This is a genomic window from Borrelia parkeri, assembly GCF_023035815.1.
Classification (GTDB): domain Bacteria; phylum Spirochaetota; class Spirochaetia; order Borreliales; family Borreliaceae; genus Borrelia; species Borrelia parkeri.
The window spans coordinates 1-42272 of record NZ_CP073173.1; the positions used below are offsets into that span (position 1 = coordinate 1).

Here is a 42272-nt window from a genome sequence, read left to right on the forward strand (position 1 = left end):
ATTATAATTTGTTAATAGTATAGAATGTTTATCCATTTATATAACTCATAAGTTTCCACATATAACTCATAAGTTTGCTACTAAAAATTAATAGTTTACACAAAAAACTCATAAGTTTAATTTACCTTTTTATACAAAATTAATAGTTTGCATAAAAAACTCAATAGTTGCTTTAAAAAAATATATAGTTACCTCCCTCTTTGCTAGATTAATAGTATTATATTTATATATATATGTTCTCTCTAAAAAATTTATTTACTAATAATATACCTTATATCCCTATTCATAAAATTAATCCTGATGAATTTATTCTCATTAGTAATTATCTTATTCTCTCTTCTAGCACTATTCACAATTTACTCGGCATTATTATGGCTTCCGGCATACCTTTAACACATCTAAAAGATCCTTTTATCAAAATATTTTATACTTTTAATAACAATATTATTACTTATACATTAAGTAATGGTCTACAGTTTCAACAATATTCTTTACTCGAACCCAATGTTATTGCTACTTCCATTATTAAAAATTTAAATAAAAATATTTTATCTTCTATTCATGCATACAAAATTAACTACATCGCTAAAAATATATTCAACTTCTCTATCACTACAAAACATATAATTTCTATCTACTCTTTGATTGCTAAGTCTAAAATTACCTTCAATAATATCTATTACAATAATACTCATCTCAATATCCTATTAGATAATCAACCTTGTATACTAGACTTATACGAAAAAATAAACTATATTAAGTCTTTTAACAGACTAAAACTTAATAAAAATAACCTAGATCTATTTAAAAACCATACTAATAAAACTCTCTCTACTATTGCTTCTCTGGTTGAATCTTTCTTCCTTGATCAAACATCAAACAAAAACCTACATACCCTCAAATCTTATATTAATCTACACCTCAAACAACTTGGTATACCTTATAAATCTACTAATAGATTGCAAAAACTACTATTATCTCATATATTTTTGTAATTATACATTGTACATTTTTGTGACATCTCTTTAAAAAAAATACATAAAAGAAAATAAATTTGTTCACTCAGCAGCAACTATGTACAAATTGATAATAATATATTGCTTGTACTATTGTAATGAAAACCTAAAAAAATTTTTTCGACCCCCTAGCTTAATATCAATTAGTAAAAACTAACTTCATACTCAGTATCACTAAAGATACTGAGTATTTAGATAAAAAAGCAGGAATTCCTGCTTGTAAAAACTTATTCCAATGAATAACCACACTATATTAATTTGTAGGTTTTACTACACTACTGGAATCTTCTTTTATGCAATCATCAACATCTTTTAAACATTTATCAACTGTTCTTCTTACAATAGATACTATCTCATTTACAGTTTTACCAACTACTCCTATTAATACTGCATTCACTGCTTGTCCTGGTGCATGAGTAGCAACAGTTGCTAATTTACCATCCTTTGCCATTGCTCTCAATGCTAAACCTGCTGCTATTGCTGATGCATTTGTTTTAATATCATCATGAGCATTTGTATCATCTTTAGTAGCAACTGCAATGTCATAAGCATTTGTTGCTGCACTAATATTACCTGCTTGCTTACTTGTATCCTTAGCTGCTTCAATTGCTGCTAATATATCTGCACCACTAGCTGCAATTACTGCTCTCCTGGCTCCACTTAGTGCCTTGGCATCACCACCAACATCACCAGTGCCTTTAAATAACTTTGCAATCTCTTTAGAATCCTCAATCTGCTTATTAGCATTTCCTTTTGGCTCAGTATCAGCTTCCTTTGCTGCTTCATAAATTAAGTTAATCCCTTCAACAAGACCCTTAACGCTTGCTGTATTTGCTGGTGCTGCATCCTCAGTATCACCAACATTACCACCAACTTTACCATTAGCACTACCAGTAGCATCCTTAATTTTACTTGCTCCTTCAACTATCTTTCTTAAAGTATCAATTGCCTTATTAATTGTACTTTCAGCTTTATCTTTTATTAAATTAAACTGCTCATTTCCCTTTAGCTCTTCTAACTTATCTTTAGCTATTTTCACTGCTTCTCCAACCTTACCCAATCGTTCTCCTACTGCTTTTTTAGTTGTATCTGCAGTAAGACCAAATGCTTCTTTTAGTAAATTTCCAAAAGAAACAAAAGCATCCAAAAATAATTGTCTTGAGCTTGCAATTACTTCACTTAAACTTCCAGTCCCTTTCTCTGAACCAGTCTTCCCAGCATCAGCAGCCTGTTGTCCACTTCCACAGCTAAGAAGTAAAAATAAAGTCATTAATAACGCACTTAAAGTAATTCTTTTCATTATCACGTGCCTCCTTTTTTACTCAAGGGGGTAAGATATAGATAAAAGGAAAACAATTCTCATGAAAAGAAAAGTTTCCCTCAAATGACTTTATTTAGTTATGTATATTGTTATTAATTCTGATTATTAACTTTTGTTTCAGGGATCTGATTATCAGTAGTTACAGGAGTATCAGTAGAATTAAATTTCATAGCATCTTTAACTTCCTTAAGTCCCACGTCAATAGTATCTCTTATTGCAATAGTTAATGTACTTAACGCCTTAGTAACAGCACTTACTGCTGCATTCTCCACTGCTTTCTTTGCATCAACACTAGCAGCATCACTAGGACCAGCAAATTTACCACCTTTAGCCATAGACCTTAAAACTACAGCACCTGCTATAGTTGCATCTTTAGGGATAGCACCAGCATTCCCAGTTGTTTCTTTAGCTAGCTTAGCAGCATCACCACTTTCTTTAACCATAGTTTTTAAGATATCAGCACCAGTTACTGCTCCAACAGCTTTTGCTGCATCAGCAGCTGATTTTTTTGCATTCTCAGCAGTGCCAACATTAGCAGTAGCAAATAATTTACCTGCTTCACCATCCCCAGCAGCAGCGGTTCTTGCAGTAGAACCATCACTAGCCTTTTTATCATCCCCCGCCTCAGGATTTCCTTCTTTAAGTACTACACCTACAATCTTTCCAATTCCTTCACTAAGAGACTTAACTGAAGCTTCTTCACCAGCAGCACCTGCATTTTGGTCAGCAACATTAGCTATTGGATTACTATCAGAACCAATAGCTTCACTAGCAGTCTTAGCCCCTTGGATTATTTTATCAAGAGTATTAGTAATTAAAGCTTTGACAGCGGTATCAGTAGCCTCTGAATTAGGATTATTCTCAGATTTCATGTCAGCAACAATTTTATTAAGCTTATCCTTAATGCCTTGTACAACATCATGGACTTTCTTAAAGTAAGCTGCAACATCAGACTTTTTAGTATTAGTATTAAACCCTAAAACCCCTCCAACCATATCAGAAAGGGAAGTAAAAACATTTAAGAAGTCATTACTTAAACTAATAATAGATTTCAAGAATCTACTCTGAGGATCCTCAGCCTTAGTACTGCCACTCCCACAACCAAGAAGTAAAAATAAAGTCATTAATAATGCACTTAAAGTAATTCTTTTCATTATCACGTGCCTCATTTTTTACTCAACTCAGGAGGGTAAGATAGTTAACAAGCTTTGAACAAAATAACAAAGCTAAAACATAAATATTGTAACCTTACAGATACTGTGTGTGATTCAACAATAAATAAAATTGATTGTTACTAACAAATAATTAAATAATTTTTGTAAAAAAATAATTGACAGAAAGTCATTTAAAGAAGGAAGATAATTAAATAAATTTACTTTACTAATAATGACATTAATGCTAAAAATATTCCTATATTAAGGGTAATAAGGGTACCAAACATCCAATTATGTAATCTTGATGTACTATCAAACTTAATTTTATTAATTTCCATATCTTTTCTAACAAGAAAAACCTCATTGCTCACAGATGCAATATCAGATTTTAACTCACTTTTAACGTTGTCAATCTTATTATCAAGTTCATTAAATTTAGTATCTATTTTGCTATCAAGTTCATTGAATTTAGTATCTATCTTAGTGTTAAGATTATTCTCAACTGTATCTATTTTGTTATCAAGTTCAGTCTTGACAGATTTAATTTCAGCTTGTAAAAGAGCTTCAACCTTTTCAAGTTTTATATCAAAGTTTTCTTTTAAGAATTCAATATCTTTATAAGTCAGTTCATTACGATAGTACCTGTAAGATAAATCAATAGCAATATCTCTCTTAATACCGGCTTTAGTAAGTTCAGCTATAACCATTTGCTGTGTAATTACTGGTTGAGCAAGTCCCATAAAAAACTCCTTATGTAATTATTATATAATATCTTAAGTATTACAGGAACCTTATCTTAGTAAAATGGGCTTTAAGAAAACGGGGATCCAAAGTCAATAACATATATGATGCTTACATGCTATCTAATGAATCATCATCACTCTTACCATCTCCTTTGTACTTATAAATATCAGATATAGCTGACTTACTTGAATAATCCATAATACTGTAATTCTAGTAAATTTATTACTTATAGGTTTAATTGGTACAAGCTTAACTTATGACTCATACCTGCTCTAAGGTTAAGAAAGGTTTTAGTCACATTCCCATGACCAAAAACGTTATCCCTATCTTTAACATATAGTGTTAGGCCAATTTTCTTTAGTTTATAAAAAAGCTCAAATGCAATCTTACCATCAATCCGTTGTTGAATGATTGCTGTCAATACTATTTAAACCTGAATTATTAGATATAGATAAAGGAAAACAATTCTTATGAAAAGAAGAGTTTTCCTAAAATGACTTTATTTAGTTATGTATATTGTTATTAATTCTAATTATTGACCTTTAGTTTCAGAAAATTGCCTATCAGTAGTTACAGGAGTATCAATAGAATTAAATTTCATAGCATCTTTAACTTCTTTAAGTCCCACGTCAATAGTATTTCTTATTGCAATAGTTAAAGTACCCAATGCCTTAGTTACTGCACTTGTTGCTGCTCCCTCTATTGTTTTTTTTGCATCATTAGCATTGTTACCATTAGCAAATTTACCATCCTTTGCCATGGCTCTTAAAGCTATACCCCCTGCAATAGTTCCATCTTTAGCATTAGCTGCAACACCAGCAATAGCGGCAGAATTTTTAGCTAGTTTAGCAGCATCACCATTATCTTTAACCATGGCTTTCAAGATGTCAGCGCCAGTTACAGCACCAACAGCTTTAGCAGCATCAGCAGCTGCTTTTTTATCATCTCCAGCAGCACCAGTACTACCATCAAACAATTTACCTGCTCCATCATTATTTCTTACATTAAGCTCCTCAGCTTTTTTATTATCACCAGCATCAGCATTTCCTACATCTTTAAGAACCACATCTACTATACTTTTAATTCCATTTATTAACTTATCAACCCCAGTCCCTGCAACACCAGCAGCATTGGCAGCAGCAACATTAGCAAGCGAGTCACTAGCATCAGAACCAATAGCCTCACTAGCAGTTTTAGCTCCATCAATTATTTTATCAAGAGTATTAGTAATTAGAGCTTTGACAGCGGTATCAGTAGCCTCTGAATTAGGATTATTATCAGATTTCATATCAGCAACAATTTTCTCAAGGGATGTCTTAGTAGATGAAACAGTGTCATGAACAGTTTTAAAGTAAGCTGCAACATCAGACTTTTTAGTATTAGTATTAAACCCTAAAACCCCTCCAACCATATCAGAAAGGGAAGTAAAAACATTTAAGAAGTCATTACCTAAACTAATAACTGACTTTAAGAATCTACTCTGAGGATCCTCAGCCTTAGTACTACCACTACCACAGCTAAGAAGTAAAAATAAAGTCATTAATAACGCACAAAAAGTAATTCTTTTCATTATCACGTGCCTCCCTATCATTCAAAGAGGCAAGATATAGGTAAAAGGAAAACAGTTCTTATAAAAAGAAGAGTTTTCCTCAAATGACTTTATTTAGTTATGTTGATTAATAATTATTTATTGTTACTGTCCACTAGTTGCTGTTTCTGCGGGTGTAGTAGCTTCTACAGATTTATCTTCTTGTGTAACTGTAGCAAGAGCTGCACTTATTGTCTTTAAACCACTATCAACAGTATTCCTAATAGCAATAATAAGGGTACTTAAAGTCTTACCAACAGCACTAGCAGCTGCACCATTAACTGCATGAGCTGATTTCTCTTCATTTTGTTTAGCAGCAAATTTACCACCCTTTGCCATTGCTCGCAGTGCTATACCCGCAGCAATAACTGCATCTTTCTTTGCTGATTCTATTGTAATCTCTTTAGCGGCTTCTGCCTTAGCAGCAGCAATCTCAGCAGCATTCTTTGCTGTCTCAACTTTAATCTCACCAGTACCAGCCTCAGCAGAGCTAGCAATAGCTTGTAATATGTCAGCCCCAGTTACTGCACCAATTGAAGCACTAGCAGCTGCTGCATGTGCTTCTGTTCCATCAGCGTCTTTAGTCCCAAACAATTTACCAATTGACTTTTTCTCAGCTTCGGCAGTTTTAGTAACTCCTGCATTTCCCTCATTTGATTTTAAAACTATCCCGACAATTTCTTTAATTCCTTTAACTAGTGAGTTGACACTTGTAGCATCTGCTGCTACAGCATCTTGATTGTGTACAGCATTACCAATAGCATCGCTACCAATAGCTCCTGTTGCTGCTGTCTTAGCCCCTTCTGCGATCTTGTCTAATGTTCCTGTGATAAAAGTATCAACGACTGATTTAAGTTTCAAGTAATTTCCATTTTTTGCAACTTCATCTTGTAATTTCTTTTTAACAGATGTCATAGTCTCTGCAATTTTAGTGAAATAAGCTCCAATATCTTCCTTTTTAGTGTCAGCCTTAATACCAAAAGCGCCAGCAAGCATATCAGAAAGAGAAGTAAAAACATCTAAGAACCCTTTACCTAAATTAGCAATAGAAGTTAAGAAAGTGGTTTTAGGATCTTCCGTCTTAGTACTACCACTACCACAACTCAGAAGTAAAAATAAAGTCATTAATAACGCACAAAAAGTAATTCTTTTCATTATCACGTGCCTCCTTATTAACTCAAGGGGGCAAGATATAGCTAAAAGGAAAACAGTTCTCATAAAGAGAAAAGTTTTCCTCAAATGACTTTATTTAGATTATTTAAATAGATAATTTATTTAGCAGCAGCCGGTTGAGTAGTAGAACTAGCTTCAGCTGATTCAGTAGTAGTTTCAGAGTACTGTATTCCCTTAACAGCTTCTCTTATCTTATCTAGATTGCTTGATACTGTTTTTCTAATTATAAAATCAAGAACTCCTAATACCTTATTTACAGCCGTTACAGCTGCTGATTTAACTGCTTCAGTATCTGCAGCATTAGCACTGAATTTACCACCTTTAGTCATAGCCTTAAGAGCAACAGCAGCTGCTAGATCTGCGTTACTCTTTGCGCCAGCTCCTGCATCTGCATTATTATTAGAAGCAGCTAGTGCTCCTGCTTCATTATCCGTACCAGCATTAAGCTTAGCAGCAGCAGTAGCCTTAGCATTCTTAATCTTGTCAATCATAGCCCATGGATCTGCTTTAGATACTTCAACTGCTAACTTATCACCAGCTCCAGCAGAAGCCTTGGCAGTATGCCCTCCAAGTACAGCAATAGCATCAGTAGCATTAGCAGCTACAGCTATCTGATTACCAACATTTCCGGGTTTGATTTCTATGCCAGATTTCTTTGCTACTTCAATAATTGAACTTACACTTTTAATTATAGTATCAACGCCAACCTCTTCAGCTGCAGCAGGAGGATTATCAACATTATCACCAATAGAAGAACTATCATTAGTTATACTAGCCATTTTGGTTACAGAGTCAATTAGCTTTGCAATAACGTCACTAGCACTGTTAATTGCATCTTCAACTAATTTAATTGTGCTGCTATTAGCATTTTTTGCTTCAGATATTTCATCTGATAGCTCTTTTAATTTCCCATTAGTATCTACCAAACCTTTTTTTATTTTCCCAAAGTGTTCACCAACTTTACTTTTCTGGTCACCCGATTTAACAGCTGTAAATCCCAAAGCATCCCCAATAGCATTACCAAAGACGCCAAAAATCTCGTAAAACCCATGTCCTATCTTAACTAATGAATCTAAGAAAGTATTCTTACTCTCAGCAGCCAATTTCTCAGCTTGAAGTTGTCCACTGCCACAACTAAGAAGCAAAAATAAAGTCATTAATAACGCACAAAAAGTAATTCTTTTCATTATCACGTGCCTCCTTTTTTACTCAAGGGGGTAAGATATAGATAAAAGGAAAACAATTCTTATAAAAAGAAAAGTTTTCCTCAAATGACTTTATTTAGTTATGTTTATTGATAATTATTTATTATTGCCCACTATCTGCTGCGCCTACAGGTGTAGTAGAATCTAAAGATTTATCTTCTTGTGTAACTGTAGCAAAAGCTGCATTTATTGTTTTCAATCCACTATCAACAGTATTTCTTATTGCTATTATTAGAGTACTTAATGTCTTACCAACAGCACTAGCTGCTGCCCCATTAACTGAATGAGCAGATTTCTCTTCATTCTTAGCAGCAAATTTACCACCCTTAGCCATTGCTCGCAGTGCAATACCAGCTGCAACAACTGCGTCCTTTTGGTCTGCTTTTAAATCTTTAGTATCTTCTTTCTTGGCAGCAGCAATCTCAGCAGCATTCTTTGCTGTCTCAATTTTAATCTCATCAGCACCAGCCTCCTCAGACTTAGCAATAGCTTGTAATATATCAGCTCCACTTACAGCGCCAATAGATGCATTTGCTGCAGCAGCTTGTGCTTCTGTTCCATCATTATCTTTGCCACCAAATAACTTACCAATTGATTTTTTCTCAGTATCTGCAGTCTTAGTAGCCTCTGCATTCCCTTCATTGTTTTTTAAAACAATATCAACCATTGTCTTAATCCCTTTAACAATAGAATTTACTGCTGTTTTATCAGCCGGTGCAGCATCCTGACCAGTAGTAGGAGCACTACCAATCTTATCGTCACTAGTAGCCCCTTTAGCCGCTTCTTTAGCTCCTTCAGCGATCTTGTCTAGTGTGTTAGTGATAAACTTATCAACTACTTCTTTTATCTTTACATAATTGCCATTCTTAGCAACTTCTGTCTGTAATTTCTCTTTAACTGATGTCATAGTATTTGCAATATCAGTAAAATACTTCCCTACTTCACTCTTTTTAGTCTCAGCTTTAATGCCAAAAATACCAGTAACCATGTCAGAAAAGGAAGTAAAAACATCTAAGAACCCTTTACCTAAATTAGCAATAGAAGTTAAGAATGTGGTTTTAGGATCTTCCACCTTAGCACTACCACTACCACAACTAAGCAGTAAAAATAAAGTCATTAATAATGCACTTAAAGTAATTCTTTTCATTATCACGTGCCTCCTTATTAATCAGGGGGGCAAGATATAGATAAAAGGAAAACAATTCTTATGAAGAGAGAAAAGTTTTCCTCAAATGACTTTATTTAGTTATGTTTATTAATAATTCTTTATTGTTACTGTCCACTAGCTGTTGATTCTGCAGGTGTAGTAGCCTCTGCGGTTTTATCTTCTTGTGTAACTGTAGCAAGTGTTTCACTTATTGTCTTTAAACCATTATCAACAGTATTTCTTATTGCAAGCATAAGAGTGCCAAGTGTCTTTGAGACTGCACTAGCTGCTGCACTATTAACCGTACTAACAGCTTCATTCTCATTATTTTTAATAGAAAACTTACCACCCTTAGCCATTGCTCGCAGTGCAATACCCGCAGCAATAACTGCATCTTTCTTGGCTTCTGCCTCTTTAATTTCTTTCTTGTTGTTAACAGCCGGAGCAATAGCAATCTCTGCTGCATCTGTAGCTTTTTCAATGCCATCAGTACTATCAGCTTTAGGATTTTCTTTAGATTTAGTTATAGCTTGCAATATATCAGCCCAAGTTACAGCGCCAATAGATGCATTTGCTGCAGCAGCTTGTGCTTCTGTTCCATCATCCTTTTTACCAAGCAACTTACCAATTGATTTTTGCTCTGTGTTACCAGTCTTAGTAGCACCTGCATTTCCCTCACCATCTTTCAAAACTACACCAACAATTTCTTTAAATCCTTTAACGAGTGCATTGACACTTATATCGTCTGCGGGTGCAGCCTCCTGGTCTTTAACAGCATTACCAATAGCAGCATCAGTAGTAGCTCCTGTTGCTGCTGTTTTAGCCCCTGAAGCAATTTTATCTAATGTGTTAGTGATAAATGTATCAACAACAGATTTAATTTTTGAGTAATTCCCATTCTTAGCAACTTCATCTTGTAATTTCTTTTTAACTGTGTTCATAGTTTTTTCAATAGAAGTGAAATACTTACCAATATCAGATTTCTTAGTATCAGACTTAATACCAAAAGCACCAGTAATCATATCACTAAGAGAAGTAAAAACATCTAAGAACCCTTTACCTAAATTAGCAATAGAAGTTAAGAATGTGGTTTTAGGATCTTCCGTCTTAGTACTGCCACTGCCACAACTAAGAAGTAAAAATAAGCAATCTAAATTATTATTAAGAGATAAACCAAGATAAAATCAATGCATAAATATAAGTCTAAAAGATAAAAGTAATTAAAGAAATCTAAAGAAGTATAATAAAGAAGTAAAGCAAGTAAAGATATGAATAAAGAAACAAAATAAGCTAAGAGAAGCATACTCTTAGCTTATTATTTATAGACTTTATTTTATCAGATAATTACGATTGATTAAAAAGTAATCTTATAATAATAAATTAACTTGTTTACCCTTAGTTAGATTGAGCAGAAGATGCTGACTTAGCAGGGGTTGAAAGCTCTTTAATTGCAGCTGTTACTGCATCTTCAGCAGATGTTAACAACTCATCTATTGCTGTGTTTAGTTTAACAAGTTCTTCCTTACCCTTACCCCCAGTAGCATCACTCTTATCTATGGCATTTTTTACATGAGCATCACTAGCAGTGTCTTTACCAAGATCAGAATTCTGGCCTTTTATTTTGGTCAAAAATGCTGCACTTTCAGTCTTAGTAGCATTAACCTTTGCCTTTAAATCACTAGAGAGCCCAACTTTGCCTAATGTTCCTAATTTAGTATCCACAGCTTCTATAACACTATATACTCCTGCAATTAAAGAACCATTATGATTAGCATCAGCAGCAAGTCCATTAGCATCAATCTTTTTCCCAATAGCTTTAGCGAGTTCGTCAATGGATTTAACTAAAGTATGAACGTCTTTAACATTTTTTGCAAAAGCGACAGCCTCTTTTATGTTATTAGTTATTTTAGCTAAATCAATAACAGTTCCATCAGATTTAGCCGCTTGTCCATCTTTAGGAGAAGAAGCTGAATTATTACAAGACATGAGTAAAAATAAAGTCATTAATAACGCACAAAAAGTAATTCTTTTCATTATCACGTGCCTCCTTTTTACTTCAGGAAGGCAAGATATAGGTAAAAGGAAAACAATTCTTATGAAAAGAAGGGTTTTCCTAAAATGACTTTATTTAGTTATGTTTTATTGATAATTATTTATTGTTGTTGTCCACTAGCTGCTGCGTCTGTAGGTGAAGTAGAATCTGCAGCTTTATCTTCTTGTTTAACGGCAGCTAGTGCTTCACTTATTGTTTTTAATCCACTATCAACAGTATTTCTTATTGCTATTATTAGAGTACTCAAAGTCTTACCTATTGCATTAGCAGCAACCCCTTTAGCTGCTTCAGCTTCAGTTTTATTTGCAGCAGTATCCTTAACAATAAATTTACCATCCTTAGCCATAGCTCGCAGTGCAATACCAGCAGCAATAACAACGTCTTTCTTTGCGGAATCCCCAAGTTGATCATCATTATCAGTAGAAGTACCCTTAGCTAAAGCCAGAGCAGCTGCATCCTTAGCCTCACTAACTTTACCATCTTTAGTAGCATCAGCATTAGCAGAAGCAATAGCTTTTAGAATGTCAGCCCCAGTTACTGCCCCAATTGATGCACTAGCAGCCGCTACATGTTTCTCTTCAGCACCACCATCAGCACTATCATTTTTAGCCCCAAATAACTTACCAATATCTTTCTTATCAGCATCAACAGGCTTAGTTTTATCTGCTTTTGGATCCCCTTCTTTTAAAACCAAATCAACAATAGTTTTAATCCCTTTAACAAGATTCTTTATACTCTCTGCATCAGTAGTAGCCCCAACAGCATTAGCCTTTACAACCTCACCAATAGCTCCACCAGTAGCCCCTTTAGCAGCTTCTTTAGCCCCTTCTGCGATCTTGTCTAATGTGCCTATGATAAAAGTATCAACAACTGATTTAAGTTTTGAGTAATTTCCATTATTAGCAACTTCTGCTTGCAATTTCTTTTTAACTGTGTTCATAGTGTTTTCAATATCACTAAAGTATTTCCCTATATCAGATTTCTTAGTGTCAGCCTTAATACCAAAAGCACCAGTAATCATATCAGAAAGGGAAGTAAAAACATCTAAGAACCCTTTACCTAAATTAGCAATAGAGTTTAAGAATAAGGTCTTAGGATCTTCCACCTTAGCACTACCACTGCCACAGCTCATAAGTAAAAATAAAGTCATCAGTATAATACAAATAAAAGGAAAACAATTCTTATGAAGAGAAGAGTTTTCCTAAAATGACTTTATTTAGTAGATTATTTAATTAGATAATTTATTTAGTAGTAACAGGTTGAGTAGTACTAACTTCAGTTGATTCAGTAGTAGTCTCAGAGTACTGTATTCCTTTAACTGCTTCTCTTACTTTATCTAGATTACTTGATACTGTTTTCCTAATTATAAAATTAAGTACTCCTAATACCTTATTTACAGCACTTATAGCAGCAGCTTTAACTGCTTCAGCATCTGCATTATCAGCTCTAAATTTACCACCCTTAATCATAGCCTTAAGAGCAACAGCAGCTGCTAGGTCAGCATTGGTTTTAGCACCATAGTTATTATCATTAGCATTAGCATTAGAAGCAGCTAGTGTTCCAGCTTCATTATTATTGCTTTGAGCAAGGGTAGCAGGATCAGTAGCGGTAGCATTCTTAATCTTATCAATCATTGCCCATGGATCTGCTTTAGCAACTTCAGCTGCTAGCTTATCACCAGCTCCAGCGCCTGCAGCTGCATTATTATGACCACTCAGTACAGCAGGGGCAGCAGTATTAGCAGCAGCTGTTATCTGCCCACCAGCATCTCCAGCTTCAATCTTTACTCCAGACTTCTCTGTTGCTTCAACAATTTCTTTAACTCCTGCAATAATAGCTTCAACTCCATCCTTTTCAGCACCAGCAGCAGCATTATTATCATTATGACCAATTGGGTTATCATCTTTAGTTGCATCAGCAAGTTTAGTTAGAGCGGCAATTAGTTGTTCAAAGACATCACTAGCACTGCCCATTGCACCCTTAACAGCTTCAATTGTGCTGCTATTAGCATTTTTTGCTTCAGATATTTCACCTGACAACTCTTTTAACTTATCCTTAGTATCACCTAAACCTTTTTTTATTTTCTCAAAGTGTTCACCAACTTTACTTTTCTTATCACCAGATTTAACTACTGTAAGTCCAAAAGCGTCTCCAATAGCATTACCAAAAATGCCAAAAATCTCTTGAAATCCTTGACCTATTTTGATAAATGAATCAAAGAACGAAATTCTAGATTTAGCAGCCAATTTAACTTCTTAAAGTTAATTACAACAATATAGAAGGCATCTTAGATATCGATCTAAGATGCCTTCTAATCTTACTTTTAAGTAATTAATCTAATTATTTATCTTATTACTGACCTTCTGGTTTTGTAGCTCTTGCTTTATCTATTTCTCCTTTTGCTTTTTCAAGAACATTCTTTACTGTCTTCTTAATTACATCCTCTACTGCTTTCAATAGTTTGTTTGCTGCTGTTACTCCTATTTTTTGTACTTCTCCTTGTCCTCCTGCACTATTAGCTGCTGCTCCTGCTGATAATTTACCTGTCTTAACCAATGAGCGCAGTGCTATCCCTCCTGCAACCGCTGCTGCTTTTGGAGTATGTGCATTTGATACATGATTATTTGTTCCTCCTTTTGCAAACTTTAATGCACTTGTGTTGACATCTGCATTACTTGAAACACCTGCTACCGCATCATTTTCTTGTGATTCAATTATTGATTTTAAAATTTCCTCACCACTTACTGCTGCTAATATTACTGCTGCTTTAGCTACATCTCCTGCTGCTGGATTCCCACCACTTGTAGCTAATATCTTAGCACCATCCTTATTATCTGCGCCTCCATTTGCTTGTAATGTAGTAGTTCCTTCTTTTAATGCTTGAACACCTACATCTGTTGCAGCTTTTACTATTTCTTTCAATGCATTGTATGCTTTCTTTAACTCAACATCATCTGGTGTTGTACCTTGCCCAGCAGCACTTGCTGCATCACCCACTAAATTAGAATCACCTACTTGACCTAAAGACTCTAAATGACCTTTTAATGTACTTAAAGTAGTCTTAGCAGTATCAACTGCTTCTTTAATTACCTTGTTTAGACCACCTTTATCAACATCTGTTTCCGAATCTTTTACTACTTGTTCTAACTCTGCTGATGCTTTTCCAAGCTTGTCACCTAGACTTTTAAAATAAGCTCCTACATCCTCTTTCTTTGTAGTTGATTTAGCAGTAAAGCCTAATGTATCTGAGAGTAACTCTAAAAAAGAATAAAAAGCATTCTCAGCACTTCTACCTACCTCCATTAGGACTTCGCTTAAACTTCTCTCTCCTGTTGATGCTGCACCATCAATCTTATCGTCACCAGCAGCCCCTTTAGCAGCTTCCTTTGCTCCTGCAGCAATCTTATCTAATGTCTCAGTAATAAACTTATCAACTACTTCCTTTATCTTTGGATAGTTACCATTCGTAGCTACTTCTGTCTGTAATTTCTTTTAACTGTGTTCATAGTTGTCTCAATATCAGTGAAATACTTATCAATATCAGATTTCTTAGTGTCAGCCTTAATGCACAAAACACCAGCAACCATATCAGAAAGGGAAGTAAAAACATTTAAGAACCCCTTACCTAAATTAGCAATAGAAGTTAAGAATGTGGTCTTAGGATCTTCCATCTTAGTACTACCACTCCCACAGCTAAGAAATAAAAATAAGAAATATAAGTTATTATTAAATGATAAAACAAATTAAAATCAAAGCATAAGTATAAGTCTAAAAAATAAAAGAAATCTTAAAGAAGTCTAATAAAGAAGTAAAGGAAGTAGATATAGAATAAAAAAGGAAAATAAGCTAAGAGAAGCAAACTCCTAGCTTATTATTTATAGACTTTATTTTATCAGATAATTACGATTGATTAAAAAATAATCTTATAATAAATAATTAACTTGTTTACCCTTAGTTAGATTTAGCAGAAGATGCTGACTTAGCAGGAGTTGTAAGCTCCTTAATTGCAGCTGTTACTGCATCTTCAGCAGATGTTAACAATTCATCAATTGCTGTGTTCAGTGCAATAAGTTCTGTAACTCCCTTGCTTTTATCACTATTAGTTCTAAGTATAGCTTTTTTTGTGTCATCATCAGAAGCATCTTTTTTGCCAAGCTCGGTATGCCCATCTTTCAATTTATTTAAGAATGCTTCAGATTTACTTTTAACCTCAGTAATCTTGGTTTTCAATTCATTAGAAATTTCACTTGTTGTTTCCAATACCCCAACTTTAGTTTTTACAGCTGATATTACACTATGCACTCCAGCAATTAACGACCCATTTTGACCAGCTTCAGCATCTAACCCCCCATCATTTTTAATTTTCTTACCAATAGCTTTAGCGAGCTCATCAATAGACTTAACTAAGGTATGAACTTCTTTAACACTCTTAGCAAAAGCAACAACCTCTGTTATTTTCGAACTTACTGACTTTAAATCAATAAGAGTCCCATCAGGTTTAGCCGCTTGTCCATCTTTAGGAGAAGAAGCTGAATTATTACAAGACATGAGTAAAAATAAAGTCATTAATAACGCACAAAAAGTAATTCTTTTCATTATCACGTGCCTCCTTATTACTCAAGGGACAAGATATAGCTAAAAGGAAAACAAATCTCATGAAGAGAGAAGAGTTTTCCTCAAATGACTTTATTTAGTTATGTATGTTTATTAATAATTATTTTATTGTTGTCCACTAGTTGTTGCTTCTGCAGGTGTAGTAGAATCTAAAGATTTATCTTCTTGTGTAACTGAATCTAGTGCTTCACTAATTGACTTTAAACCAGTATCAACAGTATTTCTTATTGCTATTATTAGAGTACTTAAAGTCTTACCAACAGCACTAGCAACAGCACCATTTATTGCATGAGCGGATTTCTCTTCATTTTTAGCAGCAAATTTACCATCTTTAGCCATTGCTCGCAGTGCAATACCAGCAGCAATAACTGCGTCCTTTTGTGCTGCTGCCTCCTTAATTTCTTTTTTACCATTAGCAGCCGGAGCAATAGCAATCTCAGCTGCATCTGTAGCTTTTTCAATTCCATCAGTATTATTAGCTTTAGGATCTTCTTTGGATTTAACAATAGCTTTTAATATATCAGCCCCAGTCACTGCTCCAATGCTAGCTGATGCCTTTGCAATATTTTCTTCTTTGGCATCATCTTTACTACCATCAAACAACTTACCAATATCCTTTTTATCATCTTCTGCAGTTTTAGTAGCCTCTGCACTCCCTTCATTGTCTTTTAAAACCACTCCAACAATAGTTTTAATCCCTTTAACAAGGGCGTTCACACTTGCAGTATCAGCCGGTGCAGCATCCTGACCAGTAGTAGGAGCACTACCAATCTTATCGTCACCAATAGCCCCTTTAGCTGCTGTTTTAGCTCCTTCTGCGATCTTGTCTAATGTGTTAGTGATAAACGTATCAACAACAGATTTAATTTTTGAGTAATTACCATTAGTAGCAACTTCCTCTTGTAACTTCTTTTTAACTGTGTTCATAGTTTTTTCAATATCAGTGAAATACTTACCAATATCAGATTTTTTAGTATCTGCTTTAATGCCAAAAGCCCCAGTGATCATATCAGAAAGGGAAGTAAAAACATCTAAGAAACCCTTACCTAAATTAGCAATAGAAGTTAAGAATATAGTTTTAGGATCTTCCACCTTAGCACTACCACTCCCACAGCTAAGAAGTAAAAATAAAGTCATCAATAATGCACTTAAAGTAATTCTTTTCATTATCACGTGCCTCCTTATTACTCAAGGAAGGAAAGATGGTTAGCAAGCTTCTAACAAAATAAAAACAGTAAATAAAGAACATAGATGCTTTAACATTTCAGATACTGTGTGTGATTTAACAATTAATGAAGTCAAATTGTACTTAAAATTTTAGTGTTTTGTAAAAAAACAATTGATATATTATCAAATAAATAAATTTACTTTACTAATAATGACATTAATGCTAAAAATATTCCTATATTAAGGGTAATAAGGGTACCAAACATCCAACCATGCAGTCTTGATGAACTCTTAAATTCTGATGCGGTTTTATCAAGTTTACTATCAAGTTCCATTTTATTAATCTCTATATCTTTTCTAACAAGAGAAATTTCATTACTAACAGATGCAATATCAGACTTTAATTCATTTCTAACAATATCTATCTTATTATCCAAGTCTTTAATGTCAGATTTTAACTCATTTCTAACAATATCAATCTTTACATTTAAGTTACTTTCAACAGAATCTATTTTATTATCCAGCTCATTAAATTTAATGTCTATCTTATTATCAAGCTCAGTTTTAACAGAAATAATTTCAGATTTTAAACTACGCTCTAACATCTCAAACTTAAGATTAAAATTACTCTCTAAATACTCAATATCTTTATAAGTCAGTTCATTACGATAATATCTTTTAGAGAGATCATTTGCAACAAAATCTTGCATACCCATCTTTACAAATTCTTGATATATAATCTCCTCTGTAATATGCCCATTAAAAATTTGTGTACTAGCAACAGAATGTAGTGATGAATCTTGCATAAAATCTCCTTATATAATTATTATATAATATCTTAAGTATTATAGGAACTTTATGTTAGTAAAATGTGATTTAAGAAAGTCCCTAAATTTAACATAAATGTTTAATCTATTTTCTTTAGTTTATCAAAAAACTCAAATGCAGTCTTACCATCAATCTGTTGTTAAAGGATTGCTATCAATACTCTTTAGACCTGGATACTATTACAAATAGTAAAAAAAGGAAAACAATTCTTATGAAAAGAGAAATAGTTTTCCTCAAATGACTTTATTTAGTTATGTATACTTTATTGACAATTCTTTACTGTTTTTTTCCACTAATTGCTGTAGGTGTAGTAGCGCCTGCATTCTCCTCATTCTTTTTTAGAACTACATCAACAATAATTTTAATTCCTTTAACTAGTGAGTTGACACTTGTAGCATCAGCAGATGCAGGATCCTGACCAGTTGTAGGAGCACCACCAATAGCATCACTACCTTCAACACCTTTTGCTGCAGTCTTTGCTCCTTCAGCAATTTTATCTAACGTGTTAGTGATAAAAGTATCAACGACTGTTTTAAGTTTTGAGTAATTTCCATTAGTAGCAACTTCTTCTTGTAACTTATTTTTAACAGATGTCATAGTTTTTTCAATATCAATGAAATACTTACCAATATCTTCCTTTTTAGTCTCAGCCTTAATACCAAAAGCACCAGTAATCATATCACTAAGAGAAGTAAAAACATCTAAGAACCCTTTACCTAAATTAGCAATAGAAGATAAGAATGTGGTTTTAGGATCTTCCGTCTTAGTACTACCACTTCCATAACCAAGAAGTAAAAATAAGCAATAGAAGTTATCATTAAGTGATAAAACAAGATAAAATCAAAGCATAAATATAAGTCTAAAAGATAAAAGAAATCAAAGAAATTAAAAATAATATTAATAAGTATAATAAAGTATTAAAGCAAATAAATAGAAAATAAGCTAAGAGAAGCAAACTCCTAGCTTATTATTTATAGACTTTATTTTATAAGAAAATAACGATTGATTAAAAAGTAATCTTATAATAATAAATTAACTTGTTTATCCTTAGGTGTTAGAAGGTTTAGCAGGGGTTGTAAGTTCCTTAATTGCAGTTGTTACTGCATCTTTAGCAGAAGTTAACAACACATCAACTGCTGTGTTCAATGCAATAAGTTCTTCAGCTCCTTTATCTTTAGTACCATTATTTACATCCAAAGCTTTTTTTGCATGATCATCAGAAACATCTTTTTTACAAAGCTCAGAATCTCCCTTCACCTTATCTAAAAATGCTTTGCTTTTCGCCTTTACATCATCAAGCTGTGTCTTCAATTCAGCAGAAATACCATCTTTTTTTCCTAATGCTTCCACTTTAGTGCTTACAACCGATATTATACTAAATGCCCCTGCAATTAAGGCTCCATTATTATTACCCCCAGCATCAGCAGCAATAGCACCAGTGTTTTGAGTCACTTTATTTCCAATACCCTTAGCAAACTCACCTACTGACTTAACTAAAGTATGAACTTCTTTAACATCTTTAGCAAAAGCAACAGCCTCTGTTATTTTTGAACTTACTGACTTTAAATCAATAAGAGTGCCATCAGATTTAGCCGCTTGCCCATCTTTAGGAGAAGAAGCTGAATTATTACAAGACATAAGTAAAAATAAAGTCATTAATAACGCACAAAAAGTAATTCTTTTCATTATCACGTGCCTCCTTATTACCGCAAGGAAACAAAATATAGATAAAAGGAAAACGGTTCTTATAAAAAGAAAAGTTTTCCTAAAATGACTTTATTTAGTTATGTATTGCTTACTAATCCTATTTAGTCCTGATTCTTAGTTCTTCTTAGCTTCAGGAGGCTGATTATCAAAAGTTAACGGAGTATCAGTAGAATTAATTTTCATAACTTCTTTAACTTCCTTAAGCCCTATATCAATAGTTTTTCTTATAGCAATAGTCAATGTATCTAATGCCTTAATAACTGTACTTACTGCTGCGACCTCTACTATTTTCTTTGCATCAGAAATAGCTACAGTACTACCATTAACAATTTACCTGCGCCGTCATTATTCTCTATGCTATTACCATCTTAAGCTTTTTTATTATCCTCTCCTCAGGATTTCCTTCGTCTTTAAGTAAGAGATATTACCAATTAACTCACCAATATACCCTATAATATATTTACTAAAAATATTTTTATTATAAATGGGTTTACTTTTTAACGGGTATTGCACTATGATAAAAGATAATAATTCAATAACCAACACAGGAGATTTAAATGAGGAACACAAAAAAATTTACAAACAAATACCAACACAAATTAATAGTTTTAATATCAACACTAAATTACATGAACTTAAAGTTAAAAAAATACACTCAAAATGACATACTTTATTATTTCAATAATAATATGAAAAACAATGACCAAAAACCTATCAAACTTAAAACACTACAAAGTTATCTTTATAAATTAGAAAAAGAATTTCAAGTAACAATTAATTATCATAGACATTTGGGTGTTAACATGGGAACTGAAATTCACTACAAACTTAAATACTCTAAAAAAGAATGTTACTGCATAATCAATAAGCAATTTAGAGAGAAAAAAGAGGAAAGACATAAAAAACGTGTTAATGTATATCTTGAAAAAACTTGCATTAAAAATAGCAGTGTAGAAAAATGGGAGTGTTATTATAATAATTGTAATAAAGAGAAGAAGAAAGACATAAAACTTATAGAAAAACTCCAAGTAAAAAAATACATCAGAAAATGCAACTTTAAATCAGACATACTCTATTCTATTTTAAATTTAAAATTAGAAAAAAATATTACGATTAAAGTATGTAAAATTATTAAAAGAACCGAAAATTTAATTAAAAACAGTATATACAAGAAAATTAATGGTATTAAATCGAAAAGAAGTAAACAGCAAGAAATAAGTAATATCTTGAATGAAACAAGGATTAGACTGGAAAACGAAGGATATAACAGTAAACAGTTAGAAACACAAATACAAGAAGTATATGAACAATATAAAGACAAACCCCACTTTATCATAGAGAATAACAAGTACAATGACTTAAAGAAAATAATAGGAAATCTTAAGAAAACAGTTGAATATACTAATAGGAATACACAAGAAAATAAAAAAGACATTAGAAATAACGTATTTAGCATACTTCTTGAACAATTAAGACATAAAATAGACAAATCGATTTTAGTATCAATATTGAAGGATTATTTAAATAAACAGGATAAGTTAACATACAGCAAGGTACTTAATAATTATTACTATCATGAACTTTTAGAGTTGATAAATAATAATATAGGTTATTTAAAACCAAAAAAACTTGAGATAATCACCAGTTAAGGATTAGTTATGGAGAGTATATTAGAACGCTTAAAAAAAAAGGAATCAGAAATTAAGAAAAAAAACAACAGGAATCTTTTCGTAAAAGTAGAAAAAATTAATAACAGGACAATATATCATACAAAAATAATGAAAGATTTGTTCTCTTTTGGAATTAATAAAAACCAAAAAGGTAAATTTTTTGTTTCTTTTAGGGAACTTTTTAATCAAGAAAAAATAGCAGTGTTTAATCTATTTTCTTTAAGAGATGATGATAAATTTTTGGGCATATCTTATTGGTATAGAAAACCAATACAAAATATTGTAACAAGATATGAAGAGAATGGTATCATGAAAGCGTCTACATTTTCAAAAGTTTATTACGTAGAGTTTAGATTTAAGAAAGGTAGTGTTTTTTGTTATATTGGAGAAATTACTTATTTACTTAGAAAGGAAAAAGCTAATAAGAAATATTATGAATCTTTAGTTGAAAGAATGATCAATTTAGAAAAACAAGTATATGAATTTTATGGCAAAAAGCTACCAAATGGAGGGATTATAAATAAATGGATAGAAAAAAACCAGAAATAATCACAATTGCTAATATCAAGGGTGGTGTTGGAAAAAGCATTTTAACTATTATTTTTAGTTATATTTTAAAAGATGCGGGCAAGAAGATTTTAGTTATAGACTTAGATCCTCAAAATAGTTTAACCAGTTATTTTATGCAATATATAAAAAATTTAGAGGTGAATAATGTTTATGAGTTTTTAAGAGAAAATACAAATTTAGATTTTAGTAAATATTTAAACAAGATAAATGATAGAATGTATCTTCTACCTTCTCATCCAAATTTACATCTTTTTAATCAACAAGTTGATTCGTATAAAGTTCTTTCTTTAAAACATAGGTTAAAAAATTTTTTAGTTAGTTATTATTTTGATTATGTTTTGATAGATACTCCTCCTAATTTAGATTCACTTTTAGATAATGCTTTACATGTTACAGATAAGCTCATAATACCTATTCAGGTTGAGAGATTTTCGGTTGAAAGTTTGTCTATATTGATGAAATACATTTCAAAAATTTCTATTTATATAGATAAAGACATTGATATATCAATAGTAGAAAATCAGTTTATGAGAAATAGAAATACTTTTAAGGATATAGAAAATTCAATTCAAGAAAAATATGGTAATTTTATTAAAGGAAAGGTTCATTTTTCCAATAAAATAAAAGTTTTTACAAATAACTTACAAGAGCCCAGTTATAAGGAGCTTTATTATCAAGAATGTGCAGAATGTTTAAATAATATATTAAGAATTTAAATTTAATTTTTATAGTTAATGAGAACAAAATCGTTCGATATCGAACGATTTTGTTCTAAGGAGTTTTGCAAGTGTCAAAAAATATAATTGTTTTAAATGATAGGGAAAAGGGTTTGATGAGCATTTCGCAAGAGGAAGAATATGAGAATTATAAGTTCGCTTTAAGGAAAAGTATGATCAATGATATTGAAAATAAAATTCAAATAATGGAAATTTTATACAATATAAAAACCAAAAATCTTTACCTTATTGACGGATATAAAAGTTTTGAGGTGTTTATCAATAAATTTTTGATTAAAAAAACACAAGCATATTCATATTTAAAAATATATGAACATGTATTAAGGGGTGATTTAAGTATAAATGATATTAAACAAAGGGGAGTAGTAGATGTTTATAAAAGTATCAAATCAAATGAAGTTACCAGTAAAAAATCGAAAAAAAATCCAATAAAGCCGTTGCGTTTTCAACTTAAAACAGAGCAAGCATATGAATTTTATAAGAAAAATTCTGAATTTACAAGTTTTCTTTTAGAAGAGATTTTTAGTAATGAAGGGAACATTTTAGAACAGTTAAAAATCAGATATAGAAATTTAAAAAACAATTGATTTTATTTGATTTTTAATGTATTTTAATATTAATTGTGTGGGCATTTAAATCCCATCCTATGTTGGTCAAGCTTAAAAGTTTTTAAGCCTTTGTTAACAATTCTCAAAAAGATTTGCTAACAAAGGCTTAAATTTTGACTTTCAAGTTTAATAGTGCAATATTTTTTGTATGATAAAGCCATTTTTGTTAATAATGTTGTAGGTTTTTAGTTTTTGACTTATTATGATAAATAATCAACATAGAATGTTAATAATGTAAAATACAATCAATATAATAAGTAAAATGAATTTAAGTAATATTGTAGAAGTATTGAAAATATATAAGAATATGATATGATGTGAGACCCTTTTGATAGTTTAGAGATAATAGATATATTTTTGTTATAATCATAGAATGATAAATCTAGTATACTTGATTATTTTGGAGGGAAATCAAAGCTTGAAACTATAGAGTATTAGATTGGCTTACTTAATAAGTATTTAATAAAGAGAGAGTTTAGTTTGGAAGTAATAAAATATTTTGTCATCTTTTTAATATAAGAAAAGTCTAAATATAGTTAAAGGTAACCAAATCTTTTTGGATATGTAGTTATTGATGAACCTTTTAAGTATTCTTTGCCAGTAAATACAAACTTCCTATTTCATGAGAAGAAAAGTTTCTTTAAGGGGAGGCTTTCTTATATATACTTAATTTTGTAATTTTGAATATTTTTTGTACCTTATTTGAGGTGATAGGTTTAATGAGTTTAATATATTCTTTAAATAGATTGATATTAAACATCAAAAAATATAACATAGCATCGGTTATTTGCTTGGTTTTGAGTTAGGATATGTCAAGAGATTTATATAGATATTTGATAGTTTTTGGAAATTACATAAAAATGTAACTGAAGATGACCTTAAAATGAAATTATTTTGCAAAGTATTTTCTCTTCTAAATCGTATAGGTTTAATGGTTTTTGTAAGTATTCTCTGCAAAATTTAATTTCTTCTCCTCTATGAATCAATTGTTTACTTGATGCATTACTTTGACCATTTTGGTAATAAGTTTAATTTATTTTTTATAAGGTGTTTTTTGCTTTACTATTTTAAATCTCTTTTTTTAAATATGCTTTCTTAATTTCATTATGATGAGTTATCATCATTTTTATTATTAAATTGACTTAAACTATTAATTAGTAATGCCGGCATTAAAATAAAATTGATTTTTTCATAACAAATCTCCTTATTTTTATTGCTAATTTACTGTAAGTTCTGCTACATGATTTTTCTTCTGAAAGCTTTATTTTAAGATATTCAAATATTCCTTTATTAGTATTTTTGTAGGACATACTGTTCATAATACCTTTAAAAAACTGTTCGATTTATAATCAATAGCATCATTGATATATTGAGCAAAAATTTTATCATTGTCTTTTTCACTTCTTTTTTTTTGTTTGTATTCGTTAAGCCAGTCAAGAAATTTTGTGTATTTGCTCTTACTTTCATCTTTGCATCCACCAATTTAATTTTGTAATTATTAATTACCTGATTCAATGCATGCTTTAAATAGCTAAATTTCTTCTGCTTATCATCAGATAGAGTAAATTTTTTTCTGTTTAGTCAGTTTTATTTGGTAATTTATTCAAATTCCTCTTAGATCTATTATGTGGCTGAGCATCAGTAGGTTTTATACTTATATTATATAATTTGCAACAGTTCAAAAGTAATGTGCTGAGAAGTATTAACCTTGTAAGTTTACTCATATCAATTCTCTTATCTTTGTAATTTAAACAATATATAGTAATTCTTATTGTGATGTATGAGTTTTTGTGAGTATTGACTTGTTTTGTAAAAATTATTCCTTTTTTAACTATTTTGCCCTGATGAGGTAATAAGGAGGCACGTGATAATGAAAAGAATTACTTTTTGTGCGTTATTAATGACTTTATTTTTACTTCTTAGCTGTGGAAGTGGACAACTTCAGGCTGAGAAATTGGCTGCTGAGAGTAAGAATACTTTCTTAGATTCATTAGTTAAGATAGGTCATGGGTTTTATGAGATTTTTGGTATTTTTGGTAATGCTATTGGTGATACTTTTGGATTTACAGCAGTTAAATCGGGTGACAGGAGAAGTAAAGTTGGTGAACACTTTGAGACTATAGGAGATGGGCTTACAACTACTAAGAATAAGTTAAATGAGCTATCAAATAAAATATCTGAGGCAAAAAATGCCAATAACAGCACAATTGAAGCTGTTAAGAGTGCAATTAAAGGTGCAAATGATGTCTTTGAAAAACTAATTGCTGCTTTAACTAAACTTGCTGGGGTTGTTAAGGAGGCTGGCGATACTAATATTGGTGATGCTAATAATGCTGGTGCTGCAGTTGCTGCTGATAAGGATGGAGTTGACACTATAATTAAAAGTGTGAATGCAATTATTGAAGTAGCAAAGAAATCTGAAGTAGAAATCAGTTCTGGAGATGCTGGTGGACCAGTAAATAATGATGCTGGTGCTGCACCTGATGCACTTGGTGGAAATGCTCAGGCTGCTGCAGGTTCTGGTCCTAAATTGGTTGATGAGGTGACTAAAGCTGATCCATGGGCTATGATTGATAAAATAAAAGATTCTACTACTTCTGGTCTTGTTGCTGCCAATAATAACAATGCTGGACAACTAGTTACTGGTGCTGCAAATGCTAATGGTGCTAAGGCAGCTACTAATGCAGACTTAGCTGCTGCTGTTGCTCTTAAGGCTATGACTAAGTCTGGTAAATTTACTCAACCTGCTGCTAATGAAGATGGAGCAGTTAAAGCCGCTGCTGTAACTGCTGTAAATAAGGTATTAGGGATACTTGATTTTATAATTAGAAAAACAGTTGCAAGCAATCTAGATAAGATAAGAGAAGCTGTTAAGGGAATACAGTACTCTGAAACTACTACTGAGTCAACTGAAGCTAGTTCTACTCAACCTGCTGCTACTAAATAAATTATCTATTTAAATAATCTACTAAATAAAGTCATTTGAGGAAAACTTTTCTTTTTATAAGAATTGTTTTTCTTTTATTTATGTCTTGTCCCTTGAGTAATAAGGAGGCACGTGATAATGAAAAGAATTACTTTAAGTGCGTTATTGATGACTTTATTTTTACTTCTTGGTTGTAGGAGTGGCAGTACTAAGACGGAAGATCCTAAAACCACATTCTTAAATTCTATTGCTAATTTAGGTAAAGGGTTCTTAGATGTTTTTACTTCCCTTTCTGATATGGTTGGAGGTGTTTTAGGTTTTTAATACTACTACTAAAAAGTCTGATGTTGGGAACTACTTTAAAACTATTTAGGATACTGTATAAGGCACTAAGATATTCTTTGACAAAATTGTTGCTGACATGAAATCTGGAAATAATTCTAATGCTGAGGCTACTTAGACTAGTGTTAATGAATTAAATTCTTTTAAGAAGTAAGTATATATAATGTATTTTAATTGAAGAAGATACATAGTTTTAGTATTATATAAACATTATTTATACGGGTATATGAGTCTAGATAGTTGTAATTTAAAGAGGGATGAATAAAGGTTTTCATGAATTAGGATAAGGATAAGTTATAGTTTTAGATTTTGCTTGATTAGTACTATAAAGCAGTCTTATATGAAAAATTCAGTATTTACGTAAAGGAAATAGAGAAATTTACTTACAGCGGTATATAATATTACATAGATTTTTACATAGCAAACATGTTTGGTAGTTGCTATTAAATAGATTCATATTTGAAATTTATTGATTTAGGAAATGATTTGAAGTTATGTAACTACCTTTATGAAGCTAAGTTACTTGAAAGTATTAGGTATGGTGTTTGATTGAATTAGAGAGTATTTAGAAAAAATAAAAACTTTTCATAAGTTGAATCAATTTTATATATTTTTTAGTTTTTAACAACTTAGATAAGCTTAAGAAAGCTCTTTTTTTAAGCTATTTGGGTATTTGGGCTACAGATAAGTAATTTGCTTGTTTATTTAAATTTGATTAAATCCATAAATTATTTAATTTGTATAAGGTGAGTCTTTTGGTTTTGTAAAGACTCACCTTATACAAGACTTTCTATGATATAGTCTTGTTATTTTGAATATCGAAAGTTGATGGTATGACACTCCAAATTTGCCACCATGAAGTAAATGTATTTACAAAGAAAAAATCACTTGATTGATCGTCAATTTTTTTAATCTTTTTATATATCATTTGAAGTAATACTTTAGTTTTTTTGTTACCAAGTTCGTTGAATAACTCAATTACATTTGTTGCATTATAGGTGTAATTCATATGATCAATAAGATGTTTAACTGATGCTTCTTTTAATTTTCTTAAAATATTTTGATCTTTAAGTGATATTATGAAGAAGTTAAGGGCTTGTTTTTCATCTCTATTTAAGTCTAGTTTTAAGATTTCATTATTAAATTTTTTCTCAGTCATAATTGCACTGGTATTATAACCTTTAGTATTAGTGTATTTATTTTTGTGTGTATTTAGATCACAGTTAAGAAAAGTGAAGATAGCTAAAAACATAGTATATATATTTGATATATTATTGATTTTTTTAGTAAAAAGGATCATTTTGTTCATTATGTTTTTCCTTGAAAATTTTTTTAAAAAAAATATATAGCAATACTTTAAATTAGTCTAGAAAAAAAGACTTTTCAATAAGTAAATAATGGGATTGTTATTTTATATTTTTTAAAAATTTTATTTCTTTATCTTTTATTCAGAAATAAGTGATAATGAAGAATAAAGTTTTGAATGTCTATTATATACCATTTCAGAATATTGATTTGATAAAGTTCAAATATAATTAAAGTTTAATTAGTATAGGTCCTTCATTAAATATTTAAAAAAAGTAAGTAAGTAAATTAAATAATAAAGTCATTTTAGGAAAACATTTCTCTTCATGAGAAATGTTTTCCTAAAATGACTTTATTTAGATCTTTTAATTAGGTAATTTATTCAGTAGTAGCAGGTTAAGTAGTACTAACTTCAGTTGCTTCAGTAGTAGTCTCTGAGTACTGTATTCCCTTAACAGCTTCTCTTATCTTATCTTATCTAGATTGATTGATACTGTTTCCTAATTATAAAATCAAGTACTCCTAATACCTTATTTACAGCAATTACTGCTGCTGCTTTAACTGCTCCATCTTCATTAGCAGCGGGTTGAGTAAATTTACCAGACTTAGTCATAGCCTTAAGAGCAACAGCAGCTGCTAAATCTGCATTAGTAGCTGCACTGCCGGCAGCATTATTGCCATTAGTAGCAGTAGCTAATACTCCGGCTTCAGAATTAGCAGCAGGGACAGCAGGTGCAGTAGCCTTAGCATTCTTAATCTTGTCAATAATTGCCCATGGATCTGCTTTAGCAATTTCATCTGCTAGTTTAGGTCCAGCATTAGCACCAGCTTGAGCGTTATGAATTAGCGCTTTAGGTACATCTCCATTAGCCACCTGATCCACCAGGATTTCCAGGCCTGATTTCTATGCCAGAATTCTCTGCTACATCAATAATTTTCTTTACATTGTCAATTACAGCTTTTACACTATTTTCATCAGCACCTGCAGCATTATTATCAGTCGTTGCATCACCAATATTAGTATCGCCAGCTTCTTTAGCAACCCCAGCAAGTGTAGTTAGAGCAGCAATTAGTTGTTCAAAGACATCATTTGCACTGTTAATTGCACCCTTAACAGCTTCAATTGTGCTGTTATTGGCATTTTTTGCTTCAGATATTTTATTTGATAGCTCATTTAACTTATTCTTAGTAGTTGTAAGTCCATCACCTATAGTCTTAAAGTGTTCACCAACTTTACTTCTCTTGTCATCAGATTTAACAGCTGTAAGTCCAAAAGTATCACCAATAGCATTACCAAAAAAGCCAAAAATCTCTTGAAATCCTTGACCTATTTTGATAAGTGAATCAAAGAAAGAAATTTTAGATTCAGCAGCCAGTTTCTCAGCTTGAAGTTGTCCACTTCCACAGCTAAGAAATAAAAATAAAGTCATCAATAATGCACTTAAAGTAATTCTTTTCATTATTACGTGCCTCATTTTTTACTAAGGGGGGCAAGATGCTTAACAAGCTTTGAACAAAATAAAAACAGAAAATAAAAAAATAGATACATCTTTACTTAAAAAGGCTTCTGGAAATGTAACAATGCTCAAAGATAAATTAATATTAATAAAATAATTTATTGGTTTTGGTAAAAAAATAACTAACATGTAATCAAATAAAGCAAAGGTTTAATTAATTTAAATTCATTTATTTAACAATGAATAGACTATGGACATTAATGTTAAAAATATTCCTATATTTAGGGTAATAATAGTTCCAAACATCCAACCATGTAGTCTTAGTATACTCTTAAGTTTTGATGTAGCTTTATCAAGTTTACCATCAAGCTCCACCCTATTAATTTCCATATCTTTTCTAACAAGAGAAACCTCATTTCTAACAATGTCAATCTTATTATCAAGGTCTCTAATATCGGCTTGTAAGGTTACTTTTACCTTTTCAAGCTTAAGGTTAAAAGTAGTCTCTAAATACTCAATATCCTTGTAAGTCAGTTCATTCTTATAATATCTATAAGATAAATCAATAGCAATATCTTTACTTATACCAGCTTTAGTAAGTTCATTGATGACCATTTGTTGAGTAACTACTGGTTGTGCAAGTCCCATAAAACACTCCTTATATAGGTATAATATAATATTTAAGTATTATAGGAACCTTCTTTTAGTAAAATGTGATTTAAGAGAGTCCTTAAATCTAACATAAATGTTTAGTCTATTTTTTTTAGTGTATCAAGAAGCTCAAATGTAGTCTTACCATCAATCTGTTGTTAAAGGATTCCATCACTACGCCTTAGACCTGAGTATTATTACATGAATATTATTACAAGATATAGATAAAAGGAAAACAATTCTTATGAAGAGAAGAGTTTTCCTCAAATGACTTTATTTAGTTATGTATTTGTTATTAATTCTGATTATTAACTTTTAGTTTCAGAAATTTGCTTATCAATAGTTACAGGAGTATCATTGGGATTAATTTTCATAGCTTCTTTAACCTCTTTAAGGCCTAAGTCAATAATTTTTCTTTATTGCAATAGTTAATATATCTAATGCCTTAGTTATTGCACTTACTGCTACTCCCTCTACTATTTTCTTTGCATCAGCAGCATTACTTCCATTAGCAAATTTACCGCCTTTAGTCATCGCTCTTAATGCTATCCTTCCTGCCATAACTGTATCTTTGGGAGCAGCAACACCGGAAGCAGCAATACCAGCAGAATTCTTAGCTAACTTAGCAGCATCACCAATAGCCTCACTAGCAGTCTTAGCTCCTTCAATTATTTTACTAAGTGTTTCACTCACTAGTTTTTTTACTGCAGCACCTGCAGCCTCTGCATTAGGATTATTTTTAGATTTCATGTCAGATACAATTTTCTCAAGGACTGTCTTAGTAGATGAAACAGTATCATGGACTCTCTTAAAGTATTTCCCTATATCAGATTTTTTAGTATTAGTATTAAACCCTAAAACCCCTCCAACCATATCAGAAAAGGAAGTGAAAACATCTAAGAACCCTTTACCTAAATTAGCAATATAAGTTAAGAATACAGTTTTATGATCCTCAGCTTTAGTACTACCACTCTCACAACCAAGAAGTAAAAATAAAGTCATCAATAACGCACAAAAAGTAATTCTTTTCATTATTACGTGCCTCTTTATTACTCTTACAATTCTTTACAGTATCTTTACCGTACTCTTAGAACTTAGTTATCTCTGTAATACGAGAATATTAAAGACATTTTGACTTATACCCCCCAGAAATAATAGCCCTACTAATAAAACTATTTAGCATCATAAAATCGCTTAAAATCAAAAATTCTTACAAAATATGGTTTAAACTATCAAATAATCCATATAACAAACACCATATTATTGATAATATATTAAAGACAACCATTTTTTATAGCAATGTAGAAGTATCATCAAGAAATTTATTCTTTAAAAGAAAGCATAGAAAATCAAGAAAGACTAAAAAACAACTAAGAAAAATTAAATGTTTTTACTTGAGGAACTCTAAGAGTTTATCAATATTTTCAACTGATATGTAAAGCACTAGAAATTGGAATTATCTCTCCATAAGACAATTCACAACTTTTCAAAATATAATTTTTAAAACTTATAGTAATAATAGACACAATTTTTCAATAATATCAAGAAATATACCAACATACTCACGCATGTCTTTTAATGAATGTTTCCTAAAATTTTTTGATTAATTTAACGCCAACCTCAATTTAATAAAATGAAAAAGATTTTTTAAATCAATCTACCAATACTATTCAGTATATAAAATTAAGGGCAAAATTATTTTAGAAACTTCATTTGAAACATCATAGTTTATCATATTTTGATATAGTTGTTAACAAAAACTTTGACTTTTCTTTAAATCATTTATTGTAACATGAAATTTGAATACTAATTGTTCAAATAAATTTGCATGTTCATTTTTTATTAAAAAAATCGATAAACCCATTATCTTCTTTAATATTCTAACTACAATATGAAATTCTTATAAAATCCTTGCGACTTGAATTATTCTTACATCACTATCTATACAATCAATAAGCTTAAAAAAAGTTTTGTTTACACTTTATATCCTTGATTCAAGGATTTTTCTTTTTCGTTCATACTCAAAGCATGTACCCCTTAAATTTTCAAAATAATTTACAATAATAATCCTTATACATATTAAAACCTTTAAGATGTACAAGTCAATAGTTAAATTTAAAAGGTAATTATTTTTAGAAACTTATCTAAATAAAATTTAAGAGAGCTCATTTTAACAGAAGACTCTCCTTTTCAAACATTAGTATTAGAGAGTATCTTTAAGTACCTTTACATGATCTTTTACCATGAAAGATTCTCTAGATACGATTTCGCTTCTTTAATAAGTTTTTCTATATCTTTCTTCCTTCCCTTTGCTTCACCTATCCTTGAATAAGATTCTATGTGTTTTAGAGAAATTTCTGCATCACTTCGTGCAATTCCGGATAATTGTGCTGGTACATAAGATAATCTATGCCTCCAATTTGTTGAATTCTCTAATCTTTTGATAATAGCTTCCTTTAAAGTTTTTTGTGCTCTCTCAAAAAATTTTTCTGCAGACCATATATCTTGTATTGCAATATCAATTTCATTTATAAGTCTCTCAAAATTAGAATATTCTTCCCTTAACCAACTGTACCAACGATTTAAACTCTCTATATCCATTCTATTTTTCCTAAATCTATTTCCTAGACTCAATCCTTTGAAACTTCTTTTCTCTTGGAGTTTTGAAAGTGTATTATACAAATCGACTTTTAGTCGTTCATATTCATCTTTAAGCTCACGTGAATTCTCAATTAATTGCTGGAATCCAGAACCTTTAAGAATACTTTCTATATCTTTAATTGCCTTGTATGCTTCCTGTTCTACTTTTGTACTCGGTATTAAATCCTCTTCTTTTATCTCTATTTTTTTTCGAAAAGGATAGTATGGATAATTTTGAAACACTGGAATCTCTGCATTAACAGGTGTTAAGGGAACTACAGGAACTACTTCCATGTCTGATATCACTCCTACACGCTCTTCAATATTATTGATAATATCTGCTTGTTTTTCTTCACCTTCTTGATTTTCTTTTATCGAGTTTAAATCTTTTTTATCTTTTTTATTTTTTTCTAAATTTTCTAAACAACTTTCTCTTGATTTGACTAGCAATTCATTCAAGACATTAAGATCACATGATAGCAAACACAATAATGTTAACATACATACTGCCAAAACATTCTTTTTCATATATCTCTTTCCTAAGTTATAAAATTACTAAAACATTAAACTAAAATAATTATTAGCAAAGGTATACCATTTATCTCAAATATCAAAATAAATTTCTAAAAATGCTACAATGATATTAACATCAAAATTGCAGAAAAAATTTTGTAATCCCTGCCATTTTAAAAGAACATATACACTCAAAAATTAAAAAAAATAAATATCTTAATAATATCTCTGAAAAAAAAGACGTTGGATAACTATCCAGAATACGATTGCCTTGCCTACTCTTTTATAATCCTTTAATATCACAACTATTACAATATCATATATTTATCACCCATTTTTTAATAATTAGATTGATTGATTTACTAATAAAATTTAATCTTTACACACCTAACGGTAAAATAACAAACTTAACAACACATTATGTACTTAAAAAAGAAAAGTTACTATAACTCTCCTTTTTTAACTTTTCTAAGCATTTCTTCTAAAACACTTAAAAGACTCCCTACATTACCTTTAATTTTAAAATGAAAATCACTATTATCTTGTCCTTCACAATTAAGAAATTTATTCTCAGTATCTATATATTTATTATATGTCTTAGAGAATAAACGATATTTACTATTCTTTAAATCTTTATTGGCAAGACTTAAAGTTAAACTTATATTATTTTTTTTATCTTTTATAATACCTATGTAATTAATCAATTCATTATGATCAAAAACAATACATTTACTGCCCAGTAAATTCCCATCTGATATTGATGATAATCTATCAAACCCAGAATCAAAAACAAATTTGAAACCTAAAAAACCCAAACCTTTACTCCTTAAGTGCTCATTAAGCCCTTTTACAGTCTTAATACCCAATTCCCCTAAACAAGCTGAATCTACCAATAAACCAACTTTGCCAAAAGAGAAACTATTAGTTTTGTCTGAACTACTCTCATCAAGACTTCTTCTTGTTGCAATATGATGGCTGCCCAATACTCGATGGTCAGTCCGTGATGTAGATTCAGACTTAGTATCTACAAATTCAAACTTTAAATCAAGATCTATAGGAAATTCTTCAACATAATAATACCTATGACTATCAAAAATCACCTCAGCATAATCATTAATAATACCAGATGATGGCTTACTAAACACACCATGACTACAACTAAATACTATAAACAACAAGGTCAAAACAATATTTTTAACAATTTTCACTCTCATCTCCTATATAAACTAAAAACCAACCTATACCATGAATACTAGTACACATTAATAAAAAAACATCCCTCAAATTTGACCATACAGTCTCTCCCCCTCTACCTCTATCGCATTAATATCTGTAATATTCACCAAATTAGCCTTATAGAAAGGCTAAACTACTCTTTAACATTTACTATATCAATTCATATTAAAATTATTAAGACATTGAAAATCTCAATCTAGAGAAAAAGGCAAATTATGAAAATCTTAAAAAATAAATGGGCTACTTAAAATTAGGTTATATCTTTACTTGTTCTTATTATCATTAAGTCTTTTTTCAAAAAGAAAACTTAAAGCTTTAGATCTTACTTGAATTTTCTGATTTTTAAGCTGAGTTTCCTTTTCTATATGAACCATCCAATCATCAAGACCTTTATCTGCTCCATACTGCTTTTGGAAATCTCTAAACTCTCTATCCAACTGTGCAGTAGTGTAATCAACTTGGGCCATAAAATCTTCAATATCCATTTGTTCAGACTTTAAGCTTCTCCTCTTAGGGAACTTAATTACTTTCATACAACGATCCTTAAACAGGTAAGAATAAAATAAATATTTTCATAATAATAAATTAAAAATACTTATATAGTATATACTATATATTAATCCAAAAAACATAATTTCGTAAACTATACTTGTATTGAAACAAAAAATTTTTAGGATACCTACCTTAGTATTTCAAATACCTGTTCAATGAATAATTACTATTATGGTATATCTGGATCCACAAATCTCACTACTTGCAGAACAAATCACAATTGAGATAATGTTAATATAAAAGCTCTGATGATTTTAATAATCGTATATTTTTGTATAATTTTATGCATAGCATGTTCTTAAACACAACAAAAAAGGATTATTTTCAATTTGTATATATTAAAAAAACTTCTAAGATCCTTATTTAATGCTTAAAATACTAATTTCAACTCTATATTTATTCACTGCCAATAAATATTGTAAATATATTCTTATAAGAATAACAATAGCTAAACTTTGTATGTCTATATTCCTTAAATAACAAATCAATATAAACATACAAAAACAATTTAATAATTTAAACCAATTATATATGGTGAATATGTTTGTATCCATCGTACATATTAAAAATATCAAATGATGTAATTTAAATAGCAATGGCAGCAATGACCCGAGTTAAGTCTAATGTTATAAGGAAATTGATGTTTAAATATTAACATTATTTTAATAATAATGCTTATCACAAGAACAATTCAACTAATTAAATATTAGTTTTTAAGCCAAAAATTATAGAATGAAATTTTTATATCTATAAAATCCACTCAAAAACCAACACCTTGAGAACAAATCAAATTTCCTAAAATCATTATTAATGATTCAAATCTTAAAGCCAAAAATAAAATTATATGCACCAATTTAAACATAATAATAAATAAAAATTGGTTATTTTAAATTCCAAAAAAATCAAATACCCTACAAAGGTACAGAATTATATCTAAATAACCTAATAATAATTCCCAATTGTACAAAGTTTATATATAAATTTAATCTTCTCTTATAAGAGAAGATTCTGCAAATTTATAATCAAACGAAGGTGATAAAATCTCAATAGAATTGATATTATCTATACTAGATCTTATATCATCATCATTGAAATTAGCATCTATCACAGATAAATATTCATCTAATGAAAGTTCAATTTTTTCCCTTAGATCATTTTTTACTTCTGTATATTCTACTTTTATCTCATCATTCATCTTAAATTCAAGTTCTCCGCTATCTAAATTCTCAAAATCTAAAATAAGCTCATTAACAGATTCAAGGTCCCTTATACTGTTTAAATTTCTACTTATTATATCAAGCATATTTTTGATTTCATCTTCATCTAAGACTAAAATTTTATTTAACTTATCAACCTTACTAGACAAAGCTTTTTCCAAAAATTCTAATGCTTCTTTCTGTACTTCATTTAGGTTGTTTTCCAATCTTTTTTTACAACTTTCTAATAAATCTTGTTCCAAAATTATTTTTGATACTATATCATTGTTATTAAAATCCTCATTTACAATTACTCGTTCACTGATATAGTCTATATCACTTTGTACGGAAGATAATGCACTATCCTGTAACAGATAACCATTTAACCTTTCCACTTCCAGAATATCTACTTTCGCAACTTCTTGATCATCTATATGATAGTTTAAAACTCCTTTTTTAAGTGCTCCTTGATCATTATTGTCTATGTCAGTTTGATTAATATTATTTTTTTCTATTTGTTTTTTACTATCTTTATAATGTTGCCAAATAGATTTGTCTACATGGGACTCATTTTGTTCAAAATCATTGCTGTTCAAAAGCAGATCCAAACTATCTTCGTAAAACCGGATACCTACATTACCTTTTTTATCCACACTACAACCATTTAAGGTAATAACTAAACAAATAACAATACCCGAAAGATTTATCTTAACACTCATAAATAATAATTTTTCATTGTACTACAAAATTATAAATTTTAAAACTTTCATTCTCAATAACTTAGGGTACCCTCAGTATATAACACTATACACATGTACATCTAAAATGCTATAGAAAACATTCGTGATTGAATTTATGATATCAACAAAAAAAGATAGAACTTGAATATATAGATTGCAACTTTTTAACACTACAGTAAACTAAAATTATTAAAAATATCTCTTGCCAAACAGGTTAATATACCAAGTTTTTTAAGCTCCATAATTATTAGTTCAGGAAAAGAAGAAATACTTCTTGTAGCATCAGTTATTAAATAAGACTGAAATCCTAAATTATGGGCATCAATTATTGTTTCCTTTACACAAAAGTCTAAGGCTAAGCCTACTATAAACACTGCATCAATCCCATTGAATTGAAGATAATCCAAAAGACCTGTTGATTTTTTCTTATTAGAATCATCATAAAAACCACTGTAACTGTCATAATTCTCATCCTGTCCCTTTAAAAAAACAGACTTCACTTTATCAATATTTAAATCTTTTGGAAATTCTGCTCCCCATGTATTTTTTACACAATGCTTAGGCCAACCTTTACAATTAGCATTACTCAAAAAACTTACATGATTTTCACAATGCCAATCCTTAGTTGCAACAATGTGCTCAAAGCACTTCTGAAGTTGGTTTACCAAAGGGATAATCTCATTACCTTGAGGAACAGAAAGAGTCCCTGACTCCAAAAAATCGTTTTGGATATCTACTAAAATTAATGCTGCTTTCTTTAAATTAAAACTAAAAGGGATTCTTCCCATTAAACTGATTATAATCACTCCTCACAGTACTAAGATTATTATCTTAAAATACCGTCACTCATATCTGATATAATACAGAACTGTAATTTTAACACAAGAACAAAAATTAAAACACTTAAATTCTATATCTTATAAGTTATTATAGGATAATAATCTGATTTAAAATACAGAAATACCTTTATTATTACAATTAATAATCTTAAATTTATTAATTTAACTTCTTTAAGAATATTCACTAAATTAAAATTATATATAGCTAATTATTAGTTATATATAATAAGAATAAAATTAAAACAATAAGACATATAAAATGTTTTTCATTATTTTTAAATCTAAGCAATCTAAGGTTTAAATATCTCAAAAAGTCTTCGGGAATTAATATGATGTTTTCCGCCATAATATAACATTCTAGAACTTTTAACTTATATACATATTAAATGGTTTTTCATATCTTATAGCTAAACTTAAAGGTTTTATTAGGAACTTTACAATTAAAACCCCTAACAAAACCTTTAATTGGTTTTATAATTTCTTTTTCTGAAAGAGTGATACGTAAGTGTATCAAACCTTAAATAAACTATACAACAATTTTGTTAATTTTCAAATATCTATGTTTGAAATGAAAGAAATAATTTTTACTAATTTTGTATTTTTTAAATTATCCTGTGTTTTTTTGAGATATTTGTTAAAACGAATTGTAAAACTTGCTTGTATCTTTGTACAAGTCGATAAAACACTGGTTTTTTGAGGTAATAGAAGGGAAAATAATGGACAAAAAGCCCTTTTTTTTTACGCCTTCCTTAATTGATGTTATAGATATTAGGTATTATTTTTGTTTTTTCTCTATCCATTTGGTTATTATTTCACCTGATAAATTTTTGTTGTAGAAAGCATATACTTGTTTTTCAATTTCTAGAGTAATGTTTAATAGTTTTTTGTAATATTCAGTGTTTATTTTATCTTTTCTTAACAAGGAATAAAAGTTCGTAAGATAACATATAATAGAACCTGTCTTAAATCTAAATTCCATACAAACACACCATCTTATGGTATAAGACTCATTTTTTTCTGTATTTGTAATGATTAATGGCTTTTGTATTTTTTTGATAGAATAATGAATTCCTAGAAAATCGTCTTCTCCTTTGACACTGAATAAATGGAACGTGTATATTTTTTTTTCTTTGTTGGGATTTGAATATTTTTTAAGGGCTATTAAGAATTTTTGTTTTTGTTTTCTGTTGACACCAAATGTATAAAAATCATTAAATAATTTTGTGTGATATATTTTTTTTCTTCTATTTTTTCTATTTTATCGAAAATATTCTTGATATTTGCTTGAGATGTGTTTAATTTAAGAGTTTTTGCTTTTTGTTTTAGTTTTTTGAACAAGTCGTTCATTTTTATTCCTTAGATTTAGAATAATTAATTTAGGATTTGCCTAGTATTTCTAGGAGATCATAGTAGTATTAATTATTTTATTATAATTTAGATTGTTTGTTTTATCTAGATATTGCTTTAGTATTGGTACTAAGGTTTTGATTTCTGCCTTTTTTTTAAGTTGTTCAAGTAATATACTGAATATATTATTTCTAATATTGTCTTTATTTTTTTTATTTGCTTCTTTTATTGTTTTGTTTTGGTCTTGGTATTTTTTGTTTTTACTTACGACATTGGTTTTGTAGTTATGATTTTTGTGTATTTTATTTAATTTTTCTTTTGGTTTTGTATTATTTATATTATTTATACACTCCCATTTTTCTTCATTGATATTTTTTGAACACAGATATTTATGAACTCTTGCATTAAATTTTTTTCTCTTTTTGTTTTAAAGTATGAGTTTATTTTGTGATAACATTTATTTTTGGGATATTTGAGTTGATAATAAATTTCTGTTCCATAGTTCTTTCCTAGATGTTTATAGTAGTTAATAGTTATCTGTAATTCTTTTTCTAATTTGTATAAGTAGCTTTGGAGTGTTTTAATCTTTATAATTTTTTGACCATTTCTTTTCAGATTATTATTAAAGTAGTAAAGTATATTACTTTGGGTATATTTTTTTAAATTTAAATTCATATAATTTAGTGTTGATATTAGTACTATCAACTTATGTTGATGCTTATTAAATTTTTTTTTCTTTATTATGAGATTTTTTTAAGATTTCCAATTGATTTACTCCTTCAAAAAAAGCTGTGGGCATATTATATATGAAAGATTATATTTTGTCAATAATATGTTTTTATTGCTTAATAAATTTTGCATAGAGAGTCAGTATTTGTTTAAAATAATAACTAAACTATTGAATTTTCATATTTGTTTTTTAGATTTTGCCATACTTTTTTCAAAGTCTTTTTTTGTTTTTTTTATGTATTCTTTGTCTTGAATAAAGATCCTTTCCATAAGGAAACAGGTGAATTGTTGGTTTGTTTTGTAAAAGTTGTAAGCATCTTGGTCTTTAAGTTGCAGTTTAATTGATTTGATTAAATTCGATGTCTTTTGTTTGTTTTGCGTTTCTTTAGTTGATAGAAAAAAATATGTGTTCATTATTCCTTTTTCAATTATGGATTCTTCGTTGATTAAGTTGTTCTTGAGACCTTCTGCAATAGCTAGATATGTATAAACTTGGGTTCTGGCTAGATTATAATTTTTGATAAATGTGCTAAAGTTTTTATATCCGTCTAATTTGAATAATTTTTTGTCATTAATTTCTTTTAATATTTTCATGGTTTCTATTTTGTTGTAGATATCTTCTTGTAGGTTTATTTTAAGTTTTGCTTTTAATTTTTCGTAAGTTTGCCTATTGATATCATTAATATTTTCTTGGAGAGAGTTGTTTTTTTCAATAATCCTTTTATTTAGTTTAAATTTGTTCTTTTTCATATAATCTCCCTGAAATTTGTTCGGCACCGAACAAATTTTTTAATGCTTTTTTGTAGTCTGATGTGTCGTCTTCGTTTAAAGAAAATCCAATATTTTGTGCAATTCTTTTATTTAAATCCTCTCTCTCTCTTATAGATCCAATAAAATTAGAATTTTGTTTTAGAATATCTAGGTAGAATTTATTTGAATTATTATTTTTAAGTCTGGTGTTTAATATATATATTGGTAAGTTTAGGTCCAATTGTTTAACTTTAAAGTTAAGAGCCTCTAGACTTTCTATAGACCATTTTTCGGCGGGAATTGGAGATATAACAAAGTTAGAAACAACAAGAGCATTAATTAGTGTAAAATCTAAGCTTGGATTAGTATCAATTATTATGTAATCATAAGTATTTTTAATAAAATAAAGTGCTTTTTTTAGTCTGGTTTCTTTGAATGGTAAATTATCGTTATTAAAAAAGTGTAAATTTAAGTAACTAGGGATAAAATCTAAATTTTGATTTATATTGCAAATACTATTATTAATATCCAGATTTTTTCGTAAGATTTCATATATATTTGTATTTTCTACATTGATTCGTGCTTTTTCAAGATATTCATTAAAGTAACTTGTAAGACTTGCTTGAGCGTCCATATCAATTAGTAAGACGCTAAAATTTTTAGAGATAATAGTAGAGAAAAGAATGGCAGAAGTACTCTTTCCCACTCCTCCTTTAATTGATGCTATGGTTATTATTTTTGTTCTTTTTTTATCCATTTGTTTATCATTCCTCTGTATAAATTTTATTGTAAAAGCATATGTTTGTTTTGCAATTTCTATAGTAATATCTAATAATTTTTTAATATTCCATATTTATTTTATCTTTTCTTAGCAAAGAATAAAAGTTTTGTAAGGGATTATATAATAAGAATCCGTTTTATGTTTATATTTTATATGAATACATTATATTATATATTATAAAACCCATTTTTTTCTATATATAAATACTACAATGATATTCTGATTATCTTAGTTTTTGTTAATGAATTGTGGTTTAGTAAGTAAATAAAGAGAATGTAGAGAGTTTTAAAGCTTTGTTTCTAAACTCAATAGTTAATTTGGGAAAAAGTTTTTTCAGTTTGTGTATCATTGGAAGAAATGGTATTTGATATGCTTGGTGTTTAAGACCGAGATTAAAAAAAGTGATGTAGGAAGAGTATTTTATTGATATTGAAAATATAATGAAAGCAGTTAAAGAGAAATTAAACACAGATATAGATAAGAATAGAAATTACATAAAAGTTAAAACAGTAGTTGATAAGTTTGTCACTGAGATATTAGACAAGATTATAACAGGCACTAAAGAAGCAATAAGTTTTTTAGTGTAAAAACCCTTTTTTTTTTGATTTGTTAAGGATGTTGTCTTGATGTGCACTATCAGAAAGAAATTTAATAACTTTTTTCTTAGTATACAATACAAAATAATTTTATCAAGTGAATCAATGAATTTATCTTTAAGTTTACAATTAAATATTAAGTCATAACTAATAAAACTTGAGAGCAACCTTAATTTTAAACATTTTGTTTTGTTTCTTGTATTAATTTGCCTTGTTATATTTCTTGCAAAGAATGTTGTTAAATAGTACTAAACTGATTGTAATCAGTTTAGTACTATTTATTAGATAATAATTTTAAAGAGAAAATCCTGAAAGTGATGAGAAATTAAATATATTTTGCTTTTTATTTATACTAATAAAAATTAAATAT

The 42272-nt window shown here is 29.8% G+C and carries 36 protein-coding genes and 6 pseudogenes; 8 read left to right on the top strand and 34 right to left on the bottom strand.

Going from position 1 to position 42272, the window contains the following annotated elements; translation table 11 throughout:
• The first annotated feature begins 233 nt into the window (after nucleotides 1–233).
• Nucleotides 234–995 (top strand): hypothetical protein, encoded by a 762-nt coding sequence (locus bpSLO_RS07180; protein WP_083253466.1) that lies wholly within the window; start codon nucleotides 234–236, stop codon nucleotides 993–995.
• Nucleotides 996–1269: 274 nt separating this feature from the next.
• Here bpSLO_RS07180 and bpSLO_RS07185 read toward each other — a convergent pair whose 3' ends face one another.
• From bpSLO_RS07185 to bpSLO_RS07275, 19 genes and pseudogenes are all read right to left on the bottom strand, one after another.
• Complete coding sequence (locus bpSLO_RS07185) at nucleotides 1270–2316, bottom strand: variable large family protein (RefSeq protein WP_051480053.1); 1047 nt, start codon at nucleotides 2314–2316, stop codon at nucleotides 1270–1272.
• A 113-nt stretch (nucleotides 2317–2429) separates the two neighbouring features.
• A complete protein-coding gene (locus bpSLO_RS07190; RefSeq protein WP_246990108.1) occupies nucleotides 2430–3491 on the bottom strand; it encodes a variable large family protein in 1062 nt (353 codons plus the stop codon).
• Between the two features lie 218 nt (nucleotides 3492–3709).
• Nucleotides 3710–4231: a Bdr family repetitive protein gene (bdr, locus tag bpSLO_RS07195; protein ID WP_025407669.1), complete on the bottom strand. Its 522-nt coding sequence runs from the start codon at nucleotides 4229–4231 to the stop codon at nucleotides 3710–3712.
• Between the two features lie 536 nt (nucleotides 4232–4767).
• Entirely contained in the window at nucleotides 4768–5805 is a 1038-nt protein-coding gene (locus bpSLO_RS07200; protein ID WP_432432500.1) for a variable large family protein, read from the bottom strand.
• 123 nt (nucleotides 5806–5928) lie between these two features.
• On the bottom strand, nucleotides 5929–6981 hold the full coding sequence (locus bpSLO_RS07205; protein ID WP_246990119.1) for a variable large family protein: 1053 nt from the start codon (nucleotides 6979–6981) through the stop codon (nucleotides 5929–5931).
• A gap of 113 nt (nucleotides 6982–7094) precedes the next feature.
• Nucleotides 7095–8186 (bottom strand): variable large family protein, encoded by a 1092-nt coding sequence (locus bpSLO_RS07210; RefSeq protein ID WP_246990117.1) that lies wholly within the window; start codon nucleotides 8184–8186, stop codon nucleotides 7095–7097.
• A 118-nt stretch (nucleotides 8187–8304) separates the two neighbouring features.
• Entirely contained in the window at nucleotides 8305–9348 is a 1044-nt protein-coding gene (locus tag bpSLO_RS07215) for a variable large family protein (protein WP_246990173.1), read from the bottom strand.
• Between the two features lie 125 nt (nucleotides 9349–9473).
• Nucleotides 9474–10487: pseudogene (locus bpSLO_RS07220) on the bottom strand (variable large family protein); the annotation flags it as partial.
• Nucleotides 10488–10743: 256 nt separating this feature from the next.
• Nucleotides 10744–11385 carry a Vsp/OspC family lipoprotein gene (locus bpSLO_RS07225; RefSeq protein WP_246990192.1) on the bottom strand — a complete coding sequence of 214 codons (642 nt, stop codon included), beginning with the start codon at nucleotides 11383–11385 and terminating at the stop codon, nucleotides 10744–10746.
• 116 nt (nucleotides 11386–11501) lie between these two features.
• Nucleotides 11502–12551 (bottom strand): variable large family protein, encoded by a 1050-nt coding sequence (locus bpSLO_RS07230; protein ID WP_246990174.1) that lies wholly within the window; start codon nucleotides 12549–12551, stop codon nucleotides 11502–11504.
• A 91-nt stretch (nucleotides 12552–12642) separates the two neighbouring features.
• Nucleotides 12643–13650: pseudogene (locus bpSLO_RS07235) on the bottom strand (variable large family protein); the annotation flags it as partial.
• Between the two features lie 103 nt (nucleotides 13651–13753).
• Nucleotides 13754–14803, bottom strand: a complete 1050-nt coding sequence (locus tag bpSLO_RS07240) for a variable large family protein (protein WP_432432507.1) — start codon at nucleotides 14801–14803, stop codon at nucleotides 13754–13756.
• A 68-nt stretch (nucleotides 14804–14871) separates the two neighbouring features.
• Complete coding sequence (locus bpSLO_RS07245) at nucleotides 14872–15072, bottom strand: variable large family protein (protein WP_432432504.1); 201 nt, start codon at nucleotides 15070–15072, stop codon at nucleotides 14872–14874.
• 280 nt (nucleotides 15073–15352) lie between these two features.
• Entirely contained in the window at nucleotides 15353–16000 is a 648-nt protein-coding gene (locus bpSLO_RS07250) for a Vsp/OspC family lipoprotein (protein ID WP_246990193.1), read from the bottom strand.
• 120 nt (nucleotides 16001–16120) lie between these two features.
• The gene (locus tag bpSLO_RS07255) at nucleotides 16121–17182 is read right to left on the bottom strand and encodes a variable large family protein (protein WP_246990175.1); all 1062 of its coding nucleotides are present in this window, start codon (nucleotides 17180–17182) and stop codon (nucleotides 16121–16123) included.
• A gap of 197 nt (nucleotides 17183–17379) precedes the next feature.
• Nucleotides 17380–17988, bottom strand: coding sequence for a Bdr family repetitive protein (bdr, locus tag bpSLO_RS07260; protein ID WP_246990176.1), 609 nt, complete (start codon nucleotides 17986–17988; stop codon nucleotides 17380–17382).
• 331 nt (nucleotides 17989–18319) lie between these two features.
• Nucleotides 18320–18772: pseudogene (locus bpSLO_RS07265) on the bottom strand (variable large family protein); the annotation flags it as partial.
• 285 nt (nucleotides 18773–19057) lie between these two features.
• Nucleotides 19058–19696, bottom strand: coding sequence for a Vsp/OspC family lipoprotein (locus bpSLO_RS07270; RefSeq protein WP_348648867.1), 639 nt, complete (start codon nucleotides 19694–19696; stop codon nucleotides 19058–19060).
• A gap of 135 nt (nucleotides 19697–19831) precedes the next feature.
• Nucleotides 19832–20017: pseudogene (locus bpSLO_RS07275) on the bottom strand (variable large family protein); the annotation flags it as partial.
• A gap of 257 nt (nucleotides 20018–20274) precedes the next feature.
• Here bpSLO_RS07275 and bpSLO_RS07280 point away from each other — a divergent pair.
• From bpSLO_RS07280 to bpSLO_RS07295, 4 genes are all read left to right on the top strand, one after another.
• On the top strand, nucleotides 20275–21366 hold the full coding sequence (locus bpSLO_RS07280; RefSeq protein WP_246990177.1) for a plasmid maintenance protein: 1092 nt from the start codon (nucleotides 20275–20277) through the stop codon (nucleotides 21364–21366).
• A gap of 9 nt (nucleotides 21367–21375) precedes the next feature.
• Nucleotides 21376–21936, top strand: a complete 561-nt coding sequence (locus tag bpSLO_RS07285; protein WP_246990178.1) for a DUF226 domain-containing protein — start codon at nucleotides 21376–21378, stop codon at nucleotides 21934–21936.
• Entirely contained in the window at nucleotides 21912–22673 is a 762-nt protein-coding gene (locus tag bpSLO_RS07290) for a ParA family protein (protein ID WP_246990179.1), read from the top strand. The genes bpSLO_RS07285 and bpSLO_RS07290 overlap by 25 nt, the downstream gene beginning before the upstream one ends.
• 71 nt (nucleotides 22674–22744) lie before the next feature.
• Complete coding sequence (locus bpSLO_RS07295; protein WP_246990180.1) at nucleotides 22745–23281, top strand: chromosome replication/partitioning protein; 537 nt, start codon at nucleotides 22745–22747, stop codon at nucleotides 23279–23281.
• Between the two features lie 1598 nt (nucleotides 23282–24879).
• Here bpSLO_RS07295 and bpSLO_RS07300 read toward each other — a convergent pair.
• Nucleotides 24880–25026 (bottom strand): hypothetical protein, encoded by a 147-nt coding sequence (locus bpSLO_RS07300; protein ID WP_246990181.1) that lies wholly within the window; start codon nucleotides 25024–25026, stop codon nucleotides 24880–24882.
• Nucleotides 25027–25169: 143 nt separating this feature from the next.
• Here bpSLO_RS07300 and bpSLO_RS07305 point away from each other — a divergent pair, with 143 nt between their 5' ends.
• Nucleotides 25170–26249, top strand: a complete 1080-nt coding sequence (locus bpSLO_RS07305; protein WP_246990195.1) for a variable large family protein — start codon at nucleotides 25170–25172, stop codon at nucleotides 26247–26249.
• 117 nt (nucleotides 26250–26366) lie between these two features.
• Nucleotides 26367–26552 (top strand): hypothetical protein, encoded by a 186-nt coding sequence (locus bpSLO_RS07310; protein WP_432432505.1) that lies wholly within the window; start codon nucleotides 26367–26369, stop codon nucleotides 26550–26552.
• 808 nt (nucleotides 26553–27360) lie between these two features.
• On the opposite strand, the gene bpSLO_RS07315 is transcribed toward bpSLO_RS07310, so the two are convergent.
• The 14 genes and pseudogenes from bpSLO_RS07315 to bpSLO_RS07375 all read right to left on the bottom strand — a co-directional run bounded on the left by bpSLO_RS07315 (nucleotide 27361) and on the right by bpSLO_RS07375 (nucleotide 41282).
• Nucleotides 27361–27879 carry a hypothetical protein gene (locus bpSLO_RS07315; protein ID WP_246990182.1) on the bottom strand — a complete coding sequence of 173 codons (519 nt, stop codon included), beginning with the start codon at nucleotides 27877–27879 and terminating at the stop codon, nucleotides 27361–27363.
• 392 nt (nucleotides 27880–28271) lie between these two features.
• Nucleotides 28272–29335: pseudogene (locus tag bpSLO_RS07320) on the bottom strand (variable large family protein).
• Nucleotides 29336–29557: 222 nt separating this feature from the next.
• Nucleotides 29558–29980, bottom strand: coding sequence for a Bdr family repetitive protein (gene bdr / locus bpSLO_RS07325; protein ID WP_246990183.1), 423 nt, complete (start codon nucleotides 29978–29980; stop codon nucleotides 29558–29560).
• Nucleotides 29981–30291: 311 nt separating this feature from the next.
• Nucleotides 30292–31015 (bottom strand): annotated as a pseudogene (locus bpSLO_RS07330) (variable large family protein).
• A 1206-nt stretch (nucleotides 31016–32221) separates the two neighbouring features.
• On the bottom strand, nucleotides 32222–33151 hold the full coding sequence (locus tag bpSLO_RS07335) for a P12 family lipoprotein (protein ID WP_246990184.1): 930 nt from the start codon (nucleotides 33149–33151) through the stop codon (nucleotides 32222–32224).
• A 428-nt stretch (nucleotides 33152–33579) separates the two neighbouring features.
• Nucleotides 33580–34344 carry a hypothetical protein gene (locus tag bpSLO_RS07340; protein ID WP_246990185.1) on the bottom strand — a complete coding sequence of 255 codons (765 nt, stop codon included), beginning with the start codon at nucleotides 34342–34344 and terminating at the stop codon, nucleotides 33580–33582.
• 291 nt (nucleotides 34345–34635) lie between these two features.
• Nucleotides 34636–34905, bottom strand: coding sequence for a hypothetical protein (locus bpSLO_RS07345; protein WP_246990186.1), 270 nt, complete (start codon nucleotides 34903–34905; stop codon nucleotides 34636–34638).
• Between the two features lie 1001 nt (nucleotides 34906–35906).
• On the bottom strand, nucleotides 35907–36839 hold the full coding sequence (locus bpSLO_RS07350; RefSeq protein ID WP_246990187.1) for a hypothetical protein: 933 nt from the start codon (nucleotides 36837–36839) through the stop codon (nucleotides 35907–35909).
• A gap of 191 nt (nucleotides 36840–37030) precedes the next feature.
• Nucleotides 37031–37666 carry a nicotinamidase gene (locus tag bpSLO_RS07355; protein ID WP_281506695.1) on the bottom strand — a complete coding sequence of 212 codons (636 nt, stop codon included), beginning with the start codon at nucleotides 37664–37666 and terminating at the stop codon, nucleotides 37031–37033.
• Nucleotides 37667–38474: 808 nt separating this feature from the next.
• Nucleotides 38475–38933 carry a DUF226 domain-containing protein gene (locus bpSLO_RS07360; RefSeq protein WP_348648868.1) on the bottom strand — a complete coding sequence of 153 codons (459 nt, stop codon included), beginning with the start codon at nucleotides 38931–38933 and terminating at the stop codon, nucleotides 38475–38477.
• On the bottom strand, nucleotides 38861–39046 hold the full coding sequence (locus bpSLO_RS07365) for a hypothetical protein (RefSeq protein WP_246990188.1): 186 nt from the start codon (nucleotides 39044–39046) through the stop codon (nucleotides 38861–38863). Before bpSLO_RS07365 ends, bpSLO_RS07360 begins: the two co-directional genes overlap by 73 nt.
• 342 nt (nucleotides 39047–39388) lie before the next feature.
• On the bottom strand, nucleotides 39389–39721 hold the full coding sequence (locus tag bpSLO_RS08160; protein ID WP_432432506.1) for a plasmid maintenance protein: 333 nt from the start codon (nucleotides 39719–39721) through the stop codon (nucleotides 39389–39391).
• Between the two features lie 231 nt (nucleotides 39722–39952).
• The gene (locus bpSLO_RS07370; RefSeq protein WP_246990189.1) at nucleotides 39953–40525 is read right to left on the bottom strand and encodes a chromosome replication/partitioning protein; all 573 of its coding nucleotides are present in this window, start codon (nucleotides 40523–40525) and stop codon (nucleotides 39953–39955) included.
• The gene (locus bpSLO_RS07375) at nucleotides 40506–41282 is read right to left on the bottom strand and encodes a ParA family protein (RefSeq protein ID WP_246990190.1); all 777 of its coding nucleotides are present in this window, start codon (nucleotides 41280–41282) and stop codon (nucleotides 40506–40508) included. Before bpSLO_RS07375 ends, bpSLO_RS07370 begins: the two co-directional genes overlap by 20 nt.
• 446 nt (nucleotides 41283–41728) lie before the next feature.
• Between bpSLO_RS07375 and bpSLO_RS07380 the strand changes: the two genes are divergently transcribed.
• Nucleotides 41729–41893 carry a variable large family protein gene (locus bpSLO_RS07380; RefSeq protein ID WP_281506696.1) on the top strand — a complete coding sequence of 55 codons (165 nt, stop codon included), beginning with the start codon at nucleotides 41729–41731 and terminating at the stop codon, nucleotides 41891–41893.
• Nucleotides 41894–42272: the final 379 nt, after the last annotated feature.

Bases quoted from the DNA above. Each gene is read 5' to 3' on its own strand.
- bpSLO_RS07290 (WP_246990179.1), top strand. From the start codon at position 21,912: ATGGATAGAAAAAAACCAGAAATAATCACAATTGCTAATATCAAGGGT.
- bpSLO_RS07300 (WP_246990181.1), bottom strand. From the start codon at position 25,026: ATGAGTAAACTTACAAGGTTAATACTTCTCAGCACATTACTTTTGAAC.
- bpSLO_RS07345 (WP_246990186.1), bottom strand. From the start codon at position 34,905: ATGAAAGTAATTAAGTTCCCTAAGAGGAGAAGCTTAAAGTCTGAACAA.
- bpSLO_RS07365 (WP_246990188.1), bottom strand. From the start codon at position 39,046: ATGAACGACTTGTTCAAAAAACTAAAACAAAAAGCAAAAACTCTTAAA.
- bpSLO_RS07200 (WP_432432500.1), bottom strand. From the start codon at position 5,805: ATGAAAAGAATTACTTTTTGTGCGTTATTAATGACTTTATTTTTACTT.
- bpSLO_RS07310 (WP_432432505.1), top strand. From the start codon at position 26,367: ATGAAAAGAATTACTTTAAGTGCGTTATTGATGACTTTATTTTTACTT.
- bpSLO_RS07230 (WP_246990174.1), bottom strand. From the start codon at position 12,551: ATGACTTTATTTTTACTTATGAGCTGTGGCAGTGGTAGTGCTAAGGTG.
- bdr (WP_246990183.1), bottom strand. From the start codon at position 29,980: ATGGGACTTGCACAACCAGTAGTTACTCAACAAATGGTCATCAATGAA.
- bpSLO_RS07190 (WP_246990108.1), bottom strand. From the start codon at position 3,491: ATGAAAAGAATTACTTTAAGTGCATTATTAATGACTTTATTTTTACTT.
- bpSLO_RS07215 (WP_246990173.1), bottom strand. From the start codon at position 9,348: ATGAAAAGAATTACTTTAAGTGCATTATTAATGACTTTATTTTTACTG.
- bpSLO_RS07185 (WP_051480053.1), bottom strand. From the start codon at position 2,316: ATGAAAAGAATTACTTTAAGTGCGTTATTAATGACTTTATTTTTACTT.
- bpSLO_RS07315 (WP_246990182.1), bottom strand. From the start codon at position 27,879: ATGAACAAAATGATCCTTTTTACTAAAAAAATCAATAATATATCAAAT.
- bpSLO_RS07335 (WP_246990184.1), bottom strand. From the start codon at position 33,151: ATGAAAAAGAATGTTTTGGCAGTATGTATGTTAACATTATTGTGTTTG.
- bpSLO_RS07255 (WP_246990175.1), bottom strand. From the start codon at position 17,182: ATGAAAAGAATTACTTTAAGTGCATTATTGATGACTTTATTTTTACTT.
- bdr (WP_025407669.1), bottom strand. From the start codon at position 4,231: ATGGGACTTGCTCAACCAGTAATTACACAGCAAATGGTTATAGCTGAA.
- bpSLO_RS07280 (WP_246990177.1), top strand. From the start codon at position 20,275: ATGAGGAACACAAAAAAATTTACAAACAAATACCAACACAAATTAATA.
- bdr (WP_246990176.1), bottom strand. From the start codon at position 17,988: ATGCAAGATTCATCACTACATTCTGTTGCTAGTACACAAATTTTTAAT.
- bpSLO_RS07370 (WP_246990189.1), bottom strand. From the start codon at position 40,525: ATGAAAAAGAACAAATTTAAACTAAATAAAAGGATTATTGAAAAAAAC.
- bpSLO_RS07245 (WP_432432504.1), bottom strand. From the start codon at position 15,072: ATGGAAGATCCTAAGACCACATTCTTAACTTCTATTGCTAATTTAGGT.
- bpSLO_RS07285 (WP_246990178.1), top strand. From the start codon at position 21,376: ATGGAGAGTATATTAGAACGCTTAAAAAAAAAGGAATCAGAAATTAAG.
- bpSLO_RS07180 (WP_083253466.1), top strand. From the start codon at position 234: ATGTTCTCTCTAAAAAATTTATTTACTAATAATATACCTTATATCCCT.
- bpSLO_RS07270 (WP_348648867.1), bottom strand. From the start codon at position 19,696: ATGAAAAGAATTACTTTTTGTGCGTTATTAATGACTTTATTTTTACTT.
- bpSLO_RS07375 (WP_246990190.1), bottom strand. From the start codon at position 41,282: ATGGATAAAAAAAGAACAAAAATAATAACCATAGCATCAATTAAAGGA.
- bpSLO_RS07350 (WP_246990187.1), bottom strand. From the start codon at position 36,839: ATGAGTGTTAAGATAAATCTTTCGGGTATTGTTATTTGTTTAGTTATT.
- bpSLO_RS08160 (WP_432432506.1), bottom strand. From the start codon at position 39,721: ATGAATTTAAATTTAAAAAAATATACCCAAAGTAATATACTTTACTAC.